Source organism: Stenotrophomonas sp. STEN038 (assembly GCF_056759895.1).
This window is the reverse complement of the sequence record NZ_JBRRDW010000019.1, coordinates 1-57,481: the sequence shown is the minus strand read 5'-3', so window position 1 is coordinate 57,481 and position 57,481 is coordinate 1. Positions and strand designations below refer to the sequence as shown.

Below are 57,481 nucleotides of genomic sequence, written 5' to 3'. Positions count from 1 at the left end.
CCAGGCGATGGCCACCCCGATAAGGCGCATGCCGCTTGTGGTCACGGTCACTGCCACCACAGCAGCACTTTTGTGGCGTCCAACGGTTTCACCAGTGCCGAAGCCGCAAGAAATGAAGGCGGGCACACGTTCTACGAACAGCCCATGACGTCCCACATCCCGGACACGCTGATTAGACCTCCCAGGCTTTGATCGCATAACAGGCGCAACGCGCCTGTCAGTCCTTCTGCGATCACCTTTGTGTAGGTCTTTCCATGAACACATCTTGTTGCTGGGCGCTCCGTGCGCTCGGCCGACGCGTGGCTGCACGTGCAGTCGCCGGCCAGTACTGCGCCGCCTTGAAGAAGGCGACCTGAATGCCCTTCTCAACATCTACCAATCTCCGAACTGCACGCGATCGAGCGGCACTACTGATGGCAACCTCCGTGCTTGCCATCGGCGCATCTCTTGGTGTGCGCGATTTTGGGCCTGTCGACGAACCGAGATTTGCCTTGGTTGCCACCCAAATGGTGGCAACCGGAAGCTCGCTGTTCCCGCGTCGGGGAGCGGAGCTGCAACCAGACAAGCGTCTCTTCATGTGGATCTCGGCTGCACTGCTGTCACTGACCCAAAACCTGCGGACCGCGGTCCTGGCCCCTTCGCTGGTGTCAGGCGTTGCATATGTGTGGATGGCTTTCCATCTAGGAACGCGCAATGGCGGCCGTGTGCGCTAGGGGCGCGCGCGGTGGTCAATAAAAAGGAATCACCAATGCATTACGTGAAAACAGAATTCAACCGAGGCAGTTCGCGCGGGGGCCTAGGCTCAGATCCACTGGGCCGTCTTGGCAAGCCCATCTGCGGCCCGCAGCTGGGCGTCAACACGTTGATTATCATCGTGGCGATGTACTTCACGTTCTTTCTCAACAGCGCGTTCTTCGCAGAAGTAATTGCGAAGAGTGGTGCGGACGGAGCAGCTCGTGCGCTACTTGTTATCTCTACGGGAGCGATCCTCACTGCCTTGAATGTGCTCATTCTCGGATTGCTATGCGTTCGATGGACGGTGAAGCCGGTTCTTGCATTGCTTCTCGTCGTGTCCGCTACTGCTGCCTACTATTCAGACAATTACAGCGTCTACTTCGACGCCAGCATGGTACGAAATGTGCTGAAGACCGACGGCGCTGAAGCCGGAGAGTTGCTGACCTGGGGCTTCTTTCTTGCGGTACTAATTAAAGGCGTCGTGCCAGCTATCGCGGTATGCATGGTAAGGCTCCAACGTTCTTCCAATGTGACGCGGGCGATACTTGCAAGAGTGCTTCTACTTGGCATGGCGGTTGTTGTAATCGTTGGCGCGGCAATTGCGTCATTCGACGACCTCTCATCACTCATACGCAATCACAAGCAAGTCAGATACCTTGCAAACCCTGGAAACTACATCGCTTCCATTGCGAAGGTTGTGCGAGAAGACACCCGTGCGGAGCGCGGTCCGATCCAAGTGGTTGGCCCCGATGCCATGATGACGCCTCATCCGCCAGGCGCGAAGCCCCACTTCTTGGTCATCGTTGTAGGTGAGACGGTTCGTGCGCAGAACTGGGGTTTGAATGGATACGGCAGACAGACAACGCCACAGTTGGCAGCGTTGGACGTCGTCAATTTCTCAGACGTGACCGCCTGCGGGTCAAACACCGAAGTGTCGGTGCCCTGTATGTTCTCTGCGTACGGGAGGCGAGACTACGATCGAGACAAGATCAAAGGTTCGGAGTCGCTTCTGCATGTTTTGGAGCGTGCCGGGGTCAGGACCCTATGGCGTGACAACCAGACTGGATGCAAGGGCGTCTGCTCTGATCTGGCATTTGAATCCTATCGCGTGCCGGTCAAGGATGTTCTGTGCGACGACCAAGCATGCCGTGACGAGATTATGCTGCAAGGTCTGCATGACTCGATCGAGGACAACCCTGGTGATGTCGTTGTCGTTCTACATCAGCTGGGGAACCACGGACCCAGCTACTTCAAGCGATACCCGGAAGATCTGACGAAATTTACTCCCGACTGCCGAAACGCAGACTTGGGCAAGTGCACACGCGGTGAAATCGTCAATGCGTATGACAACGCGGTCCTTGCGACAGATGACTTCCTTGCAAAGACAATTCGCATGCTTGAACAGGACAAGAGTCACGATACCGGGCTGATCTATGTCTCCGACCACGGCGAGTCATTAGGGGAGGCGAACGTCTATCTTCACGGGCTCCCCTACGCTATCGCCCCTGATACTCAGATCAAGGTGCCGATGGTGATGTGGATGTCTGATGGTATGAAGAGCAGCAACAACCTGGACCTTCAATGTGTCCGGGACCGATCAAAGCAGCCGTCCAGCCACGACAACCTCTTCCATTCTGTGCTTGGCCTGATGCAGGTTAGGACGACGGTGCTAGACGAGAGCCTAAATCTGTTCTCAGGCTGTACCAGCAACGCCGGTCACAGCCTATAGCCGACCACGGCGAGTATCGCTGTTGGAAGACCCGTGAGCGTCTCTTGGGCCCAAAAGAAGGAAACATCGAAGTGGCAGATATGTACGGTCATCGTCCGCGGAGCATTGCGCGCGTCTTTGAGGCGCTTCGCTGGTCTCTCCAGGGGCTGAGATCAGCTTGGCTGCATGAATCGTCGTTTCGGTTGGAAGTTGTTATGGCCGCGGTGGCATTACCTACAGCTATCTTTTTCGGCAACTCAGGGGTAGAGCGAGTGCTTCTCATGGGGAGCGTACTGTTCGTTTTGGCATTCGAGCTGCTGAACTCCGCTATCGAGGCAGTGATCGAACGGTATGGCCCAGAAATCCATGAGCTGGCTGGTCGTGCGAAGGACATGGGGTCGGCTGCGGTGTTCGTGGCTCTTTGCAATGTCGCCCTCACATGGGCCGTTATCCTTGTGGGTTGATTCCCTGGGTCCCGACCTGAACGGGGCTAGGGTGCGTTCAAGCACAGCCACCGTAGTGTTTTTATGTAATTGTATCCGTCCAAAAGAGGTTGCTAACCTTTCCCAATGCGTCGCTCTCTGCCTGCTATTCGTATATACCTGATGCTGCTGCTTTTGGCGGCGTTCGTGGTCGTGCCTGTGGCCGAGGCATTGGCGTGCGCGCAAGAAGCGACGGTCAGCGTGGGCGATGTGCACGCCTTGCAAAGTGATTCAGACTCCGAGTCGAGCAAGAGCAAGGATTCGTCCAGTGCCGATGCCTGTGGCCATGGGCATTGCCACCATTCAACGGCAAGCTTCCCAGCTGCCGGTCACGACGATCTGTTCGCCGATGGCCGGATTTCGCTGCACAGTACCGAGCACGGGGACGTCTACGCCCTCCGACTCGACGGACCCATGCGCCCCCCCCGTATCTGATCTGGCTCTGCCCCGCATTTGCGGGTAGTTCGCTCAGATAATTTACGGGAGTTTTTATGTCGATTTTGACGGGTCGGTCGCTTTCAGCGACCGGGTTGGCTGTCGCTGTTCTGCTGGCGTTGGTGCCAACCGGGCATGTAGCTGCTCAAACTGCACCATCTTACGAATCGTTGCTTTCTCGCTTGAACCAGATGCCTGCGACGGTCCAAGGCGTCGCGCTGGCTGAGGCAGCCGAGGCGCGGGTACAACAGGCTCGGGCACTGCCCAATCCGACGGTCTCCATCGAAGCGGAGAACGCCTACGGCACTGGTCCCTACAAAGGTTTCTCAAACGCTGACAGCATTGTCACCCTCTCCCAGCCGCTGGAGATTTGGGGTCAACGAGGGGCCCGAGTGCGCGCCGCGCGTGCGGAGGCTGGGGCTGCAGGCTTGCGGGGTGATCTGATGCGCAGTGACGCAGCGGGTCGCCTGGCTGCGACATACGCCGAAGCAGAGGCTGCGCTGCGCCGATATGAGTTGGCCAGCGAGGCATTGGCCTTGATTGAACAGGACGCCAAGGCGGTAGCTGCGATGGTCAGCGAGGGACGTGAGCCCAACCTGCGCGGTGTGCAGGCACGGAGCGAGGTCGCCAATGCAAAGGCCAGCCTAGATGAGGCCGAGGCCTACCGGGATGCGGCGCTTGCTCGCCTAGCCGGGGTGTCCTTAGTGGACAGCCCGCTGACCGACATCGGCGAAAGCCTGCTTGACCGAGTGCCCTCTCACCCAATTGACAATGAGGCCGCCCCGCTTGCCGTTCGTATCGCCCAAGCCGAAGCGGACGCCTCCGGCCGCCTTATCGATGTTGAGCGCAAGCGTGCGTTGCCACAACTGAGTGCATCCGTGGCTCAGACGCGCTTCCGCCAAGCGGGCGACCAAGCTTACAACGTGGGCATCAGCCTTTCGATCCCCCTATTCGATCGTAACCGCGGTGCGATCCAGGCGGCCTATGCGGAACAACGTGCTGCCGAAGCGGTTCTGGAGGCTCAGAGGCGTGACAGTGAGGCGGCCCGTTTGGGAGCGGTAGCGAGTCTCAAGGCATCCAACAGCCGCGCACGAGCAGCGGATGAAAGCGTACAGGCCGCAGATGAAGCCTATCGGCTGGCCCGCATCGGATTTGAGGCAGGTCGTATATCGCAATTGGAGCTGCGCAGCACGCGATCAACCCTGATCGCTGCGCGTGGCAGTGCTGTGGATGCCCGTCTTAGCCGGGTGGCAGCAGAAATCGACCTCGCCCGCCTTGAAGGGCGCGCACCGTTTGTGGAGGCAAAATGAACAAGTACGGAAACAAGACGCTCATCGGAGCGACGCTGCTGGCTACCTTGATGATGACCGGCGCGCTGACCTCATGCAGTGGCGGGGCGCAGGAGGATGCCAAATCCACCGGTACGGAGGCAGAAAAGCCGGCTGGAAAGGATGATGGTCACGACGATCACGCAGCTGACGCAAAGCCGGGCTCCGCCGAGGCGCACAGTGAAGGTGATGGTGATGGCGAACATGGCGAAGAGGAGTCCGAGGAAGGTGTAGTCAAGCTGACGCCTGACCAGATCAAGGCATCTGGCATCGGCGTGGTGGCTGTCGGCCGCGGCGGTGGCGCATCGACCCGCCTTGCAGGTCGCGTCGAGCCGGCCATCGGGGGGCGTGCTGCCATCGCCTCAACGGTCACCGGCCGCGTTGAGCGCGTGCTTGTTGCGCCGGGTACAGCCGTCAAGAGCAACCAGCCCCTGGTGATCATTGTCAGTGGAGAAGCTGCGACCTTCAAAGCCGCCGCCACTGCCGCTGCGGCGGAGGCCGAAGCCATTCGCCTGGCCTACGGCCGCGACAAGTCTCTTGTCGAGCAGGGCGTAGTGGCTCGCCAGGAGCTGGAGGCCTCGCGCGCGCGCTCTTTGGCCGCTGATGCCGCCGCTAGTGCTGCACGTGCACAGGTAGCGGCCAGTGGATCTCCGGACAGTTCCGGCCGGGTGACAATCTCCAGTCCTGTCGCTGGCGTGGTTGGCAACGTCCAAGTGACGCCCGGTGGTGTCGTCTCAGCTGGAACGCTTGTTGCGGAGGTTTCCAATCCGGACATGAATGAACTCGTATTCACTGCACCGCCAGCACTGGCCACTCTCGCGGTGCCCGGAATGAAGCTGGAAGTGACTGGCCCGGGCGGAAGCTTCGAAGCTGAGGTGATTGCCGCCGCTGCGAATGTGATGCAGCAGGGAGGCACCGCGACCATTCGCGCCAAACCAATTTCGGAGAAGTTGCCACCGGCCGGCTCCCCCGTTTCGGCCGTCATCATCGCCGATAGTGCCGCTGAAGGTATGAGTGTGCCGGCGGATGCGGTCCAAAGCGTTGATGGCAGAAGTGTTGTCTTCGTTGCCGTCCAGGGTGGTTTCCAGGCTACGCCGGTACTCGCTGGTCGTCGTGCAGGTAATCGAATCGAAATCCTTAACGGCCTGACAGGTAGTGAGCGCCTCGTAGGCGCCAATGCCTTCCTGCTCAAAGCCGAACTGGCCAAGGGCGAAGCCGAGCACGGCCACTAAGGGAACTCATACACCATGTTCAAGATCATCATTGAAGCAGCGGTCAAGTTCCGTTGGCTCGTGGTGTTTCTGGCTGCTTCGATTGCCTGCTTTGGCTTGTTCCAACTGAGCAAGCTGCCAGTCGATGCTGTACCAGATATCACCAACCGCCAGGTTCAGATCAATACCATCGCACCTGCCCTTACTCCGGAGCAGATTGAACGCCAGGTCACCTATCCTCTGGAGACGGCCTTGGCCGGCATCCCAGGTCTGAACACCACTCGCTCCCTATCACGCAATGGCTTCTCTCAGGTCACCGCGATCTTCACTGATCAGACCGACATCTATTTCGCCCGCCAGCAGGTGGCAGAGCGGATGCGGGAGGCTGCCGGAGATCTGCCCGAGGGCGTGTCCCCCATGCTCTCCCCGGTTACAACCGGGCTGGGCGAGGTTCTCATGTGGACGGTGGACTTCAAGCCATTCGACCCCAAGAAGCTGGCCAAGCCCGGCCAGGCTGGCTGGCAAGAGGGTGAGGTCTACCTGACACCAGAGGGCGATCGTCTTGGAACCGCCCAGGAGCGCGCAACGTACCTGCGTACTGTCCAGGACTGGATCATCGCACCACAGATGCGCTCCAGCCCCGGCCTGGCCGGTGTTGATACGGTGGGTGGGTACGTCAAGGAATACGGCATCTACCCCGACAGCGCTCGACTGGCGGCATACAACTTGGGTCTGGCCGATCTGGTCCAAGCACTGGAACGCTCCAACGTCCAGGCTGGCGCGGGTTTCGTCCAGCGTGCGGGCGAAGGCCTGGTCGTTAGGGCAGACGGCCTTGCCCTGACGACCGACGACTTGGCTCAGTCGCCGGTGGCCACCAAGGACGGTGTGGTCATCCGGGTGGCCGATGTTGCCGAGGTCGGTATGGGGCGCGCCCCACGGCTTGGTGCAGCTAGCCGAAATGGTCATGAGGCGGTACTGGGCACGGCACTGATGATCGCCGGCGGCAACAGCCGCACTGTCGCTCAAGCTGCAGCTGAGCGCCTGGCACAGGTCAATGAATCTCTGCCCGCCGATATCTTCGCAGAGCCAGTGCTGGACCGTAGTGTGCTGGTTAACTCCACTGTCAAGACTGTCGCCAAGAACCTGACCGAAGGTGCCCTGCTGGTCGTAGTTGTGCTGTTCCTGCTCCTGGGCAACCTGCGTGCGGCAGCCATCACCGCATTGGTCATTCCGCTGTCGTTCCTGTTCGCTGTTATCGGCATGAACAAGTTCGGTATCAGCGGCAACCTGATGAGCTTGGGTGCGCTGGACTTCGGAATCCTTGTAGATGGCGCGGTAATTGTGATCGAGTCCACCCTGCTGATGCTTGGCAAGCGGCGTGCCGAACTTGGCCGACCCCTCAATGCCATGGAGCGACTGCGTGTAGCCGCCGACTCGGCGAGGAAGATGGCGCGTCCTGCAGCCTTCGGTCAGGTGATCATCCTGTTGGTGTTCGCACCGATCCTTACCTTGGAAGGTGTGGAAGGCAAGACGTTCCACCCGATGGCCGCCACCTTCATGCTCGCCCTCGTTGGCGCATTCATCTTCTCCTTTACCTTCGTACCGGCGATGGCTGCCCTGCTGGTCAGGGAGCCCAAGCTCCACGCGAAGAAGGAAGGACACGAGGGCGACCAGGACGAAGAACATGAGACAGCCATCATCCGCGTCCTGCGCGGCCGCATCGAACCGGTGATCCAAGCGGCGATTCGTAGGCCCAAGGCAGTGTTCGCTGGCGCCCTCGTGATGCTCGCAATGGGCGTGGTCGGCTTTACGATGCTGGGTCGAGAATTCATGCCAACGCTTGATGAGGGAAACCTCGCTATGCAGGCGTTGCGTGTGCCATCTACGTCGCTTGAGCAATCGTTGGCTATGCAGTTGGCGCTGGAGAAGGCCATTGCTGCTGAACCAGAGGTTGTGACGGTCTTCTCGAGGACCGGTACTGCTGAAGCAGCTATCGACCCCATGCCGACCAACATCTCCGACAGTGTGATCGTACTTAAGCCGAGAAAGGAGTGGCCAGACTCTTCCCTGAGCAAGGAGGATCTGATTGCAAGGTTTGAGACGATCGCCGCCTCGCAGATAGGCAACAGCTTTGAATTCAGCCAGCCCATCGAGCTGCGCTTCAATGAGCTGATCTCAGGTGTACGTACGGACCTAGCCGTCATGATTTACGGCGATAACTTCGAGCAACTGCAAGCTGTTGCTGACCAGGTCGCGCTGAAGCTGAGAAATACTCAGGGCGCAGCGGATGTCCGTGTTGAACAGATTTCCGGCCTGCCCACGCTCAATGTGGCAATCGATCATCTTGCAGCTGCGCAGTATGGCCTCACGGCGGCGGACGTGAGCGACGCACTTTCGACCGGTATTGGCGGCGCTGCGGCAGGCAAGATCTTCGAGGGCGACCGCCGGTTCGATGTTGTGGTGCGCCTCGGCGACGATGCACGCAATGACCCCGATCAGCTCGCATCGCTGCCGATTGCAACCCCAACTGGGGGCATCGTGCCGCTCTCCTCTGTCGCACGCATTGAGATCAGCGAGGGGCCGAACCAGATCAGTCGAAACAACGGGAGCCGTCGTGTCGTGGTGCAGGCTAATGTTCGCGGTCGTGACCTGGGCGGGTTTGTCGGAGAGGCCCAAGCTGCGGTGAAGGACGTGAAGCTTCCACCAGGCGCCCACATGACGTGGGGCGGTCAGTTCGAGAACTTGCAGCGGGCGGAAAGGCGACTCATGACAGTTGTGCCGATTGTCTTCCTGCTAATCGGAAGTCTTCTGTTCATGGCATTGGGCAGTGCGAAGGAGGCGAGTCTGGTGTTCACCTGCGTCCCGCTTGCCCTGGTTGGCGGAATTCTCGCATTGCTGGTGCGTGGTATGCCGTTCTCGGTATCTGCCGCTGTCGGATTCATCGCGGTATCGGGTGTTGCGACGCTGAACGGATTGGTGCTCATGCAAGCCATCAGAGAGAGGCTTGATGCCGGTGACAGTCCATTGATCGCTGCAATGAACGGTGCCGGCAGCCGAATTCGAGCTGTGGTGACCACGGCGCTGGTGGCGATCGTCGGCTTCATTCCGATGGCTATTGCGAGTGGATCTGGTGCTGAGGTGCAGAAGCCTCTCGCCACGGTGGTCATTGGCGGCCTGTTGACCGCAACAGTACTGACACTTCTTGTGCTGCCGACATTTGCGGGGCGCCTGGCCAAGCCAGATCCCAAAGGGCAACCGGGAAATGTTCCCTGATTGATGGAGTGTTTGTGTCCGGCAGCGTATCTGCCTGCCGGACTTCCCGATCCATTCTTATGACGTTGGAGGGAACACATGAACCTGACCACAGAAGTCGAATTGCCGGTCGTACTCCCAGGCGTTTCTCGCGACGATAACTGCGTCCAAAGGCTGGTGGACGGGCTTCAGGAAATGGACGGAATATCACGCGTGCACGTGCGCGGTGGTAGCGATGGGGCTTGCGGAACACTTTGCATTCATTACGCGCCCGAGCTCATCTCGCTTCAACGAGTGCGAGAGGTGGCGTCGTCCATGGGTGTCAAGCTGGGTGAGCGGTATGGTCACCTCTCCTTGGAACTGGGTTCAGCAGTTCACGCCCGGAAAGCACGAACAATTGCAGGCCAACTACAGGCTTTGCCGGGGGTCATTGAAGCCACCACCAGCCCGACTGGCGGCGTGAGCCTCGAATACGATCAAACCAAGACAAGCGAGACGGAGCTGAGAGCAGAGCTCCACGCGCTGGGTGTAGGGCAAGGCGCATCCGGTCCGAAGGAAGACTTGAAAGATCAGCACGAAGGTCACGAACACAAGGACGGACAAGACCATGGTCATTCCCACGGAGGCGTATTGGGTGGCAATAGCGAGCTGATCTTCTCACTTGCCTGTGGCCTGCTCCTGATCTTGGGATTTGCGATTGAAAAGCTCGGCTTGCTCCAAACGCCATGGATTCCTACCGCATTTTACGTAGCTGCCTACCTCTTTGGCGGCTGGTTCACGCTTGGCGAAGCGATTGAGAACGTCAAGCTGAAGCGTTTTGAAATCGATACTCTGATGCTGGTTGCAGCGGTAGGTGCGGCAGCGCTGGGCGCATGGGCCGAAGGCGCCTTGCTTCTGTTCCTCTTCAGTCTAGGTCATGCCCTTGAACACTACGCGATGGGCCGGGCTAAGCGCGCGATTGAAGCTCTTGCAAAGCTTGCCCCAGAAACCGCCAGGGTGCTGAGGGATGGGCAGGTCGTGGAAGTCAAGGTTGAATCGTTGATACCTGGAGATGTGGTGGTTGTTCGTCCCAATGATCGGATGCCGGCAGACGGATTCGTCGTCAAAGGCACTAGCAGCGTTGACCAAGCCCCTGTCACCGGGGAAAGCATTCCGGTAGATAAGTTGCAAGTCACTGACCCTGCTCAGGCACGGGGTCGGCCTGATTCGGTGGGAATGGAGTCCCGCGTCTTCGCCGGCACTATCAATGGCTCCGGCGTCCTAGAGGTCGAAGTCACGCGTCGATCAGGCGAATCGGCACTGGCCCGCGTAGTCAAGATGGTGAGCGAAGCCGAAACCAGGAAATCGCCAACGCAGCGCTTCACAGACAAGTTTGAGAGGGTATTCGTTCCCGCTGTTCTGATCTTGGCCGTGCTGTTACTTTTCTCATGGATCGTGATCGATGAGCCATTCCGCGACAGCTTCTATCGAGCGATGGCGGTACTTGTAGCGGCAAGCCCTTGCGCACTGGCAATCGCGACTCCAAGCGCGGTTCTAGCGGGAATTGCGCGAGCTGCGCGAGGTGGCGTACTCATCAAGGGTGGCGCACCACTGGAGGAGCTGGGCATGGTCCGTGCCATCGCGTTCGACAAGACTGGAACGCTCACTGAAGGCAAGCCGCGAATTACCGACATCAAAGTGATGCAGGGAACGACAGAGCAGGAACTGCTTCACGTTGCCGTCGCCGTCGAGGCTTTAAGTGACCACCCTTTGGCCGCAGCTATCGTTCGAGATGGTAATACTCGCCTGGGCGATGGACCGGTCATGGTAGCGACAGACCTCGCTAACTTCGCTGGAAGAGGCGTTCAGGCGAAGGTGAACGGCATTGACGTGTGGATAGGAAAGGCAGAAATGTTCGGTAACGACGGCATTGGCGCTCTATCCGCGGGTGCGGAGTCTGCCATTGAGGAGCTCCGTAACGCCGGCAGAACCACGATGGCCGTTCGCCTAGGTGATCGCGACCTAGGTGTCATCGGCCTTATGGATACGCCCCGGCCAGAGGCGCGTGAAGCCCTGGACAAGCTAAGGCGCTTGGGCATCCAACGAATGATCATGATCTCTGGCGACCACCAGACTGTAGCTCAAGCCGTGGCAACGGACGTGGGTCTAAACGAGGCATGGGGAAATCTCATGCCTGACGACAAGGTGAAGGCAATACGTCAGTTGAAGGAGACGGAGCGAGTGGCAATGGTCGGCGACGGTGTGAATGACGCACCCGCAATGGCTAGTGCCAGCGTCGGAATTGCAATGGGTGCCGCCTCTTCGGACGTAGCGCTGGAGACTGCCGACGTCGCGCTTATGTCTGAGGATTTGAGACAGGTTGCATTCTCTGTAGCGCTTAGTCGACGCACGAAACGGGTGATCCGTCAGAACGTGTATGTGAGCCTGGGCGTCGTAGCGTTGTTGGTTCCTGCGACCATCCTAGGTCTTGGCATTGGACCGGCTGTGGCAGTGCATGAAGGTTCAACCTTGTTGGTTGTATTCAATGCGCTGAGGCTCCTTGGCTTCCGTCAGTCGTGACATGCGAATTCTAGTGATTGAGCGCGATCGAGAAGTCGCTTTGAAGATTCTGGCCTACTTCGAGGCCCGAGGGCATCAGCTTGATACCATCGGGGACGGCATCGCCGGCCTTCACTTTGCGGCGTCCAATGGTTACGACGCAGTCATTCTTGATTGGATGCTTCCTCGCATGGAAGGCCCGGAGGTTCTGAGAAGGCTGCGGTTGAATCACGGTGTTTCAGTTCCCGTTGTGATGTTGGCTGCAAAGGTTGCGCTCTCGGACAAAATCATCGCTTTCCGCTCCGGTGCAGATGACTATGTGACCAAGCCTTTTGAGCTCCCGGAGCTCGAAGTTCGCCTAGAGGCGTTGGTTTCCCGTACGGAGGGACGCGTAACAAGGAGGCGGCTGCTGATCGGAGAGCTCACGTTGGACCTGAGTACGTTGGAGGCCACACGGGCTGGAAAACGACTGCATCTGTACCCAGCTTGCAGGAAGCTCCTTGAAGCGCTGATGCGGGCAAGTCCTGCCGCTGTGACCAGGCGGCAGCTTGAGCACACTCTCTGGGGTGACGACCTGCCCGACGGGGATCTTCTGCGATCACAGATGTCCAGCCTGCGGCGAAGCATTGATGGTCCGTTTGAGGAAAAGATGATCCAGACGCTGCCGCGGGTTGGGTATCGACTGATACCGCCATCAAGGCCTATGCCCCCCCCGGGGAAGGGAGGCCCTATGACGGTGAGGCGTAGACATGGCTGCAGAGCCGTCAGTGCAGACCTTGAGCGCCTGACTATTTGGCCACGTATTCTGATCAGAGTATGACCATGTGGAAGCCAGCCGCACTCCCAATTGGCGCGTTCTTGGCCGCAGCGATTTGGGGCGCAGCGGCCATGGTGCCCTTCGCGCCGGCATCAGAAGAGATGATGTTTTGGATACCGGTGTCGATTGCGCTAACGAGTGCGGCTGCTGCATTGGTAGTTGCGATGATGCAAGACATCATTCTGGTCGCGGTAAAGAGATGGCCACTGTTCGTGAAATTCTATCCAACCCTCTGCTTGGAGCCACTCCCCTTTGCATTCCTTCCAATCGTGCTGTCACTCGCCGGAATTGCGGAGTTCGGTCCAGCGATGCTGAGTGCAGCTCTATTGCTGATCGGCTTCTCGTTTGCGGAGACTCTCTTCGCCGCCGCCCTCCACAGAGCCCGGGCGACGCCGACCGCGGTTGTGATCTCGACGCAGTGCGCTGCTCTGGTGTTTGCAGTTTACATGTACAAGAAAGGCATCCAAGCGAACGTCAGTGACATCAGTTGGCCGTGGTTCGCATCGTCTGTCACTGCCATGAGTCTATTCTCCTTCCTAGTCGGAAGGTATTGGGCCAACCTGCTTCGTGATGCTGAGGTGGGGTTCTCTCCCTTACTGAAGTGGGTTCTGGTCACCTTCATAGCTGAAGGATCTACTAGTGAATGGAGCCGGTGGAGATTGAAGCAACCTATTAAGCAACGCAGACCACCGGGGCTTCGGTCCAAGCCTCGCAGGAAATAGGATCCGATCAACCAATCCAAATCATGGAGGCTAATTCTTGACAACTGCGAGCGCGACAAATATGACGCAAGGGCGGATGGGACCACCCGTCGTCAGTCTCGCTCTGTGAGAGGTGGCGCATCGAGATCACGTTTGTGGAGGTCTTCTACCGGCCGGAAGCAATACCCCGAGGTAGGTCCGTGGTGGCGACTTCTGGTTTCAATGCGCCCGAAGCCCACCGGAGCCTCAAAGATGCGCGCTCAGGGTTGCAGCGGTCGCTGGCGACAGTCGTCATCGGCCGGAGCCTGTCCCCCGCCTACCAACCTTGCTGGCAAGGCCGGTGTTTTTTGATTGCAAGATTCAGACCTATCCCGCCTGACAATCACATTCCCTGGAGTCACCGCCAACATGAATGAAGCCGAGCTGGAACAAGTGCGTACGGCGATGTTTACCGACCCCGGCGTGAAAGCGGTGGATGACCTGCGCCTAGTCCCCGCCAAAGAGCGCGGTCGTGCGATCGCGGCCACCATCACCGTCGCTGCGCCCTCGGTCGACCTGGACCTGGTGCATGCGGTGATCGCCCGCGTGCTGGCCGATCAATTTGACATCGATCAGGTCATGCTGTGCTTCAACGACCCGGGTCCGGTGCCACCACAGCCCACCGCGGCGCCCTTGAAGAAAATGTGATCGCCCGTGGCTCTATGCGTCTGCGTTGGCGGGCGCATAGAGCTGATAACCCGGCAACGCGCACGCGCCGGCATACACAAAGGCCACGCTTTGCCGCGCCCGGGTGAAGGCCACGTAGTACTTTGGTGGGGCGGTGATACGCGCTGCATCTGCCGTGCGCAGGTACTGTGTCAGCGGGCCGTTCGGAAAGATGAGGACCCGGCTGTAGGTGCGGCCCTTGCACTGCCCAAAGTTCACGGCCGGTAGTCCGTCGCACGCTTGCCGCCGGTCATGCCGGAGCACGGTGGGCGCAAACTCCTGCATGTACGCTTCAACATCCGCTGGAGCGACGAGGTAGATGCCATCGTGCCCGGTGACCTCGCCATTGCCTGATTGGGTTCGCGGCATCTGCGGATAGAGCGTGTCCGCCATATCGCACAGGGCCTGGACGCAGCGAAGGCTGATGAGGCGGTGATCCAGCTGGCATAAGCCGTCCGCCTCCCAAATCTGAAACAGCGCTGCCAGATTGGGTCCACGATACTGGCTGTGCCTTTGAGCATAGTTGGTGGCATACGTCGCCTGCCGCGTATCACCCACCAACGTGATGGCAATGCCGCTCTTCAACAGCCGCTCGACCAGATCCAGATCAAAGCCGGCGAGGTCCTGAACTTCGTCGATGTAGAGCTCGTCGTACATGGCCGCCAGGCGTGCCATGACCTGACCTTGGGTGAGCTCATCGCAGCGCACAGCGAAATCGGCCGCCCGGTCCGAATACATCCGGTTGCCTGCCAAGTAGTGGCGCGCCACCTGGGTGCGTGGGGCCCTGTTATTGGTGACACCTTCTACGAACAGGATGGTCTCGATGCGAGGCTCAGGGCAAAGCGCTGCCTGGTACGGGCGGATGCACTGGCACAGCAGGAAGCCATACCAGCTGTGCAAAGTGACATGCACGGGGACCGCACCGGCGTGGACCTCAAACGAGCGCCGGATCTCTTCTAGATTCTCCAGCGTGTAGGTGACAATCGCGATGCGACGCCCAGGCCGCTCCAGGGCCTGCCGGACCAGCAAGGTGGTCTTGCCCGAGCCGGCCGCCGAAAGCAGGACCCGGTTAGGTGATGGCGCGCTGGACATAGTCCGGGAACCTGATCGAGTGCGGGCTGTTGAAGATCGCCAGGGCCGTATCGGTCTTATGGCCCTTCATGTACTTGAGCAGCGCCACCTCATCGGCAAACGTCTTGCCCAGCACGGTGTTGAGCTCAGCCAGCGAGTTGGCTTTGATCAGCTGCTCTTCCAGCGATGGGGCACTTTCGTCGGAATCGTAGTAGATCGCGGTAAGGTGCTCGGCGTAGCGAGCCTGCACAACGGCGATGTCGCCATCGTTGTCGGTGATCACCTTGGCCTGAATTTTCAGCCGATCTGCAATCTGCAAGAAGCGTTTGAATGCCAGCGATTTGACCGAGATGATGTCCACGCCATGGGCCATCGGCGCCACGCCGTGGTGGTCGCTGTAAGCACGCTGCACGATCAGCTCATCGGACGGCCCTTCCACCAGGATCGCCTGTTTGGCCAGGATCAGCCGCAGCGTGTCGTGGCCAGGCAGCTTCATGAAATAGTCGTGGGTATCGGATGGCAGCTGGTCCAGCTTCATCTGGCCCTGCGCGCTGAAAAGGATCACGTTGTCCACGCCCAGCTTGTTCAACACGAAGCTGCTGTGGGTGGCGATGATCACCTGCTGGGCGGTGGAGAGGGCCGCAATTTTGTCGATCAACTGGGTCATGCTGGAGAAGGACAGATGGTTCTCTGGCTCCTCGATCAGCAGCACGTGGGCCGCCCCGGCCGCATGCATGGCCAGCTTCATCTTCACCGCACTCTGTTCGCCCTTGCCGGCCTGGGTGAAGGGGAGCTCATCCAGGTACGGTGACAAGCTGGTTTCCCACGTTGAGCGCGGCGACGTGTCCACACCCACCGTCAGCGCCCGGTGGCTGATGTCCCCCGTGTGTTCGGTGAGGTAGGCGTTGATCGCTGCCACATCCGCTTCTTCGGAAAAACTCTGCCGCATGCGGCGGAAGCTCAGCGACAGCGAGACGCGTTGCGCCGGCGTTAGTGCTTGCTCGATGATGCCGGCGATATAGCGATCGGCACCGGACAAGGTCTTGATGCCGTGCGTGTCGATGATGGTCGAGTCGAACGGAATACTGCGGGCGGTGACGCCATTGTTGGCGAAGGAGTACCAGCGCACCGTGTAGTACTCCACCGGCAGGCTGACCGCGCCCTGGTGCTGCTGCAGGTAGGCGTTGAACTCCTCGCGGTAGTCGTCGTTGAGCTCGACCAGCAGGCGGATGCCGGCGGTATCCAGGCGCAGGGAGTTATTGGTGCCACGCAACGACGCCAGCGCGGCGTCTCCGCCCAAGTAGGCTTCGACGGAGATCCGTGGCGGCGAGGCCGGCGTGCCCGCAGCAAGGGTCGCCAAATATTCCTGCACCGTGGGCTGGTGAAACAGGTAGGGCGTGAGCTCGTAGGCGAGATTGCGCCCATGCAGTTGCCCGGTGACCACCGCGTGGATGGCCTCCAGCAGGGTGGACTTGCCGACCTCGTTGTCGCCCACCACCAGATTCATGTGGGCGTTGAGCGGCAGGTCCAGATGGCGAAACGACTTGAAGTTGTCGATGACGATACGTTCGATCGGCATGCACAGTCCTTTGATGGCCAACGAGCTCGGTGGCGGAACCTGCCCAAACCTTGGCTGGCCTCCTTTCCGCTCTGGGCCATACTACCCAGCGATCGCCGGTCCTAGGCGGTTTCGTACTGTTTTGACGGCTGGAAATGGCCGAAGCGCTTGTCACGCGGGATAATTCAATATTATCCCGCCTTTAGATACGACCCGTACTCGGCGAGTAGTGTAACTTGATTGGTATGTAATTACGTGGTATGTAATACATTACGAAATAGTCGGAGAGTGCGATGGCACGCGGCGGCTTGTACAAGAGCGACATCCAGAAGGCCCGCGATGCGCTGCGGGCACAGGGCAAACACCCGTCGGTGGACGCGGTGCGGGTGGCGCTGGGCAACACCGGCTCCAAGACAACCATTCACCGCTACCTGAAGGAGCTGGAAGAAGATGAAGGGCAAGGCCTTGGCGCCAAGGTCGCGGTCAGCGACGCGCTACAGGACCTGGTCGGTCGGCTTGCCGGTCGCCTACACGAGGAGGCCGAGGCTGTAATCGCCGAGGCCCGGCAGCGCTTCGAAGCGCACTTGCAGGAGCGTAGCGAGGCGCTGGAACGCACCCAGCAGGAGGCGTCCACGCTGAGCGCGCAGCTTCAGCGCATTGAAACTGCCTTACGCGAAGAAAAGACGACCCACGCCGCAGCCCAGCAGGCCTTGGCCGAACGGGTCACCGAGGTCGCGCAGCTCGGCGAACGGATCGCGGGACTGACCGCGCGGCTGGCGGAGCACGAGGCGCATGCCCAGTCGCTGGAGCAGAAGCACCAGCATGCTCGCGAGGCGTTGGAGCACTACCGCACCTCGGTCAAGGACCAACGCGAACAGGAACAGCGCCGCCACGAGCACCAGGTGCAGGAACTGCAGGTCGCGCTGCGCCAGGCCAACGAGGCGCTGACCGCCAAGAACCACGAACTGGTTCAGCTCAACCGCGACAACGGGCAGTGGCTGGAACGCCACAGCCGCCTAGAGAGGGAACTGGCGCAGGTGCGGCAAGCTGCGGACGACCAGCGGAAGGAGCTGGACGCGCTGCGGCTTACGGCTGCGGAGTACCAGGCCTTGCTGGCACGCTGGACCCAGGACGCCCAAGCGTTGGAGAGCGCACGGGTCAAGCTGGCCAATGCTCACGCCGACTTGGCCAAGGAGCGAGAACGGCGTGAACAAGCCGAGGCCGAAGCGTTGCGTGCCGGTGTGCGCCAGGACACCTTGGAGCAGTTGCTGGCGCAGTTGCGGCCCGATCGCGCCGACAGTTCAGGTACCAACAAAAATCCGGCAACCAAATGATTTCACGGAAGAAAAAAAAATTCTGGGGGGCATTTTTGCACGTATCTCGGCTTAACCCCACATCCGCCATCCTTATGGGGTTTCCATGGGGGGTGCGCGTGACTTTGTCCGTCGACTCAACACCGACCTTCGCTCGACGCCTCCAACAAGCCCGCCTGCACACGGGTTTGTCGCAGAAGGAGTTGGGCATCCGGGCCGGTCTGGATCCTTACGTGGCCAGCCCCCGAGTCAACCAGTACGAACGTGGCAAGCACGAGCCCAAGCTGGAGACTGCTGAGCGGTTGGCCCAAGCGTTGGGGATCCCCGCCGCCTTCCTTTACACCGACGATGATCTGCTGGCCAAGTTGCTCCTGCGCTGGGGCTCGCTAAGCAAGCAGCAGAAGCGGGAGTTGGTGAAGCTGATCGAGGCCACACCCGAGAAGTAAACCGAACAAGCGCTAGCCCTATGGGCAACCCTTCGCCTCAACCCGCCCATTGGGCGCTCCTGGAGGGAGCTGCAGTGGCCGTGACTAGTGCGACTGACAAGTGGCGGCATCTCAGGCCTACTTGAGATTTTGTTCACGACCGATACACACGCGCCTTGTCTAAAGTGATTTACAATGTCGCCCGTGTCAGCCTCCTCACTTCTACTGCGACTGCTCCTGATCGTCATGCTCGTGCTTAACGGCGCGTGGTCGGCATTTGCGTCGATCAGTATGAACCCGGCCATGGAAGCGCAGGCCAGCGAAGTGGCTGCCGCGGTGCAAGGCGACGAAGACTGCGTCGCCCATCACAGTGCTGAGAATCATCCCGATGCCACCTCGATTGAAAGGGCTGGCACTGGGCATGGCGACCATGCCGGTCCCGACTGTTGCAAGTCTTCTGCGTGCCGGTGCGCCTGCGTACACGCGTGCGCGAGCGCACTTCCGGCGCGCCTGCATGTTTCGGTGCAACTGGCCTTGGGCCTGGATGTCATGCCGCTGCCCCTAGGGCATGCGGCACCTGCCTTGCCTCATCTGATCCGACCACCGATCGGCTAAGCGTCCCTAAGCGCCGCAATGGCGCCGTTGGTGTGGCTTGCATGCCTATTTATAGGCCAGCCGCCCGCTCTGTACCACCGCCCGCCGGTGGCAACACGACGCTTGGAGCATTTTCATGTCGCATGATGATTTTCGTGGTCCACACGGTGGACCGCCGCTGCTACCTTCGCGGCGGCGATTTGTCCAGGGCTTGGCCTTGGGAGGCGCAGTCGCAGGATTAGGTTTCTGGCCCAAAGCCAGTTGGGCGCTCAAGGGCCCGGGACAACCCAACGTACTATCGGGCACCGAGTTTGACCTAACCATCGGCGAGACGCCGATGAACTTCACCGGCAAGACCCGCACCGCGATCACCGTCAATGGGTCCGTTCCGGCGCCGTTGCTGCGTTGGCGGGAAGGCACCACGGTCAACCTGCGTGTCTCCAATGCATTGCCCGCTAACTCCCTCCATGGCGCGGACACCTCCATCCATTGGCACGGCATCATTTTGCCGGCCAACATGGACGGCGTGCCGGGCCTGAGCTTTGACGGTATCGGACGTGGTGAGACCTACCACTACCGGTTCACCCTGCATCAGGGCGGCACCTACTGGTACCACAGCCACTCGGGGTTCCAGGAACAAGCCGGGCTCTATGGCCCGATCATCATCGACCCATTGGAGCCGGAGCCCTTCAGCTTCGATCGCGACTACGTCGTGATGCTGAGCGATTGGACAGACCTGGACCCGACGGCCCTGTTCGATCGTTTGAAGAAGATGCCGGGCCATGACAATTACTACAAGCGCACGGTCGGCGATTTTGCGCGCGATGTGAAGCGCAACGGCCTGTCGGCCACGTTGGAAGATCGCAAGATGTGGGGCGTGATGCGGATGACGCCCACGGATCTGTCCGACGTCAACGCCAACACCTACACCTACCTGATGAACGGCACGACCTCGCTGGGCAACTGGACCGGTTTGTTCCGCAGTGGCGAGAAGGTGCGCCTGCGTTTCATCAATGGCTCTGCCATGACGTACTTCGATGTGCGTATTCCGGGGCTAAAGATGACCGTGGTGGCAGCAGATGGCTTGTATGTCCATCCGGTTTCCGTCGACGAGTTCCGCATCGCGGTAGCAGAAACCTTCGATGTGATCGTGGAGCCCTCCGGGCAGGACGCATTCACCATCTTTGCCCAAGACTCCGGTCGCACCGGCTACGTCAGCGGCACGCTCGCCGTGCGCGAAGGATTACGCGCGCCCGTTCCGTCTGTGGATCCCCGGCCGCTGCTGACGATGGCAGACATGGGCATGGATCATGGATCGATGGATATGTCTGGCGGCAGCAAGGGCATGGAAGGCGGCTGTGGTGCGGCCATGGGCATGCCTGGCATGACCCCACCTGCCAGCGGTAACGCGACCTCGGCCCATGCAGGCCATGCGATGCCCGCCGCCGGCGATGGTGCCATGGCAGGCATGCAGCACGGGGGCATGCAATCACACCCTGCCAGCGAGACCAACAATCCCCTGTTGGACAACCAGGCCATGAGCGTGAGTTCGCGCTTGGATGATCCGGGTAATGGCCTGCGCGATAACGGCCGTCATGTACTGACGTATTCCATGCTCAAGAGCACCTTTGAAGACCCTGACGGACGCGACCCCGGTCGCGAGATCGAGCTGCATCTGACCGGACATATGGAGAAATTCTCCTGGGGCTTCAACGGTCAGAAGTTCTCCGATGTCAAGCCGCTGCGGCTGAACTACGGCGAGCGTATGCGCATCGTATTGGTTAACGACACGATGATGACCCATCCCATCCATTTGCACGGCATGTGGAGTGACGTGGAGGACGACAACGGCAACTTCATGGTGCGCAAGCACACGGTGGATATGCCGCCGGGTAGCCGACGCACGTATCGCGTGCGTGCCGATGCGTTGGGCAGCTGGGCGTTCCATTGCCACCTGCTTTATCACATGGAAGCCGGAATGATGCGCACGGTGAGGGTCGACGAATGAACATCAATAGACGCGATACCACCCTGACTGCGCTGACGCTGGCTATCTCGCTGGCCCTGGCCAATGCGGCCAGCGCCCAATCCATGCAGCACGGCTCCATGCCGATGGAGCAGGGCGCGCAGACCCAGACTCAGGATCACTCTGCACAACAGGCGCCGACATCAAAACCTGCGCCAGCCCAAAAGCCTGCAACACCGGCCAAGCCGAGCGAAGCGACGATCGATCATGCGACGATGGGCCACGCCGCGCCGCAGGCTAAAGCAGCCGAGCCTGCCATGCAGGGCATGGACCATTCGCAAATGGGGCACGTCTCGCCCGCGAGCACACCTGCGGCGCCCACAGCACAGGCGCAGTCGATGCAGGGCATGGATCACAGTCAGATGGCACAGCCCGCTGCAGCCGACACCTCTAGTACGGCCACGCCTGCGATGCAGGGGATGGACCATTCCAAGATGGGGCACGGCGCGCCTCCGAGCACGCCCGCAACGCCCAAAGCGCAGACACAGTCGATGCAGGGCATGGACCACAGTCAGATGGGACACGGGCCTGCAGTGCCAACGCAGCCGCGCACCCCGATACCCGCGGTGACGGACGCGGATCGCAAGGCGGCCATCGCGCCGGAACACGCGCATCCGGTGCATGACAACTCGATCAAGAGCTACGTGCTGCTCAATCGCCTGGAAGCCTGGGATGCCGATCCGGGCACCGGGCTGGGCTGGGAGGGCCAGGCTTGGATCGGTACGGACCTCAATCGCGTCTGGCTCCGCAGTGAAGGCGAACGCACGGATGGTCAGACCGAGTCGGCTGATCTGGAAGTGCTCTACGGCCGCAGTATCTCCACGTGGTGGGATGTGGTGGCCGGTGTGCGTCATGACTTCAAGCCTGGGGCATCTCAAAACTTCGCCGCTATCGGTGTACAGGGCTTGGCGCCGATGAAGTTCGAAGTGTCCGCCACAGCCTATCTCGGCGAAGGGGGCCAGACTGCCGCCAATGTCGAGGCCGAGTACGAATTGCTGCTAACCAACCGGCTGATCTTGCAGCCGCTGGTGGAAGTCACCGCCTATGGCAAGAACGATCCATTGCGCGGGATAGGTTCGGGTCTGAGTACCGCTGAGGCGGGGCTACGACTTCGTTATGAGTTCACCCGAAAGTTCGCTCCCTACATCGGCGTGGTGTACGAGCGCGCGTTTGGCAATACCGCAGACATGCGACGCGAGCATGGCGAGTCCTTTGAAGACACGCGCTTGGTCATCGGCCTTCGTACCTGGTTCTAAGGGGAACTGACAATGAAATCCAACAAAAGGATGTGGGTATGGCTCGGTGCCGGCGTGGGATTGGTTGCGGTCGCGGCAACTGCCACGGTCTCTCTGGGCGTGTACAACGTGGCCGCCGACGATCCGCATAGTCGCCCGGTGTATGCGCTACTTGAAACGGCGCGCGAGCGTTCCATTGAGGTGCGCGCCGCCAAGCTTCAGGTGCCCACGAACCTGGATGATCCTGAGCGTATCCGCCAGGGTGCGGGCAACTACAACGCCATGTGCGTGACCTGCCATCTTTCGCCAGAGGCGGCGGCCACCGAGATGAGCAAGGGCCTGTACCCCGCGCCACCGAACCTAAGCAAACAGTCGGTCGCTCCAGCTGAGGCGTTCTGGGTGATCAAGCACGGCATCAAGGCCAGCGGCATGCCCGCGTGGGGCGGCAGCATGGACGATGAGTTCATCTGGAACATGTCGGCCTTCCTGCAGAAGCTGCCCACGCTGGACAAGGCCGGTTACCAGGCGTTGGTGGCCAGCAGTGATGGTCATTCGCATGGCGGCGGCGAGACGCAAGGCCACCATGACGACGAAAAGGCCGAGGATCACCCTGCCCTATTCGAGCCGGGCAACAACTCCATGCCGCATGCGCACCCGCCGGGCGTGGACGACGATCACCACGGCCCGACACCCAGCGACACGGAAGTCGGGTTGGTGAGCCACGGCCATCCCGACGGCAAGGTGGAGTCGCACCCTGCACCACACACGCCCGTGGCCGATGACGGCCATGCGCACACCCATTGATCTCCTTGGAGCCCACGCAATGAACGCAACAGCAATCTCGTTCACCCTCGCACTGGCACTGGCCGTCGTGTCCCCCGCAATGGCGCAGGCGACACAGCCGCACGCACATCACCCCGCTGCCGCGGCATCTGCGGACGTCGACGTCCCAGTCACTGCAGAGGCCGCGGTCGCCGTAGCGGAGCGTTTCAACAGGGCCCTGTCTAGCGGCGATCTGGCCACGGTCGAAGCCCTGCTCGCTGCCGACGTCCTCATCCTCGAGTCCGGGGGTGCCGAGCGCAGCCGCGAGGAATATCTGGGTCATCACGCAGTCAGCGATGCGGCATTCCTCAAGGGCGCCCATCGCCAGCTGCTCCGTCAGCGTGCACGCACCGCTGGTGAGTTCGCATGGGTCGGAACCGAAAGCGAGCTGCACGCCCAGAAAGACGGTAAGCCACTGACCGTCCAGAGCACCGAGACCATGGTGCTGAAGCAGACCACCGACGGTTGGCGGATCGCCCACATCCACTGGTCTTCGCGGACCAAGCGCTAAGCGGAGAACCAGAAATGAAAACCTGCAGATTGAACCGACTGGCGTGGGCGGCTTTTGCGGTCGCCGGCCTGGGTGCCTGCACCCAAGCGGCTACACCCGCGCAATCCACCATCGCGCCCACTGCACAGGTCGTCCCGGAAACAGCCGACGCGACTCCAGCCGCCCTGCCACGCATGACCGTCCACAAGACCCCGACCTGCGGGTGCTGCGGTAGCTGGATCGACCACGTGAAGAAGGCGGGGTTCACCGTGGATGTGCATGACATGGATGACCTGGGTCCGGTCAAGGAGCGCCTGGGTGTCCCCTATGCAAAGGGCTCCTGCCACACGGCCGAGGTCGACGGATACGTCATCGAAGGCCATGTCCCGGCCGAGGACATCAAGCGCCTCCTCGAAGAAAAGCCGGACGCACGCGGCCTGGTCCTGCCCGGAATGCCGCTCGGTTCGCCGGGCATGGAGGTCCCGGAAGGACGCCAGCAGCCGTATACGGTCGAGCTGGTCCATCACGACGGAACCACCGAACCCTTCGCACAGCATTGATCCGCAAGAGCAACAGGGGGCGGTGTTGCGGGCGCGCCGATTCTCGTCCGCGATGAAGCAGGAGATCCACATGACTCACCATTCCGAAGACCACCGGTCTCAGGCCATGAACGAGTGCATCGACAACTGCACGCAATGCCACGCGATTTGCCTTGAGACCATCAACTATTGCCTGAGCAAAGGAGGTGCCCACGCAGCCCCGGAGCACATCGCCCTGCTGGCGACGTGTGCCGATATCTGCGCCACCAGCGCCGACGCCATGTTGCGTGGCGCCAGCGCTCACTCGGTGGTTTGCAGTGCCTGCGCGGAGATCTGCCGCCAGTGCGCCGAAGCATGCGACGCCATGAACGACCCGGAGATGGCGCGCTGCGCCGAAGTTTGTCGCCGTTGCGCGGAAAGCTGCAGCGCCATGGCGGCTTGACGCGTCGAGGATCCCGCCTGAGCGGCGGGATCCTCATCTCAAATATCAAAAGCCGACCAACCGTGGTTTCGGTGACAGCCCGACACCTAACGCTTGTCGGATCCAACACAGCACGGCGCCGAACGGGGCTTTGCATCACATTCGCAATGAGGATTTATCCCTATGAAATCATCAAACGTCCTTCGCTCCTTCGCGCTCGTCCTCGCGATTGCGGCTGGGCAGTTCTCCCTGCAGATCGCGCACGCCCACGCCGCGCTGCAGCAGTCCACACCGGCGGCAAATGCGGTGGTGGCTTCGCCGGGCCAGATCGATCTCGTGTTCAACGAAACATTGATTCCGCGGGCGTCGCGTCTCAAGTTGCTCATGAAGCACGGCAGTTCCACCATGCCGATCGAGAATTTCACGACCGAGATCGTCAACAACGGTAAGACCCTGCGTGCCAAGTTGCCCCAGCCGCTGACTCCGGGCGTCTATACCGTGGAATACCGCGCCGTCGGTGGTGACAACCACCCCATGCCGGGCAGCTTCAGCTTCACGGTGCGCTGAGGAGTCGCGAATGTTCGACCTGTCGGCTTATGCACTGAGATTCCTGGAATACCTTGTCATCATGGTTCTTTTCGGGGTTCCACTCTTCGGTTGGTACGGGTCGCGTCGATCGGCACTCGCCGACGCCTTGGCCGGGTGGTCACTCATGGGCGTTCTATTGGCGGGTGCCGTAGCCGGTCTCGTGCTCACCGGGCTCGATGTCGTCTTCAAGACCGCGGGCATCATGGGAATGCCGCTTGCCGAGGTTGATCGCGCATCGCTTGGCTGGTATCTGCTCGAGACGTCCGCGGGCCGGGCAGCCATGGCGAGAGGCGCGCTGCTGGTCGCCCTGATGTTCGTGCTCGGATGGCATCGTCGCCGCGGGAAGGTGGAGACCGCCTTCCCGCTGGGGGCGATGCTGGCGGGCGGCGCACTCGCTTCGCTGGCATGGAACGGCCACGCCGCCGCTGGCGAGGGCTTGGCAGGCGCGGTCCGGCTTGCTGCAGGCATCGTCCATCTTCTCGCGGCAGGCGGCTGGATCGCAGCGGTCCTGATGTTCCTTGCCATGCTGCTGCGCGGCAAAGAGACGAACGGCAGCGGGCGTCTGCGATCAACGCATGACTTTCTGCATGGTTTTTCGACGCTGGGAACGATCTTCGTTGGTGCGCTCATCGTGTCCGGCATCGCGCACTACGGGGATCTCACCGCGTGGTCGTTTTCGGCCCTGTTCCAGAGCACCTACGGGAAGTTGCTGCTGTTCAAACTGGCCCTGTTCGCTGGAATGCTGGGTTTGGGAGCGCTGCACCGATGGACGCTGGTGCCGCGCTTGGAACGAGCGCTGACCAGCGGAGATCCCGCGCAGGAGGTGCGGGCTTTGCGGCAGAGTGTTACGGCTGAGGCCGCGCTGGCCATCTTGATCCTGATTGTTGTTTCAGTGCTCGGGACGCTCAGCCCCGAATAGCTGTGTAACCCGCAATGGCACACTGCCTTGGCAGTCCATCCCCACTAAAGCGAGCATCGGCATGAACTCACCGTCGTCCCATGACCATCACCATTCTGCAGGCGCAGCCCCTGTCGAGGCTGCGGATGGACGGGTCACCGATCCGGTCTGTGGCATGCAGGTCGATCCCGCCACGACGCAGCATCATGCGACCCACGCCGACACACCTTTCCACTTCTGCTCGGAGCGATGCCGCGCGAAGTTCGTGGCCGATCCGGAGCGCTATCTGACGCCCCAGGACGAACCCGAGGTGGCACAGCCCGGCGCCATCTACACCTGCCCGATGCACCCGGAAGTCCGGCAACAAGGTCCAGGCAACTGTCCCTTCTGCGGCATGGCGCTGGAGCCGGAAATGCCGAGCCTGGAGGACGATGACAATCCGGAACTTCGCGACTTCTCGCGCCGGTTCTGGTGGACGCTTCCGCTGACTGTGGTGACGCTCGTGCTGGCCATGTTCGGCCAGTACCTCCCGCGTGTCGTGCTGGGCGACGTGCAGATCCTGCCGTTGTCGATCGACGTGCAGACCTGGGTCGAGCTGGTCTTGACCACACCAGTCGTGCTGTGGGCCGGCTGGCCGTTCTTCGAGCGCTGCGTGCAGTCGATCCGCAACCGCAGCCCGAACATGTTCACCCTCATCGGGATTGGCGTTGCGGCCGCCTTTGGCTACAGCCTGGTCGCCACGCTGGCACCCGGCTTGTTCCCACCGTCGTTTACCGAACATGGGCGCGTCGGGGTGTACTACGAGGCGGCGGCGGTGATCGTTTCGCTGACCCTGCTCGGCCAGATGCTGGAACTGCGGGCGCGCTCGAAAACGTCCGCGGCGATCAAGGGCCTGCTTGGCCTGGCGCCGAAGGAAGCCCGGCGGGTCAACGCCGACGGCACCGAGGAAGACATCCCGCTGACCCACGTCCACGTCGGCGACCACCTGCGCGTGCGTCCCGGCGAGAAGGTGCCGGTGGATGGCGAAGTGGTGGAAGGCCGCTCCAGCGTCGACGAGTCGATGCTCACGGGTGAACCGATTCCGGTCGAGAAGACCGCAGGCGACCAGGTCATCGGCGCGACCCAGAACGGCACCGGCGCGCTGGTGATCCGCGCCGCCAAGGTGGGCTCCGACACCGTGCTGTCGCAGATCGTGCAGCTGGTCGCGCAGGCGCAGCGCTCCCGCGCGCCGATGCAGCGGATGGCCGATATCGCGGCCTACTGGTTCGTGCTCGCGGTGCTGGCGATCGCGGTGGCCACCTTCTTTATCTGGGGCTCCTTCGGTCCGGAGCCGGCCTGGACCTTTGCGGTGCTCAACGCGGTCTCGGTACTGATCATCGCCTGCCCCTGCGCGCTGGGCCTGGCGACGCCGATGTCGATCATGGTCGCCACGGGCAAGACGGCGCAGGTGGGCGTGCTGTTCCGCGACGCCGAGGCCATCGAGCACATGCGCCGCATCGACACCCTGATCGTCGACAAGACCGGCACCCTCACCGAGGGGCGCCCCGCCTTCAAGGAAGTCGTGGCCTTCGAGGGCTTCGACGCCGACCGGGTCTTGCACCTGGCCGCCAGCCTGGACCAGGGCAGCGAGCACCCGCTGGCCGACGCCATCGTCGCCGAGGCTCGACGCCGGAACTTCGAGTTCGACCGCGTGGAGGACTTCGACTCGGTGACCGGCATGGGTGTGCGCGGGTCCGTGGCCGGCCATGCGCTTGCGCTGGGCAATACCGCGCTCATGGACGACCTGGGCGCCAATCCCGCTGCGCACGTCGACGTGGCCGAGCGGATGCGCCGCGAGGGCGCGAGCGCCATGTTCCTGGCCGTGGACGGGCGCCTGGCGGGGCTGGTCGCGGTTGCCGACCCGATCAAGGCGTCGGCCGCGGCGGCCATCAACGAGCTCCACGCCGCCGGGCTGCGCATCATCATGGCCACCGGCGACGGGCTCACCACCGCACGGGCCGTGGCCACCGAGCTGGGCCTGGACGAGGTGCATGGCGAAGTCCGCCCCGAGGACAAGGCCGAGCTGGTGCAGCGCCTCAAGCGCGAAGGCCGGCGGGTGGCGATGGCGGGCGACGGCATCAACGACGCCCCGGCGCTCGCCGCGGCCGACGTCGGCATCGCCATGGGCACGGGCACCGACGTCGCGATGTCCAGTGCCCAGATCACCCTGGTCAAGGGCGACCTGCGGGGCATCCTGCGCGCCCGGAAGATCTCCCAGGCCACCGTGGCCAACATGAAGCAGAACCTCACCTTCGCGTTCCTCTACAACGCGCTGGGGGTGCCGGTCGCGGCCGGGGTGCTCTACCCCGCATTCGGGATCTTGCTGAGCCCGATGGTCGCGGCGCTTGCGATGAGCTTGAGCTCGGTGTCGGTGGTGGCCAACGCCCTTCGCCTTGCCAAGTCGGCCGCCGTACCGTCCTCGCCGACCACATCTGTGCCGCGCCAGCCCCTGGGCCTGGCCAAGGATTGACTTGGATCAATTGCATCGGTTCCAGTAAGAGGTAAGCTCACGCCATGGTCCGCATCCGCCATCGGAACTTGTTCCAGCGCACCGCCCTCCTCGCGATGGTGGCCCTGCTCTGGTCCCAGTTCGCGCTCGCAGGCCATGGCGATTGCCTGGATCTCCCAGTCACGCCGGCGGCGTTTGTCGCTGCCGCCACCGACACCCGACACGACCATGGCCACGGCTGCGATGCCGAGCTCCCCTCAGCGAGCAAGGCAGTGTGCGACGCGCACTGCACCGAGGGTGACATCTCGGCGGACAGTGGGCGCATCCCTTCGATTCCGCCGCTGCTGGCCGAAGCCTGGTTCTCCTGGCTTGCGATCGCCGCGATTGCGGATGCTGCGCCAGGTGTCACGGCTACATGGGTGGATTCGCCGCCCAGACCCGCCTGGCACCGACCTACCGCCCATCCAGCGGCACTCCTGCTGATCTGATGCCTGGACGCTGACTGCTCCGCACGTCTGTGCGGCGCAGTCCTGTGCGTTCGCGCCGTGGCTGCGTCACGGCATGTGTTCCTGCCCTCGTCCGAGCGACCTGCGTCGCGTCGGCCCAAGGACACTGATATGGCATCCCCGTTCGACCGACTGCCGGCCAGGCGCCTGCACCCTCGCCCTCTGTCCCGCCGTCTGCCACCGCTCCGGCACCTTCTTGCCGGCGTGCTTGCCGGCGCCTTGTGGGCCCTGGCGCTGCCGGTGACCGCCACCGAACCCGTCCCGGGGCACAGCCTCGAGTCGATCCGCGCCTGGGTTCTGGAACACAACCCGGAATTGCGGGCCATGGACTTCGAGGCCCAGGCCGCCGAAGCACGGATCCAGCCAGCGGGCGCCCTACCCGACCCGACGGCTTCCCTTGGATTCCGCGGCCTCGATCCGGACAAGCCCTGGCGCTCCGCCGGTGCCGAGCGCGAGGTCAACTACGCGCTGCGCCAGCGCCTCCCGCTTTGGGGCAAGCGCGCCCTGGCGCGGACCGCGGCCAGCCAGGACGCGGTCGCGGTCGGACTCGATCGCCTCACCACTGCGCGCGACTTGCTGGCCGACGCCGAGGCGGCCTACGCACGCTACTGGCATGCCGACCAGGCCGTGGCCGTGCTTGATCGCCGCATCGCCCTGCTCCGCCAGGTGGAAGAGATGGCCGGCGTGCGCTACGCCCTGGGTCGCGCGGCGCAGCAGGATGCCATCCGCGCCCAGGTCGAGCAGACCAGCCTCCAGCGCGAGCGGATCGAACGCCTCGCGACCAAGCAGGAGGCGGCCGCCACCTTGAACGCGGTGCTGGGGCGCCGGTCCGATGCACCGCTGGCGACTCCCGACGAGGCGCCGCGCCTCGCCGTCCACAGCGCCTCGCTTGCCGAGGCACTGGATGACGCCGATGCGCATCCCGCGGTGCGCTCGCAGCAGGCTCGCGCCGAGGCGGCGCGCACGAACGTGGTACTGCAGCGTCGCAACCGCTTTCCCGACATCACCCTGGGCGTGGGTGCGATGCAGTTCGGCAACGGCATCGAGAGCACCGAGCTGATGTTCGAGGTCGAGATCCCGTTCCAGCAGCGTGCCCGCCGCGAGCGCGAGCGCGAATCGCGCCTGCTCGAAGACGCAGCGCTTGCCCGCAGGGACGCCACGCTGCGGGCCGTCGAGGAACGCGGCGCTTCCGCCTGGTCGCAGTGGACCAACGCGCGCGAGCGTCGCGGACTGATCGAGAACACGCTGCTGCCGCAGGCCGACGCCACCTGGCAGTCCGCCCTGGCCAGCTACCAGGTCGGTGAAGTCGACTTCGGGACGCTGCTGGAAGCACTCAATGAATGGCAGGGCGCCGACCTCGCACGGGTCGATGCACTGCGTGACGAACTGTTGGGCGCCGCCGCCGTGCGCGCCATCGAAGGAGAGATCCGATGACCCGTGTCCAGACCCTGTCGCTCGCCATCGGCGTTGCACTCGCCGCCCTCGCCGTCGGCTGGATTGCCGGCCGCGCCACGAACGACTCCCCGACCGCGGGCACGTCGATCGACGGCCCGGCCGCAGAACGCAAGGTGCTCTATTACCGCAATCCCATGGGCTTGGCGGACACGTCGCCGGTGCCGAAGAAGGATTCGATGGGTATGGACTACGTCCCGGTCTATGCCGACGACGCACCGCCGGCGGCACCGGGCACGGTGGTGCTGCCGCCGGACAAGGTGCAGGCGCTGGGCGTGCGCACCGAAGCGGTCAAGCGCGGAGCCCTGTCCGCTACCGTGCGCACCAGCGGCACGGTCGAGGTCGACGAGACCCGGCAGTACGCGATCGCCCCGCGCTTCGAAGGCTGGGTGGAGCGGCTGTACGCGAACCAGACCGGCATGCGGGTCAGCGCCGGGCAGCCGCTGCTCTCCGTCTACAGCCCGCAGCTGGCCGCGGCGCAGCAGGAATACCGGCTGGCCGACGAGACCGCCCGCAGGCTGGCCGGGTCCGATCCCGCGAGCGCGGCGTCGATGGTCCGCCTGCGCGATGCCGCCCGCACCCGCCTGCGCAACTGGGAAATCAGTGACGCGCAGATGGGCAAGACGGGCCTGGTGCTCACCGCGCCCGCGGACGCGGTCGTGATCGAGAAGCCGGTGGTCCAGGGCGCGCGTTTCGAGCCCGGCGAAACCATCCTGCGCCTGGCGGACCTGTCGAAGGTGTGGGTGATCGCCAAGGTGCCGGCGGCGCAGGCCGCGGGTATCCAGCCCGGCCAAACGGCCCGCTTTGAAACCGTGGCCCTGCCGGGCCAGGTGGCCGAGGGCGAGGTCACCTTCGTGCAGCCCGTCATCGATGCGATGACGCGCACCGTGGATGTGCGCATCGCCCTGCCCAACCCCGCTGGCGACCTGCGGCCCGGGCTGTATGGGACGGTGGTGCTGGAGGAGCCGGGGGCTGGACCGGTCCTGACCGTTCCGCGCTCGGCCGTGCTCGACAGCGGCACGCGCCAGGTGGTGCTGGTCGAGACCGGCCCTGGCCGCTTCGCACCGCGCGATGTCAGCCTGGGGCGGCGCGGCGGCGATCGCATCGAGATCCTCGACGGCCTGACCGAGGGCGAGCAGGTCGTGGTCTCCGCCAACTTCCTGATCGACGCCGAAAGCAACCTGCAGTCGGCACTCCAGGGTCTTGAGGGTCACACAGGACACGGCGCGCCTTCGGGCACCGCTGAGGATCCACACGCCGGGCACGGCGAGGACGCCGCCGACCCGCACGCAGGTCATGGTGACGAGGCCTCTGATCCGCACGCCGGTCATTCCATGCCGGCTACCCCGGAAGAGACTCCGCCCGCCCCCACCGGCCACGAGGGGCACTGACATGCTTGGCCGTCTCGTTGAATGGTCGGTGCGCAACGTCTTCCTGGTGCTGCTGATGGCGCTGGCGATTGTCGCCGGTGGCATCTACGCACTGATGAACACGCCGCTGGACGCACAACCGGATCTGTCGGACGTGCAGGTGATCGTGTTCACGGAGTACCCGGGGCAGGCGCCCCAGGTGGTCGAGGACCAGGTCACCTATCCGCTGACCAGCGCCCTGCTCGCGACGCCGAAGTCGAAGGACGTCCGCGGCTTCTCGTTCTTCGGCGCCTCCTTCATCTACGTCATCTTCGAAGAAGGCACGGACCTGTACTGGGCGCGCTCGCGCGTGCTCGAGAACCTCAACGTCGCGTCGAAAAACCTGCCGGCTGGCGTGGCACCGGCACTGGGACCCGACGCGTCCGGCGTGGGCTGGGTCTACCAGTACGTGCTGCAGAGCGACCGCCACTCGCTGGACGAGCTGCGCGCGATGCAGGACTGGTACCTGCGTTACCAGCTCACCACCGCGCCCGGCGTGGCCGAGGTCGCCAGCGTCGGCGGCTTCGTGCGCCAGTACTCGATCACCGTCGATCCGGTCCGGCTGCGCGAGTTCGACATCCCGATTTCACGCGTGTCCGAGGTGATCGCCGAGAGCAACCGCGACGTCGGCGGCCGCGTGATCGAGATGGCCGAGACCGAGTACATGGTGCGGGGCCGCGGCTACCTGCGCGGTATCGAGGATATCGAGAGCCTGGTTCTGCGCGCCGAAGGGGGCGCACCGGTGCTGATCGGCGACGTCGCCCGGGTCGAACTGGTACCCGATGAGCGCCGTGGCATCGTCGACCTGGACGGCGAAGGCGACGTTGTGGGCGGGATCGTCATTGCGCGCTTCGGCGAAAACGCCCTGGCCGTGATCGGGGGGGTGAAGGACAAGATCGCCCAGCTTGCGAGTGGACTCCCCGAGGGCGTCAGCGTCCAGGCGGTCTACGACCGCTCCGATCTCATCGTGCGCGCGATCAAGACGCTACGCACGACGCTGCTCGAGGAGAGCCTGATCGTCGCACTGGTGTGCCTGGTATTCCTGTTCCATGCGCGCAGCGCGCTGGTCGCGATCGTCATGCTGCCCGTCGGCGTGCTGATCGCGGTGATCGCGATGCGCATGCTGGGCATGAACTCCAACATCATGAGCCTGGGCGGCATCGCGATCTCGATTGGCGTGATGGTCGACGCGGCGATCGTGATGATCGAGAACGCGCACAAGCACATCGAGCGCTCCGACGGCTCCCGCAGCCGGACCCAGCTGATCATCGATGCCTGTCGCGAGGTCGGGCCGGCGCTGTTCTTCAGCCTGATGATCATCACCGTCTCGTTCCTGCCCGTGTTCGCCCTGGAGGCTCAGGAAGGTCGCCTGTTCAAGCCGCTGGCCTTCACCAAGACCTTCGCGATGGCCGGTGGCGCGCTGTTGTCGATCACGCTGGTACCGGTACTCATGCTGCTGTTCGTGCGCGGCAAGATCGTGCCCGAGCACAAGAATCCGGTGAACCGGTTCCTGGTTGCGGCCTATCGGCCGGTGATCAACGTCGTTCTGCGGCATCGCATGGCCACAATCATGTTTGCGTTGGCCGCCCTGTTTGCAAGCCTGTGGCCTGCATCGCGGCTGGGCAGCGAGTTCATGCCAACCCTCAACGAAGGCACGCTGCTGTACATGCCCGCGTCGCTTCCGGGCATGTCGGTGACCAAGGCCTCGGAGCTGCTGCAGCAGCAGGACCGGATCATCAAGGGCTTCCCGGAAGTGGAGTCGGTGTTCGGCAAGGCGGGCCGTGCCCTGACGGCCACCGATCCCGCACCGCTGGAGATGTTCGAGACCGTCATCAACCTCAAGCCCGAGGACGAATGGCGGGACGGCATGACCACCGACAAGCTCATCGCCGAGATGGACGCGGCGCTGAAGTTCCCGGGCGTCGCCAACTCCTGGACGATGCCGATCAAGGCGCGCACCGACATGCTGGCCACCGGCATCCGCACGCCCGTGGGCATCAAACTCTTCGGCACGGACCTTGAGCAACTCGACGCGCTGGCCACCGAGATCGAAGCCGTGGTGCGCGAAGTGCCGGGCACGACCAGCGCGTTCGCCGAACGCCTGACCGGCGCCTACTACCTCGACATCACCCCCGACCTTGGCAGCCTGGCCCAGTACGGCGTCACCCTGGGCGAGGTGCAGAACGTGGTGGCCGCCGCGCTGGGCGGCGAGATCGTCACCACCATCCTCCAGGGCCGCGAACGCTTCAGCGCGATCGTGCGCTATCCCCGCGAACTCCGCGACGATCCGCACCGGATAGGCAGCCAAGTCCTTGTGCCGGTGCCCGGCGGCGCCCAGGTGCCGCTGGGCGAACTGGCGCGGATTGAGGTCAGGAAGGGTGCGCCGAGCATCCGCACCGAGAACGCGATGCTGGCGGCGTACATCTACGTCGACACCCGAGAGAGCGATCTCGGCCGCTACGTGAAGGCTGCGCAGGAAGCGGTCACCGAGCAGGTGCAGTTCCCGCCTGGCTACTACGTGACCTGGAGTGGACAGTACGAATACATGCAACGTGCCGCGGAGAAGATGCGTGTCGTCGTTCCGGTGACGCTGGCGCTGATTTTCCTGCTGCTGTACCTCAACTTCCGCCGTGTCACCGAGTCGCTGATCGTGATGCTGTCGGTGCCCTTCGCACTGGTCGGTGGCATCTGGCTGATGTGGATGCTCGACTACAACACCAGCGTCGCGGTGATCGTGGGCTTCATCGCGCTGGCCGGCGTCGCCGCGGAAACCGGCGTGGTGATGCTGATCTACCTCGACCACGCACTTGAAGCGCGTGCCGCGCAGAGGCAGGCCGAAGGCCGGGCACTGGATTCACGGGACCTGCGCGAGGCCATCATCGAAGGCGCGGTCGACCGCGTGCGCCCGAAGATGATGACCGTGGTCGCGATCATGGCGGGCCTGCTGCCCATCATGTGGAGCAGCGGTACTGGCTCGGAAGTCATGCGCCGAATCGCTGCGCCGATGGTAGGTGGCATGGTGTCTTCGACCATCCTCACCCTGGTCGTGATCCCGGCGCTGTACTCGCTGATCAAGCAGCGGCAGCTGGCCAGGAAGCCGCACCCCTCCTCCGCACTACCCAAGGAGAAGTAGTGATGGGGCCGTTCAACGCAGGCAGGGACCGACGGCTCATGCAACTGTGGCCGCGAACATCCGTCCGTCCACGGCCAATTCGCGCGTTACTGGCTTCGCCCACCGCAAGGCCGGTTGACCTGTGTGCGAGACACAGGTCTAGCCTGATCAACACCTCGCCGGGAGCAAGCCGATGACGACCAAGGAAGAAGTGACGCTGCCGCTGATGACGGTCCGCCAGCTGGCACGGCAGGGCGATGTCACGGTGCATGTGGTGCGCAACTACCTGCGGCGCGGTCTGTTGCAAGCGGCCACGCATACCGAGGGCGGCTACCAGTTGTTCTCCACCTCGGAGCTCCTTCGCCTGCACTTCATTCGCACGGCGCAACACCTTGGCTTCACGCTGGGGGAAATCGAGGAAATCATCCACCACAGCCTGCTGCGACATAGTCCCTGTCCGCTTGTGCGGGACATCATTCGGCGCAGGCTCGACGACACCCGCCAACAACTGGACAGGCTGCTCGCCATGCACGGACGAATGGAGCGTGCCATCCACGCCTGGGCGGAGCTTCCGGACTCCATTCCGACTGGCGATGACGTCTGCGCATTGATCGAATCTGTTGCCGCTGCTGAAGGCGGCGGGTTCGTCAAGTCCACCCCCCGGCGACTTCTTGGACGCCGCCCCACAGAGGAGAATTTGCCATGACAGCCTCCAGTCCTGCCCCCTCAGGCTCCCGACGCTGGGTCTTCTGGATCTTCCTGGCGCTGGCCGTGTTCTATCTCGCCGTCGAGCACCGCGCCCACCTTGGGGGGACGCTTCGCTGGTTGCCCCTGGCCATCCTGCTGCTATGTCCCTTGATGCATGTGTTCATGCACAAGGGGCATGGCGGTCATGGAGGTTCCGGAAGTCATGGGCGCGACGGCAATGCCGACGACACACCCCATGGCCAGCATGAGAGCCGTAGCAAGCGGGCACTGAACGACGAAACGTCCGACACCTCGAACGGAGGGCACTGACATGCAGGCACCCGACTCCGGCTACGGTCTTTGGCTCCTCGCCGCCATCAACGCCGCGTTCTTCATCTTCTTCGCCTGGAGCTTCTACAAACCGCTGACCCGTTGGGACTGGCGTGGGTTCGGTATGTTCTCCGCCTTCGTCGTGGCCCTGTTCGCGGAAATGTATGGCTTCCCGCTGACGCTGTACGTCCTGGGCGGCTGGCTCAGCGCCAACTATCCGCAGGTGGACTGGCTGAGCCATGACGCGGGCCATCTGCTCGAGATGTGGTTCGGCTGGCGCGCCAACCCGCATTTCGGCCCATTCCACATCGCAAGCTTCGTCCTGATCGGCGGCGGCTTCTGGCTGCTGTCGGCCGCCTGGCCGGTGCTGTATCGGGCACAGCGTGAAGGCCGGCTCGCCCGCGAGGGCGTGTATGCGCGCATGCGTCACCCGCAGTACGTCGCCTTCCTGCTCGTGCTGACCGGTTTCCTGCTGCAGTGGCCCACGCTGCTCACGCTCGCCAGCTATCCAGTGCTCGTGTGGGCCTATGCCCGCCTGGCGCGTCGTGAGGAAAAAGACTGCTTGAGCCGCTTCGGCGACGACTACGTCCGCTACATGCAGGAAGTGCCGGCCTTCATCCCGCGACGCCGGCGCGGCCCCGCTCCATCCCAAGGAGAAACCCGATGACGCACGTCCACAAACCCACTGTGCGCACGCGCACCTGGCCCATCGGCGACATGGTGAGTGCCGGCTGCGCGCGCACGCTGGAGAAGGCCGTGGCCGCGCTGCCTGGAGTCAACGCCACCAGCGCGAATTTCGCTACCGCGACCCTGCAGGTGTCCTACGACCCGGCCCGCCTGTCGGCGGGCGCGGTCGCCACCGCGATCCGCGACTGCGGCTTCCAATGCAACGCGCCGATGCCCGATGCCGACCCCGCCGCAGGCGCGCACGCCCATGCTGCGCATGCCGGGCACGGACAGGAATTGGCCGCAGAGCGCCCCGCTGACGCCCACGCCGGCCACGGCGATGACGCCACGGATGCCGGGGGCCACGACGCCCATGCGGGCATGAACCACGGCAGCGATCTGCACGCCGCGGCGCGCGACATGGGCCGCCGCTTCCTGGTCGCCCTCGCCTTCGCGATCCCGGTATTCGTGTGGTCGCCCATGGGCGGGCTGATAGAGCCGCCGCCGGTGCCGTTCGGACTGCGCGAGAACGTCTGGTTGTTCCTGCTGGCGACCGGCGCCGTGCTGTATCCGGGCTGGCCATTCTTCAGCGCCGCGATCCGGTCCCTGCGACGGGGTGTGCTGGACATGGCGGTCCTGGTGCTCCTGAGCGTGGGCACAGGTTACGGTTTCAGCATCGCGTCGACGTTCTTCTTCGACGGGCCGAACTTCTACGAGGCCTCGGCCGTCCTGCTGACCTTCGTCCTGCTTGGCCACTGGCTCGAGATGCGGGCTCGCGCCGGCGCCTCGGACGCCATGAAAGCGCTGCTGAAGCTGTCCCCACCCCGCGCGGTCGTCCGGCGCGAGGGGCAGGAGCTCGACATTCCCACCGCTGAAGTGCTGGTCGGCGAGACCGTGATCGTGCGGCCCGGGGCGAAGATCCCGGTCGATGGCATCGTGACGGAAGGCAGCTCTCAGGTCGACGAATCCATGCTGACCGGCGAGTCGATGCCGGTGCGCAAGGATCCCGGAGAGTCCGTCGTCGGCGGATCGATCAACAAGAGCGGCGCATTCGCCTACACCGCCACCAAGATCGGCAGCGACACGGCACTGGCGCAGATCATCAAGCTGGTCCAGACCGCGCAGAACTCCAAGGCGCCCGCGCAGCTGCTCGCCGACCGCGCCTCGCAATGGCTGGTGCTGGCTGCGATCGTGATCGGGCTGCTGACCTTCGCGGTCTGGTTCTGGTGGCTGGGACAGCCGCTGCTGTTCGCGCTCACGCTGACGATCACCGTCTTCGTCATCGCCTGCCCCGATGCACTCGGTTTGGCCACGCCGATGGCGATCATGATCGGCACTGGCCTGGGGGCACGACACGGCATCCTCTTCAAGCATGCCGAATCGATTGAGAAGAGCGCACGCCTGGACGTGGTGATCTTCGACAAGACCGGCACCCTGACGGTCGGCGCCCCCGAGGTGGTCGACATGGCGGTCGCGCCGGGCTGGACGCAGGAGCGGTTGCTGGCCGCGGCCGCCGCGGTCGAGGCGCACTCCGAGCACCCGCTGGCGCAGGCCATCCTGAAGCGTGCCGGTCCGGTAGCCGAGCGCGCTACCGCGTTCACCAACATCGATGGCCAGGGCGCTACCGGCGTGGTTGACGGGGTGCAGGTGGTGCTGGGCAACCGGATCCTGATGGTCGAGCACGGCATCGACCTCTCGGTATTGGAAGCGGAGGCTGCGCGCCTCACCGGTGCCGGTCGCACGGTGATCTATGCCGGGGTGGGTGACCGGCTCGCAGGCTTCTTCGCGATTGCCGACGCGATCCGGGAGACCTCGCGCGCGGCCATCGACGAATTGCACCGGCGCAACATCAAGGTGGCGATGATCACCGGCGACAACCGCCCCACGGCCGAGCGCGTGGCACAGGACCTGGGAATCGACATCGTGCTGGCCGACGTGCTGCCGGGCGGCAAGGCCGATGAGGTCATCAAGCTGCAGTCGCAGGGCCTCAAGGTCGGCATGGTGGGCGACGGCATCAACGACGCACCGGCGCTCACCCAAGCCGACGTTGGGTTCGCGATCGGCGCCGGCACCGACGTCGCCATCGAGAGTGCCGACATCGTGCTCATGCACAGCGACCCTTATGACGTCGTTCGCGCGACCACCATCGCCCACGCCACTCTGCGCAAGATGCATCAGAATCTGGGCTGGGCCGTGGGCTACAACGTGCTGGCCTTTCCGCTGGCGGCCGGTGTGCTCTATCCGTTCGTGCTGTCGCCAGAAATCGCCGCGCTGTCGATGTCGGGCAGTTCGGTGATCGTCGCCCTCAACGCGTTGCTGCTCAAACGCCTTCCACTGGCGGATGCCGCCACCCCTCGCAGCCCATCTAAGGAGTCCACACCATGAATACGGTCACACACGTCGCCCATTCCAGACCCCGAGGTACCAATCGCAGCCATTGGGTCGCCGCACTGGCCCTCGCGCTCGCGTTCGCATTGCCGGGGGTCGTCTCCGCGAACGAGGGTGGGTTCCGCCACAACGTGTTGATGCGCGGCCAGGTGCTGGAAAAGCAGGACGGAACGCTTGTGGTCTGTGTCGGGCAGGCCGACGGTGCCCAGGTCGGGCAGGTGCTGGACGTGATCCGGCACAAGCGCCGTATCCGGCATTCGCGGGCCGGCGGTCCACGCTACCGCCGCGAGAACGTTGGCCAAGTGCGCATCGTCGAACTGTTCGACAGCCACTACGCGGAGGCTGAAGTGATCTCCGGGAGCCCCAAGGTCAACGACACAGTGGAGCTGATCCGCCCCTGACAGGCGCGCGGGCGATGCAGATGCGCCTCGGCCCTCGCCATGCCCTCCGCAATCACTTCCCTTCCAGGACAGGAGCCACACCATGACAGCGTCTTCCAACCCCACCCTGCAATTCCTCGGTGCCGCGGGCACCGTGACCGGCTCGCGCTACCTGGTCGAGGCCAACGGTCAGCGCGTGCTCGTGGACTGCGGCCTGTTCCAGGGCTACAAGCAATTGCGCGAGCGCAACTGGGCTCCGTTTCCCGTCGAGGCGTCATCAATCGACGCGGTGGTCCTGACCCACGCCCACCTGGACCATTCGGGCTACTTGCCCGCACTGGTCAAACAAGGGTTCCGCGGCCGGATCCACTGCACCCATGGCAGCGTGGCCCTGTGCGGCCTGCTGCTTCCCGACAGCGGACACCTGCTCGAAGAGGAGGCCAAGTACGCGGCCCGCAAGGGGTACTCCAAGCACAAGGAACCACGGCCGCTTTATACCGAGGATGACGCCCGCCGCAGCCTGAAGCAGCTCAAGGGGCATGACTATGGTCGCGACATCGAGGTCGCATCAGGCGTCACGATCCGCTTCCATCCTGCCGGCCACATCCTGGGCGCTGCCCATGTCAGCCTTGACGTCCAGGGCCAGCGCCTGCACTTCAGTGGCGACCTGGGACGGCAGCAGGAGTCGCTGATGAATCCGCCGACGCCCCTGCCCGCCTGTGACGTCCTGGTCTGCGAATCCACATATGGCAATCGGGAACACATTCCGATCGACCAAGAAGCCGAGCTGGCACCGATCATCCGCCGCGTTGCCGCCCGCGGGGGCGTGATCGTCATTCCCGCCTTTGCCATCGGCCGCGCCCAGGCGCTCATGCTGCATATCGCCCGGCTGCGTGAGCGCAAGGACATCCCTCGCGTGCCGGTCTACCTCAACAGCCCGATGGCGATCAACGCGACCCGGCACTACCACGACCACCACTCCGAGCACCACGTGTCCGACGAGGACTGCCAGCGGATGTTCGACGTGGCCACCTTCGTCAACACTGTAGAAGAGTCGAAGGCACTCAACCGCCAGCGCGGGCCGATGATCATCATCTCGGCCAGCGGCATGATCACCGGCGGGCGCGTGCTGCACCACATCGAGGCGTTCGGCCCCGATGACCGCAACGCGATCCTGCTCGCGGGCTACCAGGCCGGAGGAACACGCGGTGCCGCGCTGGCGGCAGGCAAGCGCACGTTGCGCATGTTCGGCCGCGAGGTCCCCATCCGCGCCGAGGTGGTGCAGCTGGAGGGCTTCTCCGGCCACGCCGACGCCGGGGAGCTGCTGGACTGGATGCGCACCGCGCCGTCCGCGCCGCGCATGGTCTACCTCACCCACGGCGAGCCCGACGCTGCAGACACGCTGCGCGGGCGCGTGCAGCGTGAACTGGGCTGGCGTGCGCGCGTGCCGGGGCACCTGGAGCAAGTCGGATTGGAGGATGCGAGATGACCACGCAGGCCCCGGGCCACACCCGCCTGCGCGTCACCCGTGCCGGCATCGACACCTACCAGCAGCCGGTGGTCTATATGCACCGCGACTGCGAGGTCTGTCGCTCGGAAGGCTTTGCCGCGATGACGCGCGTCAGGCTGGACGTGGACGCCCGCACGCTGGTGGCGACGCTGAACGTGGTCATCGACGATCGGCTCGGCCTGGACGAGGTGGCGTTGTCGGAGGCCGCGTGGACGCTCCTCGATCCCGCGCCCGACGCCCTCGCCGGCGTCAGGCACGCGGAACCCGCGGCGTCGGCGGGCGCGCTCCGTGCCAAGGTGTTCGGCGCCCGGTTGGACGACGCGCAGTACTTCGCCCTGGTGCAGGACGTGATGGAAAGCAGGTTGTCGGACCTGGAGCTTGCAGCTTTCGTCACTGCCAGCGCGGGTGACCGCCTGGACCATGCGGAGACGACCGCGCTGACGCGAGCCATGATCTCCGTGGGCCAGCGCCTGGACTGGGGCGAAGGGCCGGTGCTGGACAAACACTGCGTAGGTGGCCTGCCGGGCAATCGCACCACCCCGATCGTGGTGGCCATCGTGGCTGCGCTGGGCTACCGCATCCCGAAGACCTCGTCGCGCGCGATCACGTCGCCCGCGGGCACCGCCGACACCATGGAAGTGATGGCGCCGGTGGCGCTCGACCTGGCGGCGATGCGCCGGGTGGTGGAGCGCGAGGGCGGCTGCATCGTGTGGGGTGGCAACGTGCGCCTGAGCCCGGCCGACGACATCCTGATCCGGGTCCAGCGCCCGCTGGATTTCGACAGCGACGGCCAACTGGTCGCCAGCGTGCTGTCGAAGAAGATAGCCGCGGGCTCCACCCACGTCCTGATCGACATGCCGGTGGGTCCGACGGCCAAGGTGCGAGGTGAGGCCGCGGCCCACAGCCTCGGCACGCGGCTTGCCCACACCGCGGGCGCGCTGGGATTGCAGTTGGGCATCCATCGCTCCGACGGCACCCAGCCGGTGGGTCGGGGAATCGGCCCGGCGCTCGAGGCGCACGACGTGCTCAAGGTGCTGCGCAACGCGGCCGATGCACCCGCCGACCTTCGCGAACGCGCACTTGCGCTGTCCGCGGCGCTGCTGGACATGGCAGCGGGCAGCAACGCCGGCACCGGACTGGAGCGCGCGCGCGGCGTGCTGGATTCCGGGGCGGCGCTGGCCAAGTTCCTGGCGATCTGCGAGGCCCAGGGAGGCTTCCGCGAACCGCCACGGGCGGCGTTCACCGCCGACGTCCCGGCGCCTGCATCGGGCCGCATCGCGGCGATCGACAACCGCAGGCTGGCCAAACTGGCCAAGCTGGCCGGCGCCCCGACATCCCCCACCGCCGGCCTCGAAACCGGTCTGCGGATCGGCGATACGGTCGAGCGCGGACAGCCCATGATGACCCTGCATGCGGAGTCGCCGGGAGAACTGGCCTACGCCCTGGAGCACGCCGCGACGCTGCAACCCTTTGTGCTTGGAGAGGTTCCATGACCCGTGTGCTGATGCCCTTCCCGGCCGATGCAGTGTTGGCCGGCACCATCAACCAGCCCCTGCAGGCGCGCATTGCACCCGTGGCCTGGCGGCACTTCCCCGATGGCGAGTCGCTGGTCACCCTGGACGACGCACTGGACGGCGCCGATGTGGCGATCCTGGCCAGCCTGCGCAACGCCGATGCCCTGGCCCTCCCGCTGCGCTTCGCCGCCCGGACCGCGCGCGAGTTCGGGGCTCGTTCGGTCGGCCTCATCGCACCCTACCTGGGGTATATGCGCCAGGACACCCGCTTCCATCGCGGCGAGGCGGTCAGTACACCGCTGTTTGCGCAATTCCTCGAAGAGGCTTTCGACTGGCTGGTGACCGTGGACCCGCACCTGCACCGCGTCGAGCGCCTGCAGTCGCTCTACCGCATTCCGACGGTCCACGTATCGGCGACGCCGGCCGTGGCCCGCTGGATCGCTGAGACCGTCCCCGACGCTGTGCTGATCGGCCCTGACAGCGAGAGCGAGCAGTGGGTAGCGGACATCGCCGCCCTGTCCGGCATGCCCTACCAGGTGCTGGCCAAGGAGCGGCACGGCGACTACGACGTGCGCGTCAGCCTGCCCGACCCGCAGGCCGTGGCGGGCCGGACCCCGGTCCTGATCGACGACATCGTGTCGTCCGGCCACACCATCCTGGAGACCCTCGCACACCTGCGCCGGTTGTCGTTGCCGCCGCCACTGCTGGTCGCCATCCATCCGGTGTTCGCCGGCGATGCCTATGCCCGCCTGCAGGAAGCAGGTCTGGCCCGCATCGTCAGTACCGACACCATTGCCCACCCGTCGAACGCGATCGCGCTCGGCGCGGACCTCGCTGACGCGGCATCGACCCTGATGTCCGCTTCGGCCGACTCCCCGGAGGACCCATGAACCTGCATCTCAACTGCTGCACCGCCGACCAGCTGTCGGCCGCCGAGCGCCAGCGGACCCTTGAACTCGCCGACGCCCACCGGCGGGCCGATCCCGCGTTTGACCATTGGGCGGCCGGCTACGGCGTGATCCGACATGACCCGCTCACCCAGCTCCGGGTCCGCCAGATGGTGCACGAGCTGGTGGCCCTGGGCCGCACGCCCGATGCCGGCACCGCCTGGCAGCGGCTCGCCGCGGCCGATCGCGTCACCAGCGCCGGCATGTGGCTGGTGGCCCACATGACCTACAGCCAGCGGGTCCGCACCGACGGCGCGGCCCTCGAGGCCGATGACTTCAAGGCCACGCCCGAAGGCCACACTGGCGGGTCCCTCAACATGGTGCCGGCCTACGCCGGCTACCTGCTGATGGACGCCCTGGATGGCGTCACCCGCGCATGGATGATGGGCCAGGGGCACTGCGTGGCCGCCATCGACGCGCTGAACGTGCTGGTTGGCAACATGACCGCCCGGCACGCCGAACGTTACGACCGCTCCGACGCGGGGCTGAGCCGGTTCGTCGGCGACTTCTATGCCTACACCCTCAATCCGGACGGAACACCGGCGTCGCCCCTGGGCTCCCACGTCAATGCGCACACCGCCGGGGGCGTGATGGAAGGCGGCTATCTCGGCTTTGCCGAACTGCAGTACGTGCATGCACCGCTCAAGGACGAACGCCTGGTGGCGTTCCTCAGCGACGGTGCGTTCGAGGAACAGCGCGGCAGCGACTGGGCGCCGCGCTGGTGGCGTGCCGAGGACAGCGGGCTGGTCAGCCCGATCATCATCCTCAACGGGCGGCGCATCGAACAGCGCAGCCAGATCGCCCAGCAGGGCGGCGAGCGGTGGCTGGACCGGCACCTGCGATTGAACGGCTTTGATCCGATCGCGCTGGACGGGCGCGATCCGGCCAGCATCGCGTGGGGTATCCATGTGATGGAGTCGCGCCTGCAAGCGGGCGCCGCCGTTCCCGATGCCGACGTGCGGCTGCCCTATGGCATTGCCGAAACCGTGAAGGGCTTCGGATTCCCCGGCGCCGGGACCAACGCCTCGCACAACCTGCCCCTGCCCGGGAATCCGTCGAAGGAGGCCGAGGCACGCGCGCTCTTCAATCAAGGCGCCGCGGCGCTGTTCGTGGCCGCGTCCGAGCTCGAGGAGGCTGTTGCCGCACTCAACAGCCACGACCTCCAGCAGCGCGTGCGCGAGCGCGACCATGCGCTGGCCGATCGCCAGGTGGAACCGCCCCGCGTCCCGGCGATCGCCGACCGCGGCGCCGGCGGCGAGAGCTCGCCGATGACCGCGCTCGACGAGCAGTTCGTCGCCATCGCCGAAGCGAACCCGGGGCTGCGCGTGCGCGTGGGCAATCCTGACGAGCTGCGCAGCAACAAGCTCGATCGCACCCTGGACGCAATGAAGCACCGGGTGCACGAGCCCGAGCCCGGTGTCGCGGAATCGACCACTGGCGCGGTCATCACCGCGCTTAATGAGGAAGCCGTGGTATGCGCCGCGCTCGGCAACAAGGGCGGGCTGAACCTGGTGGTCACCTACGAGGCGTTCGCACCGAAGATGCTTGGCGCCGTGCGCCAGGAATTGATCTTCGCGCGTCACCAGGCACAGGCGGGGCGACCGCCCGGCTGGCTGGGCGTGCCTCTCGTGCTGACCTCGCACACGTGGGAGAACGCGAAGAACGAGCAGTCCCATCAGGATCCGACCATGGCCGAGGCGCTCCTGGGCGAAATGGCCGACATATCGCGCGTGGTGTTTCCCCCGGACGCCAACGGCGCCGCCGCGGCCCTCGCCCACGCCTACGCGCAACGCGGCACGGTCACCACCCTGGTCGTCCCCAAGCGACCGGTGCCGCACGAGCTGACACCGACGCAGGCGCAGGCGCTGGCCACCCAAGGTGCGCTATGCCTGGCCGGCAACCCGGCGACAGCGGCGATCCTGCTGGTCGCCACCGGTGCTTACCAATTGCAGGAAGTGCGCCACGCGCAGGTGCGCCTCGTTGAACGTGGCGTGTCGGCCGCGATCGTCTATCTCGGCGAGCCCGGCCGGTTCCGCACGCCGCGCGATCCGGACGAGGCGCGGTACGTGCACTCCGACAGCGAGGTCCATGCACTGTTCCCGGCGGAACGGCCGCGCATATTCGTCACGCATACGCGGCCCGAGCCCTTCCTGGGCGCGCTGCGCCGGCTCGACACTGGCCCGGCCACGACCGCGGCGCTCGGCTTCGTCAACCGCGGCGGCACGCTGGACGTGCCGGGACTGCTGTTCGCCAACCGCAGCACCTGGGCGCACGTGGTCGATGCGGCCGCGGGCGTCCTCGGCCAGTCCCGGGGCGGCCTGTTGTCGGAAGCGGAGCTGGCGGCAGTGGATGGTCGGGGCGATCCGGCCACGATCCTGCGTCCTGCAAGTGGGTCGACGCCATGAGTTGTCCAACCGGGAGCGCGCGTTGATGGCGGGCACGGTGCGGCGCGGAGGCCAGATTGCCTGGGCGGGACTCAAGCTCGGCGTCGCCGTGCTGCGCCTGCGCCGACGTGCACCCGACCTGCTTCCGGCATACGTCAGCACCACACTGGTGGGGTTGGGCACCACCTTCGTCAAGCTGGGCCAGGGCTTGAGCCTGCGCTGGGACCTGCTGCCGGCGCCCTATCGCGAGGCGCTGTCGCGATTGCACAGCGATGTGCCCCCCTTCCCGGCGGAGGAGGCCATGCGTATCGTCGAACAGGCGTTTGGCGCGCCGGTCGGCGAACTTTTCGCCAGCTTCGATGACAAGCCCCTGGCCGCGGCTTCAGTGGCCCAGATCCATCCAGCGCGCATGCATGATGGTCGCGATGTGGTCGTCAAGATCACCCGCCCCGGGATCCATGCCCAGGTGCAGGCGGATCTGCTGCTCCTGCGGCGCACGATGCGCGTCGCCCAGTGGATCTGGCCGCCACTGAAACGCCACCGGCCGCTCGAACTGGTGGACGAACTAGGCGCATTCCTGCGTGACGAGATCGACATGCGTCACGAGGCGCAGAACATGCGGCGCATGGCCAAGGTGCTGGATGCCCTGCCCGGCATCACCCAGCCGCACGTCGTCGAGCCGTATGCCACCCGCAACGTGCTTGTGCAGGATCGAAGCCACGGGACCCGTCTGGAGGCCGCGTACGGCACAGCGGCCGCTCCCGCACTGGCAAGGGCGCTGCTCGGTGCCTACGTGCATCAGCTCTTCGGCGCCGGCGTCTTCCATGCCGACCCGCACCCGGGGAATCTGTTCTTCTTTGACGACGGTCGCCTGTGCCTGCATGACTTTGGATCGATCGGCGTGCTCGACCCTGCATCCCGGCTCGCGCTCGGCGGCATGGTCGAGGCCATTGCGGCCGACGACGCCGAGGGCGTGCTGGATGCAGCGATCGCCATGGGCTTCTTCCCGTCGCAGGTCGACCGCCGCTCGCATGTGCGCGAGATCCACCTGATCCTGGCCGAGATGGCCAGCCGTCCGCTGGCGCAGTGGTCCATTGCCGAGGCAATCTGGCGCGTGGCACGCATTGGGCAGGGCGCTGGCTTCCGGCTTCCGGCCCACCTGCTGTCCCTGATCCGGACGCTGTTCCTGGTCGAGAACACGCTGCGGGCGCTGGATCCGAATCTGGACCTGCTGGGGACGCTGTCCGCGCAGGCGGCCGCGATCGCCGACATTGCCGAAGCCAGCCGCCCCAGCGGCAACAGGCCGCTTGCCATGCGGCTGGCCCGCACTGCGCGCCAACTGCCACAGATCGCCACCGACCTGTTGCGGCAGGCGCAACTGAGCGACGGACGACCCGCCTTCTCCGTACACCACCATGGCCTGAGTTCCACGCAGGAGGCAATCGCGCGCACGGGCAACCGGCTGGCGTTGGCCCTGGTCACCTTGGGCCTGTACGTAAGCGGTGCGCTGTTGAGCCTGCATTCCGACGGCCCGCAAGTGTTCGGTCACATGCCTTTCCTGGCTATGGTGGCTTTCGCTGCTGCGGGATTGCTCTCACTGCGGCTGGTGATGGCCATCGCCAGATCGGGACACTTGTAACAGAACACTGATCTATCTCCCCGCTGGTGCCCGGCGCATCAGTGCATCCAGGAAGGCAGACCCATGACGCAACACAATCATCATCATCAAGATCATCAGGCGCACGGCGAGCAACCGCCGCATCCCCGCACGGGTGCTGAAGGTGACGTCCATGCCGGGCACGACAAGCATGCCGGCCACAGCGTGGCGAGCTTCCGCGACAAGTTCTGGCTCACGCTGCTGCTGACCATCCCCACTCTGATCTGGAGCGGGATGATCCAGCATTGGTTCGACTACACCGCACCACAGTTCCCGGGGTCGGCGTACATCCCGGCGGTGTTCGGCACGATCGTGTACTTCTACGGCGGCTCGCCGTTCCTCCGCGGCGGATACCACGAGCTGAGAAATCGCCTGCCGGGCATGATGACGCTGATCTCGCTTGCGATCACCGTCGCCTTCCTTTACAGCGCGTTGGTCACGCTCGGCGTTGTCGAGGGCTTGGACCTGTGGTGGGAGCTGGCGACGCTGGTGGCGATCATGTTGTTCGGCCACTGGATCGAGATGCGTTCGATCAACCAGGCACAGGGCGCTCTCAAGGAACTCGCGAAGCTGCTGCCTGATATGGCGGTGCGGTTGGATGAGGCCGGTACCGCGAAGGAAGTCCCTGTCGCGGAACTGAAGCGCGGCGACCTGCTGCTCATCAGGCCCGGCGCGAGCATTCCCGCCGACGGCGTCGTGAAGGAAGGGACCAGCGCCGTCAACGAAGCGATGATCACCGGCGAGTCCAAGCCGATGGACAAGTCGACGGGCGACCGGGTGATCGCCGGCACCGTCAACGGACAGGGCTCGTTGCGTGTCGAGGTGACGGGAACCGGCGACGAGACCGCGCTCGCGGGTATCATGCGGCTCGTCGAGCAGGCCCAGACGTCGCGCTCGCGCGCCCAGGCCCTGGCGGACCGGGCGGCGTTCTACCTCACGATCATCGCCATCGTCTCCGCCGCGGTTACCGCCATTGTCTGGCCACTCCTCGGTCGACCGTGGAGCTTCACGATCGAGCGCGTAGTGACCGTGCTCGTGATCGCCTGTCCCCATGCGCTGGGTTTGGCCATCCCGCTGGTGACCGCCATCTCGACCACGATTGGCGCACGGAACGGCCTGCTCGTGCGCGATCGACGCGGCCTGGAAGAGGCCCGTTTGCTGAACACGGTCGTGTTCGACAAGACAGGCACGCTCACGCTCGGTTCGCACCGCGTCGTGAAGACCACTGCCGCCGATGGACTCACCGACGACGAGGTGCTTCGCGTGGCCGCGTCGGTCCAGCGCGACGCTGAACATCCGATCGCGCAGGCGCTGATGACCAGCGCCAAGGAACATGGCATCGACGTTCCGATGTCGCAGGACTTCGAGTCCATGCCGGGACGCGGCGTGCGCGCAGTCGTCGAGGAGCGCTCGCTTCACGTTGGCGGGCCGGGTCTGTTGAGAATGCTCGCGGTCGAACCGCCGGAGACGCTTCGGCGGGCTGCCGAATCAGCGGCAGCCGATGGTCAATCTGCAACCTACCTGGTGGAAGGCGACCGGGTGCTCGCCGTATTTGCGATCGCGGATGCCATCCGTCCCGAATCGTTCGACGCGGTCAAGCGGCTGCACGACGAAGGACTGGAGGTTGTCCTGCTGACGGGTGATTCCACGGCGGTCGCAAACGCGGTCGCGAAGGAACTCAACATCGACACCGTCTTCGCCGAGGTATTGCCCGAGGACAAGGTGGCAAAGATCGAGGAGCTGCAGGCCCAGGGCAAGCGCGTCGCGATGGTGGGTGACGGTGTCAATGACGCTCCGGCGCTGCTCACGTCCGACGTCGGCATCGCCATCGGCACAGGGACGGACGTCGCGGTCGAGGCCGGCGACGTCGTACTCGTGCGCAGCGACCCGCGCGACGTGCCAGCGATCATCGAATTGAGCAAGGCCACCTATCGCAAGATGATCCAGAACCTGTGGTGGGCCGCCGGCTACAACATCGTCGCCATCCCTCTCGCCGCTGGCGTTCTCGCCGCATGGGGGATCCTGCTGCAACCTGCGCTTGGGGCAGTGCTCATGTCGCTGAGCACCGTCGTTGTGGCAATCAATGCGCAGTTGTTGCGCCGGGCGGTGCGGTCCCCATGAACATGATTCGGGGACACCTGTGACCACGCGCCGGCTTCTTGCACTCAACGTTGGCTCGTCCACCCTCAAGGGCGCGTCCTATCTGTTCAACACTGAGGGACACGGCGCGCAGTCTCGTCTGCTCGAGCGCTCCCGGGCCGAAATTCCAGTCGGCGTGGATGCGCAGGAGCGCCTTGCCACCCTGCTCGAGGCATTGTCGGAGCCGTGGCCCAGCCCCGACGTGGTGGTGCACCGAATCGTACATGGCGGTGACCTGCACGACGCCCGCGAGCTCGACGAAACCGTGCTCGCGAAACTGGATGCATTGGTGCCGTTCGCACCCTTGCACCAGCCGGTAGCCCTCGCTTTCGCGCGTGCCGCGCGCATGCGTTGGCCGCACGCGCGCCAAGGCGTGGCCTTCGACACCGACTTCCACGCGTCGCTCGCGCCCTGGAGCCGGCGCTTGCCTGTCCCTGAAGCATGGGATGCGCTGGGCATCCGCCGCTACGGTTTCCATGGACTCGCCTTTGCCTCCGCGCTCCGCATAGTGGCCAGCCACGACGCTGGAATCCTGAAGGGCCGCGCTGTCTTCGCGCATCTGGGGGGTGGCTGCAGCGTCTGCGCCGTCGAGGGCGGCCGCAGCCGCGACACCACCATGGCGCTCACTCCGCTGGGTGGAATCCCGAGCCCTACCCGCTCCGGAGATCTCGATCCCGGCGCGTTGCTGTATCTGCTGAGGCATGAACGCCTGGATGCGCAGGCGCTTGAAAACGGCCTGTACCGCAGTGCAGGCCTTGCCGGAATCGCCGGCCATGGCGACATGCGCGTGTTGCTGACGGATCCCGGCCCGCAGGCCCAGCTTGCCGTGGAGCTCTTTGCAGTCCGGATTGCGCAGTCCATCGCGGCCATGGCCACGGCAATTGGCGGTCTCGACCATGTCGTCTTTTCCGGCGGCATCGGCCATCGCGCGCCGGTTTTGCGGGCTCGCATCGTCGCGCGACTGGCCTGGCTCGGCCTGGCGCTGGCACCTGACGTCAACGATGCTGGAGCCACGCGGATCGACCGCGGGGGCGGGCCGAGCATATGGAACGTCGCGATCGATGAGGAGCGCGAACTGGCTGAATCGGCACTCGCCTGGCTGTAGCCACGACACGCCCCAAGGGTCGGCTCCGGTGGGGAATCACTCCTCGATCCGTGACGACGTGAGCACCGCTGCGAATCCACCACCGGGGGTGCGCATGTTCGTGGTCTGGCCCTGGTACAGCCTGGCCGCGAACAACAGGACACCCGCCTCGGACGCGAAGCAGCGCACATCCGCCTTGAGGGACTGGCCCCCATGCACGATCCGCATGCTCGGTGGCGCGAAGGCCTGTGCGATGTAGGTCGCCGACGCCATAGACGCCCAAGTCCGCCGGGTCAACTTGTCGCCCCGATAACTCCCACGGCTGCCAAACCCTGCTGCAGGCTTGAAGAAATATCCGTTGCGCACTGCCCACAACGCATCCCGGTTCGCGGGCACGAGTTCGACCGTGGGCGGGATCACCTGGCCCAGCAGTGCCGTCGAACCCGCATCGACCCCGAACCCGCCGAGCAGAGCCGGGTCCCCGAGCACCGCAAGGTTGCGCTTGTCGGCAAACAGCGCGTGTGCTCGGGGATGCGGCATCAGCGCGACGTCCCCTGCCAGGTAAGCCTCACGAATGTCTGCATGCGAGGCATCCTCGAGCGCGAAATCGGTCAACCGGTTGTAGACAGTGTCGATTCGACCGTGGGCATCCTCAAGCCCGTCCGAACCAAACGACAAATCCTCGGGAGCGCTGATCACGCAGTCCACGCCATGGTCCCGAAACGCGTTCGCGTACAGCACAAACTCGGGGTAAAGGAACTGCGCTCGCGGAGTGCTGTCCACGATGGCCAGGCGCGACGGCGTGCGCCCGGATTGCTGCCGAGCATCCTCCATCCAGGCCGTGACGGCCGCATCACGCGCTTGGGCCGCGTTGGTCCAGGTGGCCCATGCTGGCGGCGCGCAAGACCGCACGGCATCGAGCAACAAGGCATTGAGGAGCAGACCGCCTGGATTGGTGTTGACCTCGATCAGCCGCGGGCCATCGACCGTCAGGTGAAAGTCCAGACCCAGGACGCCCCCCGCCGAACCCGGATCATGGGTTGCAATGTCAGGGGCCCATTGCAGGACCCGTTGGCTATATCCCGGGTTTCCTGCGACGTCGAAGACCGCCGCCGCGACTCGTCCCATGGCCTCCAACGCGGGCCGATCAACGAACAAGGCATAGGGTGAAAATAAGTGCGCGTGTACGGCGGGATCAGTCGTGAACTCCGGAAAGGCACCCCGGATCGACTCGTGCAGACGGAGGATGTCGACCACTTCGCATGCACACCGCTGGTTGAGCGGCGCGCTTTCCAGGGTGGCACAGTCGATCTCGCAGCCTGTCTGTCCAACTATTATCGGAGTCCGCGGTTCAACCACAACAGGGATTGTTCTGTTGGATCGGTGGACATGGCACTGTTCCGAACGAGCAGAACACACAGCAGTCGCCTTGATGCGGACGCAAAACCGCTCCACAGCCCGTGCACTCATAGAAGAATTGACACGCTGTGATGGGCATTGTCTCGGTCGCCCGATGGCCGCACTCCGGGCAGGTCAAGATGCTTTCCAGCTTGACGTCACTCACCGCCAGTCCGCACCTTGGCCGGGAAGCCTGCTTCCGTGACTGCACGCGCGATTCCGGCTGCATCCGTCTGGCTCGATTCGAACGTCACCGTGACTGTTTCAGCCCGGGTGTCCACCTTCACATCGGCCACGCCCGGCACCTTCTCCAGCGCCTTCCTGATGGTGATGCCGCAGGCGGGACAGGTCATGTTCTCAGCATCGAGCATCACTACGGTTGCGGGCGTCGCAAGAGCGGCACCGACCGACAGAGCAGCCACCAGGGCCAGTATCCACTTGTGCATCGCGCCTCCTACAGAATCCAGACGATGTAATAGGGAAACAGCAGCAACAGGACGATGAGGGCTGTCGCCAACCAGAGCCAACGTCGCCTGCGTCGCAGAGCGTCCGGGGCGATGCAACTGCCATCCACACCGCACCGTGCCGCCGGTCGATACAGCATCCAAAACGCCACGGCCAAGGACAGTACGGCGGCGGCGCTGAACCAGGGCCTCAAGGGATCGAGAGCTGTCAGGGTGCCGATCCAGGCGCCACTGATGCCCAGCAGGACCAGCACCAGCGGCACGACGCAGCAGACCGATGCGCCAATGGCGGCGATGCTCGCGCCAACGATGGCTGGAACAGACGATTTGGCCGGGGTTGTTTGCATCAGAGCATACTAGCCTCTGTACCTAGGTACGGAGTCAAGCCGTGCGTCCGAACACGTTTACGATCAGCCGGCTGGCGGCGGCGGCCGATGTGCACGTCGAAACCGTGCGCTACTACCAGCGGCGTAGGCTGCTGCGTCAACCCGAGCGACCCATAGGAGGCGTGCGTCGTTACGACGAAAACGATGTCAATCGGCTTCAGTTCATCCGGCGCGCTCAGATGATGGGATTCAGCCTCGACGAGATCGCTGGCCTGCTAGAGATCACAGGCGAAGGTTCTTGCGAGCAGACCCGTCAGCTGACCGAGCGAAAGCTCGTCGATGTCCGTCTACGAATCCGCGAGCTGCGACAGCTGGAGAGGGATCTCGAACAGAAAATAGCGCGGTGCGCCCAAGTGCCGGCGGGAGAGTGCTGCCCAACCCTCGATTTTCTGGAGCGGCCAATAAAGCCAGCTGCGACAGGCAGTTAGCTCACTTTCGGCCCGTTTTTACACGAATCCCTGCCGACCCTCCACCGAGCGCTACGTGCTGACGGCGTTCACCTATGGGTGCAACCTCGGCCCGGCCCAGGCGGCACGGCATCTGCGTGGCGCCGCATCCGCGCACATGTTGTCGTTCGTCAATCGCCGTCACGTGGATGCGAACAAGCTGGCAGCGGCCTGCCGCGACATCATCAACAGTTACGCCGGCCTGCAGCTTCCCAAATTCTGGGGCGATGGCAAGCGTGCCGCGGCCGACGGTACCAAGTACGACTCGTACGACCAGAACCTGCTGGCGTCGTATCACATCCGCTACGGAGGCTATGGCGGCATCGCCTATCACCACGTCTCGGACACCTATGTGGCGCTGTTCAGTCACTTCATTCCGTGCGGCGTCTGGGAAGCGGTGTACATCATCGACGGGCTGCTGAAGAACACCTCCGACATCCAACCCGACACCGTTCACGCCGATACCCAGGGTCAGTCGCTGCCTGTCTTCGGCCTATCGCACCTGCTGGGCATCCAGCTGATGCCGCGCATCCGCAACTGGCGCGATTACCGGTTCTTCCGTCCGGACGAGGACAGCCGCTACGAGCACATCGATGCGCTGTTCCGGGAGGACATGGACTGGGACCTAATCGAGACCCACTGGAAGGATCTGATGCAGGTGGTGTTGTCGATCAAGTCCGGCAAGATCGCCGCCTCGACGCTGCTGCGCAAACTGGGCAACTACAGCCGCAAGAATCGGCTGTACCAGGCTTTCCGGGCACTCGGTGCCGCAGTGCGCACGTTGTTCCTGCTGCAATACATTTCCGACCGGGAGTTGCGCGAGCAGATCACAGCCTCCACCAATAAGGTCGAAGCCTATAACGGGTTCTCCAAGTATTTCTTCTTCGGCGGAGAGGGCGTGATCGCCGACAACGATCCGCTCGAACAGGAGAAGGCAGTCAAGTACAACGACCTGGTCGCCAATGCCGTTATCTTCCACAACGTGGTCGAGCAGACCCGCATCATCAAGACGCTGATGCGAGCAGGTTGGAAGATCACTCAGGAAGACGTGGCTGCACTCAGTCCCTACGTGACCAGCCACGTGAAGCGCTTCGGTGATTACCTGATCGATGTGGATGCTCTGCCGGAACCGTACGAAATCGAGCTGGCCCTGGCGGCGTAGCGCGGATCAACCTGTATTGCCGCAGCAGGGACTATGTTGCTGGATGGGCGGGCACGGCACCGTGCCGTAGGAACAGAATACGCAGCAATCGCCGGCCTTGGGGCGCAGCAGGGTGTGGCAAGCCGGGCACTCGTAGAAGAATTGGCATGCCGTGGTGGGCATGGTTTCGGTCGCCTGGTGCTCGCATGCAGGACACGTGAGCGTGCTTTGCAATTGCACCTCAGCCACCGTTCGCGCCCGCCTTGGCCGTGGCTGGAAAACCGGCGTCGGTGATGGCCTTCGCGATGGCCGCCGCGTTGGTGCGCTCGGCATCAAATGCCACCGTCACGGTGCCGGCTTGGGTATCAATATGCTTCGCCGTCACCCCTGGCACTGTGTCCAACGCTTTTTCGATCGTGATGCGACACGCTGGGCAGGTCATGTTTTCCACCTGCAGGACAACCTGCTTTGGAGTCGCCGCCCAAGCCAGGCCCATCCATGCCGTGAATACCAAACTGAGAAGGATCTTGCGCATGGGGACTCCTACAGGAACCAGCCGATGTAGTAAGGAAAGAGCAGCAGCAGCGCGATCAGGGCGGTGGCGAACCACAGCCAGCGCCGCCGGCGTCGCAATTGCGTGGGATCGACGCAGATGCCGTCGATGCGGCAGCGCGAGGTTGGGCCATAGAGCATCCAGAACGCCCAGGCCAGGCACACCAACGTGGCCGCGCTGAACCAAGGACGCCACGCGTCCAGGGCGGTGAGATTGACGATCCAGGCACCGCTGATGCCCATCAGGACCAGCACCAGAGGCACGACACAACACACGGACGCGCCAATCGCCGCGATCGCGGCGCCCAAAAGGGCAGGTAAGGAGGACTGTGGGGGACGTTGGGCCATATCCGCATGTTAATCTCCGTACCTAAGTACGGAGTCAAGCCGATGGTCACCCACGTAATGACGATCAGCCGGCTGGCCGCAGCCGCTGGTGTGCACGTCGAGACGGTCCGTTATTACCAGCGGCGAGGCCTGCTGCCGGAGCCTGAGCGCCCAATGGGCAGCGTGCGCCGGTACGGCCTCAACGAAGTCGGCCGACTTCAGTTCATCCGTCGAGCACAGGCGATGGGATTCAGTCTCGACGAGATAGCGGGGCTGCTGGAGGTCAAAGGCCAGCGCGCCTGCGAGCAGACGCGGCAGCTGACCGAACTGAAATTGGCCGAGGTGCGCCGGCGTCTGGACGAGCTACGACAATTGGAAGTCGACCTTGAGCATTTGGTGGCGGAGTGTCGCCACGTGGCGACCGGCGCGCCGTGCCCGACGCTCGATCTGCTGGCGCAACCGGCCGAGAAGAAAAATATCGGCTAAGTTGTTGTGCCAAAGGAATTATTTGAATTCCGTGGGGCATTTTTACACGTATCTCGGCTGAACCCCAAGTTGATGATTGCCAGGTCCGATGACCGCGACATTCGCACCGTGGTCGGGCTCAACCAGCTCGGCGCCGGCGAAACGGTCCCTCACCAGAATCTGCAGCCAGACTGGGCCGGCGCTGGAATCGAACTGGTGTGGACGCGCGGCGCCGAGTACGACCTTGACCGCGTGTGCGTAGCGCTGGCCAGCTTGCGTGGCGCGGCAACCGGTGAGCGAGTTCGATCGGTGGCCATCGCCGAGGCAACCAGGCTGCTGCTGCAGCCGATGTCCGGCGATCTTGTGACTGATGCCCGACTCGATGGACGAGTGCGCGAGGTTGCTGCGGGCGGGCTGATTCTCCGGCATCACTACATTGAAAAGAAGCTGGCCATCCTCACCGTCGATGAGGAAGGGCAGATGCGCTGATAAGTGGCGCCCTAATCGAAGTTCAGATGCCGCGGCAGTTTGCCGCCCCGCCCTGCAGAACACAGTTTGGAGATCGAAATGAGCATGCAAGACGCCCTGAGCACTATCGCCTCCCAGGAGGTCCCTGGCTTTCTCGTCGCCCTGAGGCAGGCCGCCGAGAACCCGGAGTTGTTGGAAGAGTACGACCGGCTGTACGGCACTAATTTGCGCGATCGAGGGGCGCCGCTCGACATCATCGCTAACGCCGAGGCCGGTACGATCGACCAGGAGATGGACGTGTTCGTGGCTTTCATTCGCGACCACGTGTGGCAGTGCATCGCCCCTGATGTACGCGAAGCCTTATGTGACCGTGCGATCGCGTCGATGGCTGCTTGATAGGGTCTCCGAGCCATGGTCAAAGGACGCGGTACCGAGGGCGGGCAAAAGCCAGTGGCGCCGCCCCGCAATAAGCTCCCCGCTCTTCCTCCCTTGCCGTTTGAGGAAGAGCGGGCCCGTCTTGCCCGCGATCTGAAGCTGCGGGCGGGTGGGACTCCGGCCTGGTCAGGCGGAACGATGCCGACGACGGACTCCGGAGACTTGGCGGCACTCACCGCAAGTGCCGCCAGCTTGGACGTAGCCCACCTTCCGATTCTGCTCCAAGGTCTACGGCTCGACCTCAATGACCAACAGCGGTCGGTGGCGCTCGGCAACCTTCGTGCCTTTGCCCAGCACGGGGCTACAGGCCTGGCCGACAACAGTCAGCGGACCCTGCGAGCCTGTTGGCTCAACTGGCTCGCCTACTGCGAGCATGCGGAACAGGTGGTCCTACCGATCACCTTCGACACCTTGCGGCCGTTCATTGATCTCCTGGTCGACGGTCAGCGGAAACGAGCGACGCTCGAGCTCCATCTCCAATCACTGCGGGCAGCCTCCAAGTTCTATGGATGCCCTGACCCCATGGAATCGCTGATTGCTAAGGCCTACTGGAAGGATCTCTGCAGGAAGAAGCTGACCAAGGCGAAGGCGTCTGCCCAGGGCATGACTCGGGCGGACGTGGCCGCGATGGTGGGTGATCTCGACCTGTCCATTCCACGCCAGGCGCGAGATGCCGCACTTGTACGGTCAGCCTATGACTTGTTCGCGCGACGCGAGGAGCTGGCAATGGCCAAATGGGAGGACTTTGGAGTTCCCAGGATTTCCTAGACAGAGCTAGCCTCTGTTGGGGGTAGCATTGGGAGACAGTCATGTCTGCAGGCAAGATCACCAGCAAGACCCGGCAAGCCTACAAA

General features: G+C 64.0%; 51 protein-coding genes and 3 pseudogenes. 45 read left to right on the top strand and 9 right to left on the bottom strand.

Features of this window, described 5'->3' with window-relative positions:
* Positions 1–356: 356 nt before the first annotated feature.
* The 11 genes and pseudogenes from ACVOLS_RS09890 to ACVOLS_RS09840 form a co-directional block, all read left to right on the top strand.
* Positions 357–590 (top strand): annotated as a pseudogene (locus ACVOLS_RS09890) (dolichyl-phosphate-mannose--protein mannosyltransferase); the annotation flags it as partial.
* Between the two features lie 158 nt (positions 591–748).
* Positions 749–2,464: a phosphoethanolamine transferase gene (locus tag ACVOLS_RS09885; protein ID WP_055765228.1), complete on the top strand. Its 1,716-nt coding sequence runs from the start codon at positions 749–751 to the stop codon at positions 2,462–2,464.
* Between the two features lie 71 nt (positions 2,465–2,535).
* Entirely contained in the window at positions 2,536–2,907 is a 372-nt protein-coding gene (locus ACVOLS_RS09880) for a diacylglycerol kinase (RefSeq protein ID WP_027080084.1), read from the top strand.
* Between the two features lie 141 nt (positions 2,908–3,048).
* Complete coding sequence (locus ACVOLS_RS09875) at positions 3,049–3,360, top strand: hypothetical protein (RefSeq protein ID WP_481545476.1); 312 nt, start codon at positions 3,049–3,051, stop codon at positions 3,358–3,360.
* Between the two features lie 56 nt (positions 3,361–3,416).
* The gene (locus ACVOLS_RS09870; RefSeq protein WP_062167469.1) at positions 3,417–4,670 is read left to right on the top strand and encodes a TolC family protein; all 1,254 of its coding nucleotides are present in this window, start codon (positions 3,417–3,419) and stop codon (positions 4,668–4,670) included.
* Complete coding sequence (locus ACVOLS_RS09865) at positions 4,667–5,920, top strand: efflux RND transporter periplasmic adaptor subunit (RefSeq protein ID WP_062171269.1); 1,254 nt, start codon at positions 4,667–4,669, stop codon at positions 5,918–5,920. Before ACVOLS_RS09870 ends, ACVOLS_RS09865 begins: the two co-directional genes overlap by 4 nt.
* A gap of 15 nt (positions 5,921–5,935) precedes the next feature.
* The gene (locus ACVOLS_RS09860; protein ID WP_126941534.1) at positions 5,936–9,172 is read left to right on the top strand and encodes an efflux RND transporter permease subunit; all 3,237 of its coding nucleotides are present in this window, start codon (positions 5,936–5,938) and stop codon (positions 9,170–9,172) included.
* A 78-nt stretch (positions 9,173–9,250) separates the two neighbouring features.
* Positions 9,251–11,710, top strand: a complete 2,460-nt coding sequence (locus ACVOLS_RS09855) for a heavy metal translocating P-type ATPase (RefSeq protein ID WP_126941533.1) — start codon at positions 9,251–9,253, stop codon at positions 11,708–11,710.
* Position 11,711: 1 nt separating this feature from the next.
* Positions 11,712–12,374, top strand: a pseudogene (locus tag ACVOLS_RS09850) (response regulator transcription factor); the annotation flags it as partial.
* 131 nt (positions 12,375–12,505) lie between these two features.
* Complete coding sequence (locus ACVOLS_RS09845) at positions 12,506–13,228, top strand: hypothetical protein (protein WP_126944578.1); 723 nt, start codon at positions 12,506–12,508, stop codon at positions 13,226–13,228.
* A 387-nt stretch (positions 13,229–13,615) separates the two neighbouring features.
* Positions 13,616–13,894: a hypothetical protein gene (locus ACVOLS_RS09840; protein ID WP_027080079.1), complete on the top strand. Its 279-nt coding sequence runs from the start codon at positions 13,616–13,618 to the stop codon at positions 13,892–13,894.
* Positions 13,895–13,906: 12 nt separating this feature from the next.
* On the opposite strand, the gene ACVOLS_RS09835 is transcribed toward ACVOLS_RS09840, so the two are convergent.
* A complete protein-coding gene (locus tag ACVOLS_RS09835; protein ID WP_017354990.1) occupies positions 13,907–15,004 on the bottom strand; it encodes a UvrD-helicase domain-containing protein in 1,098 nt (365 codons plus the stop codon).
* Positions 14,982–16,562: an ATP-dependent nuclease gene (locus tag ACVOLS_RS09830; RefSeq protein WP_481545475.1), complete on the bottom strand. Its 1,581-nt coding sequence runs from the start codon at positions 16,560–16,562 to the stop codon at positions 14,982–14,984. Before ACVOLS_RS09830 ends, ACVOLS_RS09835 begins: the two co-directional genes overlap by 23 nt.
* Before the next feature lie 272 nt (positions 16,563–16,834).
* On the opposite strand from ACVOLS_RS09830, the gene ACVOLS_RS09825 reads away from it, so the two are divergent.
* From ACVOLS_RS09825 to ACVOLS_RS09690, 28 genes are all read left to right on the top strand, one after another.
* Entirely contained in the window at positions 16,835–17,875 is a 1,041-nt protein-coding gene (locus tag ACVOLS_RS09825; protein WP_017354988.1) for a DNA-binding protein, read from the top strand.
* The gene (locus ACVOLS_RS09820; protein WP_425477767.1) at positions 17,872–18,300 is read left to right on the top strand and encodes a helix-turn-helix domain-containing protein; all 429 of its coding nucleotides are present in this window, start codon (positions 17,872–17,874) and stop codon (positions 18,298–18,300) included. The genes ACVOLS_RS09825 and ACVOLS_RS09820 overlap by 4 nt, the downstream gene beginning before the upstream one ends.
* 174 nt (positions 18,301–18,474) lie before the next feature.
* Positions 18,475–18,894: a CopL family metal-binding regulatory protein gene (locus ACVOLS_RS09815; RefSeq protein ID WP_080354476.1), complete on the top strand. Its 420-nt coding sequence runs from the start codon at positions 18,475–18,477 to the stop codon at positions 18,892–18,894.
* Between the two features lie 115 nt (positions 18,895–19,009).
* The gene (locus tag ACVOLS_RS09810) at positions 19,010–20,881 is read left to right on the top strand and encodes a copper resistance system multicopper oxidase (protein ID WP_017354985.1); all 1,872 of its coding nucleotides are present in this window, start codon (positions 19,010–19,012) and stop codon (positions 20,879–20,881) included.
* Positions 20,878–22,155 carry a copper resistance protein B gene (locus tag ACVOLS_RS09805; RefSeq protein WP_017354984.1) on the top strand — a complete coding sequence of 426 codons (1,278 nt, stop codon included), beginning with the start codon at positions 20,878–20,880 and terminating at the stop codon, positions 22,153–22,155. The genes ACVOLS_RS09810 and ACVOLS_RS09805 overlap by 4 nt, the downstream gene beginning before the upstream one ends.
* 12 nt (positions 22,156–22,167) lie before the next feature.
* Complete coding sequence (locus ACVOLS_RS09800; RefSeq protein WP_026070603.1) at positions 22,168–22,938, top strand: c-type cytochrome; 771 nt, start codon at positions 22,168–22,170, stop codon at positions 22,936–22,938.
* Positions 22,939–22,957: 19 nt separating this feature from the next.
* Positions 22,958–23,467, top strand: a complete 510-nt coding sequence (locus tag ACVOLS_RS09795; RefSeq protein WP_026070602.1) for a nuclear transport factor 2 family protein — start codon at positions 22,958–22,960, stop codon at positions 23,465–23,467.
* 14 nt (positions 23,468–23,481) lie between these two features.
* The gene (locus tag ACVOLS_RS09790) at positions 23,482–24,006 is read left to right on the top strand and encodes a DUF411 domain-containing protein (RefSeq protein ID WP_229301210.1); all 525 of its coding nucleotides are present in this window, start codon (positions 23,482–23,484) and stop codon (positions 24,004–24,006) included.
* Positions 24,007–24,076: 70 nt separating this feature from the next.
* Positions 24,077–24,427: a four-helix bundle copper-binding protein gene (locus ACVOLS_RS09785; RefSeq protein ID WP_026070601.1), complete on the top strand. Its 351-nt coding sequence runs from the start codon at positions 24,077–24,079 to the stop codon at positions 24,425–24,427.
* Positions 24,428–24,589: 162 nt separating this feature from the next.
* Positions 24,590–24,973 (top strand): copper homeostasis periplasmic binding protein CopC, encoded by a 384-nt coding sequence (copC, locus tag ACVOLS_RS09780; RefSeq protein ID WP_017354979.1) that lies wholly within the window; start codon positions 24,590–24,592, stop codon positions 24,971–24,973.
* Between the two features lie 10 nt (positions 24,974–24,983).
* Positions 24,984–25,913, top strand: a complete 930-nt coding sequence (gene copD / locus ACVOLS_RS09775; protein ID WP_017354978.1) for a copper homeostasis membrane protein CopD — start codon at positions 24,984–24,986, stop codon at positions 25,911–25,913.
* A 61-nt stretch (positions 25,914–25,974) separates the two neighbouring features.
* Entirely contained in the window at positions 25,975–28,401 is a 2,427-nt protein-coding gene (locus tag ACVOLS_RS09770; RefSeq protein WP_481545474.1) for a heavy metal translocating P-type ATPase, read from the top strand.
* A 44-nt stretch (positions 28,402–28,445) separates the two neighbouring features.
* Positions 28,446–28,868 carry a hypothetical protein gene (locus ACVOLS_RS09765; RefSeq protein WP_049404632.1) on the top strand — a complete coding sequence of 141 codons (423 nt, stop codon included), beginning with the start codon at positions 28,446–28,448 and terminating at the stop codon, positions 28,866–28,868.
* 258 nt (positions 28,869–29,126) lie between these two features.
* Positions 29,127–30,320, top strand: coding sequence for a TolC family protein (locus tag ACVOLS_RS09760; protein ID WP_229296417.1), 1,194 nt, complete (start codon positions 29,127–29,129; stop codon positions 30,318–30,320).
* On the top strand, positions 30,317–31,729 hold the full coding sequence (locus ACVOLS_RS09755) for an efflux RND transporter periplasmic adaptor subunit (RefSeq protein WP_017357198.1): 1,413 nt from the start codon (positions 30,317–30,319) through the stop codon (positions 31,727–31,729). Before ACVOLS_RS09760 ends, ACVOLS_RS09755 begins: the two co-directional genes overlap by 4 nt.
* A gap of 1 nt (position 31,730) precedes the next feature.
* A complete protein-coding gene (locus tag ACVOLS_RS09750; RefSeq protein ID WP_049404640.1) occupies positions 31,731–34,880 on the top strand; it encodes an efflux RND transporter permease subunit in 3,150 nt (1,049 codons plus the stop codon).
* 172 nt (positions 34,881–35,052) lie between these two features.
* A complete protein-coding gene (locus ACVOLS_RS09745; RefSeq protein WP_017357196.1) occupies positions 35,053–35,565 on the top strand; it encodes a MerR family transcriptional regulator in 513 nt (170 codons plus the stop codon).
* Complete coding sequence (locus tag ACVOLS_RS09740) at positions 35,562–35,876, top strand: DUF2933 domain-containing protein (protein ID WP_065427866.1); 315 nt, start codon at positions 35,562–35,564, stop codon at positions 35,874–35,876. Before ACVOLS_RS09745 ends, ACVOLS_RS09740 begins: the two co-directional genes overlap by 4 nt.
* Before the next feature lies 1 nt (position 35,877).
* Positions 35,878–36,543 (top strand): methyltransferase family protein, encoded by a 666-nt coding sequence (locus tag ACVOLS_RS09735; RefSeq protein WP_017357195.1) that lies wholly within the window; start codon positions 35,878–35,880, stop codon positions 36,541–36,543.
* Positions 36,540–38,927, top strand: a complete 2,388-nt coding sequence (locus ACVOLS_RS09730; protein ID WP_049404642.1) for a heavy metal translocating P-type ATPase — start codon at positions 36,540–36,542, stop codon at positions 38,925–38,927. Before ACVOLS_RS09735 ends, ACVOLS_RS09730 begins: the two co-directional genes overlap by 4 nt.
* Positions 38,924–39,331 carry a hypothetical protein gene (locus ACVOLS_RS09725; RefSeq protein ID WP_049436410.1) on the top strand — a complete coding sequence of 136 codons (408 nt, stop codon included), beginning with the start codon at positions 38,924–38,926 and terminating at the stop codon, positions 39,329–39,331. The genes ACVOLS_RS09730 and ACVOLS_RS09725 overlap by 4 nt, the downstream gene beginning before the upstream one ends.
* 82 nt (positions 39,332–39,413) lie before the next feature.
* Positions 39,414–40,799, top strand: a complete 1,386-nt coding sequence (locus tag ACVOLS_RS09720) for an MBL fold metallo-hydrolase RNA specificity domain-containing protein (RefSeq protein ID WP_017357192.1) — start codon at positions 39,414–39,416, stop codon at positions 40,797–40,799.
* The gene (locus ACVOLS_RS09715) at positions 40,796–42,313 is read left to right on the top strand and encodes a thymidine phosphorylase family protein (protein WP_049404647.1); all 1,518 of its coding nucleotides are present in this window, start codon (positions 40,796–40,798) and stop codon (positions 42,311–42,313) included. Before ACVOLS_RS09720 ends, ACVOLS_RS09715 begins: the two co-directional genes overlap by 4 nt.
* Positions 42,310–43,224: a ribose-phosphate diphosphokinase gene (locus tag ACVOLS_RS09710; protein ID WP_017355176.1), complete on the top strand. Its 915-nt coding sequence runs from the start codon at positions 42,310–42,312 to the stop codon at positions 43,222–43,224. Before ACVOLS_RS09715 ends, ACVOLS_RS09710 begins: the two co-directional genes overlap by 4 nt.
* On the top strand, positions 43,221–45,686 hold the full coding sequence (locus tag ACVOLS_RS09705; protein WP_017355175.1) for a phosphoketolase family protein: 2,466 nt from the start codon (positions 43,221–43,223) through the stop codon (positions 45,684–45,686). Before ACVOLS_RS09710 ends, ACVOLS_RS09705 begins: the two co-directional genes overlap by 4 nt.
* Positions 45,687–45,711: 25 nt before the next feature.
* Positions 45,712–47,304, top strand: a complete 1,593-nt coding sequence (locus tag ACVOLS_RS09700; protein ID WP_017355174.1) for an ABC1 kinase family protein — start codon at positions 45,712–45,714, stop codon at positions 47,302–47,304.
* Between the two features lie 63 nt (positions 47,305–47,367).
* The gene (locus tag ACVOLS_RS09695; RefSeq protein ID WP_481545473.1) at positions 47,368–49,443 is read left to right on the top strand and encodes a heavy metal translocating P-type ATPase; all 2,076 of its coding nucleotides are present in this window, start codon (positions 47,368–47,370) and stop codon (positions 49,441–49,443) included.
* 19 nt (positions 49,444–49,462) lie between these two features.
* Positions 49,463–50,566 (top strand): acetate/propionate family kinase, encoded by a 1,104-nt coding sequence (locus ACVOLS_RS09690; RefSeq protein WP_036196077.1) that lies wholly within the window; start codon positions 49,463–49,465, stop codon positions 50,564–50,566.
* A gap of 36 nt (positions 50,567–50,602) precedes the next feature.
* Here the strand turns inward: ACVOLS_RS09690 and ACVOLS_RS09685 are convergent, their stop codons facing one another.
* From ACVOLS_RS09685 to ACVOLS_RS09670, 4 genes are all read right to left on the bottom strand, one after another.
* Positions 50,603–51,802, bottom strand: coding sequence for a hypothetical protein (locus ACVOLS_RS09685; protein WP_017355170.1), 1,200 nt, complete (start codon positions 51,800–51,802; stop codon positions 50,603–50,605).
* 94 nt (positions 51,803–51,896) lie between these two features.
* Entirely contained in the window at positions 51,897–52,172 is a 276-nt protein-coding gene (locus ACVOLS_RS09680) for a GDCCVxC domain-containing (seleno)protein (protein ID WP_465251337.1), read from the bottom strand.
* On the bottom strand, positions 52,102–52,389 hold the full coding sequence (locus ACVOLS_RS09675) for a heavy-metal-associated domain-containing protein (protein WP_017355169.1): 288 nt from the start codon (positions 52,387–52,389) through the stop codon (positions 52,102–52,104). The genes ACVOLS_RS09680 and ACVOLS_RS09675 overlap by 71 nt, the downstream gene beginning before the upstream one ends.
* Positions 52,390–52,397: 8 nt before the next feature.
* Entirely contained in the window at positions 52,398–52,754 is a 357-nt protein-coding gene (locus ACVOLS_RS09670) for a mercuric transporter MerT family protein (RefSeq protein WP_017355168.1), read from the bottom strand.
* A 41-nt stretch (positions 52,755–52,795) separates the two neighbouring features.
* Between ACVOLS_RS09670 and ACVOLS_RS09665 the strand changes: the two genes are divergently transcribed.
* Together ACVOLS_RS09665 and ACVOLS_RS09660 are read left to right on the top strand one after the other, a co-directional pair.
* Positions 52,796–53,221 carry a MerR family transcriptional regulator gene (locus ACVOLS_RS09665; protein WP_017355167.1) on the top strand — a complete coding sequence of 142 codons (426 nt, stop codon included), beginning with the start codon at positions 52,796–52,798 and terminating at the stop codon, positions 53,219–53,221.
* A gap of 43 nt (positions 53,222–53,264) precedes the next feature.
* Positions 53,265–54,401, top strand: a pseudogene (locus tag ACVOLS_RS09660) (transposase); the annotation flags it as partial.
* Positions 54,402–54,407: 6 nt separating this feature from the next.
* Here the strand turns inward: ACVOLS_RS09660 and ACVOLS_RS09655 are convergent.
* The 3 genes from ACVOLS_RS09655 to ACVOLS_RS09645 are packed head-to-tail and all read right to left on the bottom strand — an operon-like array spanning position 54,408 to position 55,280.
* Positions 54,408–54,713, bottom strand: a complete 306-nt coding sequence (locus tag ACVOLS_RS09655; protein WP_428993282.1) for a GDCCVxC domain-containing (seleno)protein — start codon at positions 54,711–54,713, stop codon at positions 54,408–54,410.
* Complete coding sequence (locus ACVOLS_RS09650; protein ID WP_087922547.1) at positions 54,622–54,915, bottom strand: heavy-metal-associated domain-containing protein; 294 nt, start codon at positions 54,913–54,915, stop codon at positions 54,622–54,624. Before ACVOLS_RS09650 ends, ACVOLS_RS09655 begins: the two co-directional genes overlap by 92 nt.
* An 8-nt stretch (positions 54,916–54,923) precedes the next feature.
* Positions 54,924–55,280 (bottom strand): mercuric transporter MerT family protein, encoded by a 357-nt coding sequence (locus ACVOLS_RS09645; RefSeq protein ID WP_087922546.1) that lies wholly within the window; start codon positions 55,278–55,280, stop codon positions 54,924–54,926.
* A 42-nt stretch (positions 55,281–55,322) separates the two neighbouring features.
* Here ACVOLS_RS09645 and ACVOLS_RS09640 point away from each other — a divergent pair, with 42 nt between their 5' ends.
* The 4 genes from ACVOLS_RS09640 to ACVOLS_RS09625 all read left to right on the top strand — a co-directional run bounded on the left by ACVOLS_RS09640 (position 55,323) and on the right by ACVOLS_RS09625 (position 57,395).
* Positions 55,323–55,745: a MerR family transcriptional regulator gene (locus tag ACVOLS_RS09640; RefSeq protein WP_087924171.1), complete on the top strand. Its 423-nt coding sequence runs from the start codon at positions 55,323–55,325 to the stop codon at positions 55,743–55,745.
* A 72-nt stretch (positions 55,746–55,817) separates the two neighbouring features.
* Positions 55,818–56,213: a hypothetical protein gene (locus ACVOLS_RS09635; RefSeq protein ID WP_481545472.1), complete on the top strand. Its 396-nt coding sequence runs from the start codon at positions 55,818–55,820 to the stop codon at positions 56,211–56,213.
* A 78-nt stretch (positions 56,214–56,291) separates the two neighbouring features.
* A complete protein-coding gene (locus ACVOLS_RS09630; protein WP_481545471.1) occupies positions 56,292–56,588 on the top strand; it encodes a hypothetical protein in 297 nt (98 codons plus the stop codon).
* A 15-nt stretch (positions 56,589–56,603) separates the two neighbouring features.
* Positions 56,604–57,395 (top strand): hypothetical protein, encoded by a 792-nt coding sequence (locus ACVOLS_RS09625; RefSeq protein WP_481545470.1) that lies wholly within the window; start codon positions 56,604–56,606, stop codon positions 57,393–57,395.
* Positions 57,396–57,481: the final 86 nt, after the last annotated feature.

Excerpts from the sequence above, each read along its gene's own strand:
- ACVOLS_RS09730 (WP_049404642.1), top strand. The coding sequence starts at position 36,540 with ATGACGCACGTCCACAAACCCACTGTGCGCACGCGCACCTGGCCCATC.
- ACVOLS_RS09710 (WP_017355176.1), top strand. The coding sequence starts at position 42,310 with ATGACCCGTGTGCTGATGCCCTTCCCGGCCGATGCAGTGTTGGCCGGC.
- ACVOLS_RS09675 (WP_017355169.1), bottom strand. The coding sequence starts at position 52,389 with ATGCACAAGTGGATACTGGCCCTGGTGGCTGCTCTGTCGGTCGGTGCC.
- ACVOLS_RS09750 (WP_049404640.1), top strand. The coding sequence starts at position 31,731 with ATGCTTGGCCGTCTCGTTGAATGGTCGGTGCGCAACGTCTTCCTGGTG.
- ACVOLS_RS09840 (WP_027080079.1), top strand. The coding sequence starts at position 13,616 with ATGAATGAAGCCGAGCTGGAACAAGTGCGTACGGCGATGTTTACCGAC.
- ACVOLS_RS09835 (WP_017354990.1), bottom strand. The coding sequence starts at position 15,004 with ATGTCCAGCGCGCCATCACCTAACCGGGTCCTGCTTTCGGCGGCCGGC.
- ACVOLS_RS09655 (WP_428993282.1), bottom strand. The coding sequence starts at position 54,713 with ATGCCGAGCGCACCAACGCGGCGGCCATCGCGAAGGCCATCACCGACG.
- ACVOLS_RS09885 (WP_055765228.1), top strand. The coding sequence starts at position 749 with ATGCATTACGTGAAAACAGAATTCAACCGAGGCAGTTCGCGCGGGGGC.
- ACVOLS_RS09875 (WP_481545476.1), top strand. The coding sequence starts at position 3,049 with ATGCTGCTGCTTTTGGCGGCGTTCGTGGTCGTGCCTGTGGCCGAGGCA.
- ACVOLS_RS09765 (WP_049404632.1), top strand. The coding sequence starts at position 28,446 with ATGGTCCGCATCCGCCATCGGAACTTGTTCCAGCGCACCGCCCTCCTC.
- ACVOLS_RS09790 (WP_229301210.1), top strand. The coding sequence starts at position 23,482 with ATGAAAACCTGCAGATTGAACCGACTGGCGTGGGCGGCTTTTGCGGTC.
- ACVOLS_RS09720 (WP_017357192.1), top strand. The coding sequence starts at position 39,414 with ATGACAGCGTCTTCCAACCCCACCCTGCAATTCCTCGGTGCCGCGGGC.
- ACVOLS_RS09815 (WP_080354476.1), top strand. The coding sequence starts at position 18,475 with ATGTCGCCCGTGTCAGCCTCCTCACTTCTACTGCGACTGCTCCTGATC.
- ACVOLS_RS09785 (WP_026070601.1), top strand. The coding sequence starts at position 24,077 with ATGACTCACCATTCCGAAGACCACCGGTCTCAGGCCATGAACGAGTGC.
- ACVOLS_RS09820 (WP_425477767.1), top strand. The coding sequence starts at position 17,872 with ATGATTTCACGGAAGAAAAAAAAATTCTGGGGGGCATTTTTGCACGTA.
- ACVOLS_RS09805 (WP_017354984.1), top strand. The coding sequence starts at position 20,878 with ATGAACATCAATAGACGCGATACCACCCTGACTGCGCTGACGCTGGCT.
- ACVOLS_RS09745 (WP_017357196.1), top strand. The coding sequence starts at position 35,053 with ATGACGACCAAGGAAGAAGTGACGCTGCCGCTGATGACGGTCCGCCAG.
- ACVOLS_RS09635 (WP_481545472.1), top strand. The coding sequence starts at position 55,818 with ATGATTGCCAGGTCCGATGACCGCGACATTCGCACCGTGGTCGGGCTC.
- ACVOLS_RS09625 (WP_481545470.1), top strand. The coding sequence starts at position 56,604 with ATGGTCAAAGGACGCGGTACCGAGGGCGGGCAAAAGCCAGTGGCGCCG.
- ACVOLS_RS09795 (WP_026070602.1), top strand. The coding sequence starts at position 22,958 with ATGAACGCAACAGCAATCTCGTTCACCCTCGCACTGGCACTGGCCGTC.
- ACVOLS_RS09650 (WP_087922547.1), bottom strand. The coding sequence starts at position 54,915 with ATGCGCAAGATCCTTCTCAGTTTGGTATTCACGGCATGGATGGGCCTG.
- ACVOLS_RS09670 (WP_017355168.1), bottom strand. The coding sequence starts at position 52,754 with ATGCAAACAACCCCGGCCAAATCGTCTGTTCCAGCCATCGTTGGCGCG.
- ACVOLS_RS09870 (WP_062167469.1), top strand. The coding sequence starts at position 3,417 with ATGTCGATTTTGACGGGTCGGTCGCTTTCAGCGACCGGGTTGGCTGTC.
- ACVOLS_RS09735 (WP_017357195.1), top strand. The coding sequence starts at position 35,878 with ATGCAGGCACCCGACTCCGGCTACGGTCTTTGGCTCCTCGCCGCCATC.
- ACVOLS_RS09865 (WP_062171269.1), top strand. The coding sequence starts at position 4,667 with ATGAACAAGTACGGAAACAAGACGCTCATCGGAGCGACGCTGCTGGCT.
- copC (WP_017354979.1), top strand. The coding sequence starts at position 24,590 with ATGAAATCATCAAACGTCCTTCGCTCCTTCGCGCTCGTCCTCGCGATT.
- ACVOLS_RS09800 (WP_026070603.1), top strand. The coding sequence starts at position 22,168 with ATGAAATCCAACAAAAGGATGTGGGTATGGCTCGGTGCCGGCGTGGGA.
- ACVOLS_RS09725 (WP_049436410.1), top strand. The coding sequence starts at position 38,924 with ATGAATACGGTCACACACGTCGCCCATTCCAGACCCCGAGGTACCAAT.
- ACVOLS_RS09830 (WP_481545475.1), bottom strand. The coding sequence starts at position 16,562 with ATGCCGATCGAACGTATCGTCATCGACAACTTCAAGTCGTTTCGCCAT.
- ACVOLS_RS09705 (WP_017355175.1), top strand. The coding sequence starts at position 43,221 with ATGAACCTGCATCTCAACTGCTGCACCGCCGACCAGCTGTCGGCCGCC.
- ACVOLS_RS09700 (WP_017355174.1), top strand. The coding sequence starts at position 45,712 with ATGGCGGGCACGGTGCGGCGCGGAGGCCAGATTGCCTGGGCGGGACTC.
- ACVOLS_RS09640 (WP_087924171.1), top strand. The coding sequence starts at position 55,323 with ATGGTCACCCACGTAATGACGATCAGCCGGCTGGCCGCAGCCGCTGGT.
- ACVOLS_RS09715 (WP_049404647.1), top strand. The coding sequence starts at position 40,796 with ATGACCACGCAGGCCCCGGGCCACACCCGCCTGCGCGTCACCCGTGCC.
- ACVOLS_RS09695 (WP_481545473.1), top strand. The coding sequence starts at position 47,368 with ATGACGCAACACAATCATCATCATCAAGATCATCAGGCGCACGGCGAG.
- ACVOLS_RS09810 (WP_017354985.1), top strand. The coding sequence starts at position 19,010 with ATGTCGCATGATGATTTTCGTGGTCCACACGGTGGACCGCCGCTGCTA.
- ACVOLS_RS09770 (WP_481545474.1), top strand. The coding sequence starts at position 25,975 with ATGAACTCACCGTCGTCCCATGACCATCACCATTCTGCAGGCGCAGCC.
- ACVOLS_RS09755 (WP_017357198.1), top strand. The coding sequence starts at position 30,317 with ATGACCCGTGTCCAGACCCTGTCGCTCGCCATCGGCGTTGCACTCGCC.
- ACVOLS_RS09630 (WP_481545471.1), top strand. The coding sequence starts at position 56,292 with ATGAGCATGCAAGACGCCCTGAGCACTATCGCCTCCCAGGAGGTCCCT.
- ACVOLS_RS09855 (WP_126941533.1), top strand. The coding sequence starts at position 9,251 with ATGAACCTGACCACAGAAGTCGAATTGCCGGTCGTACTCCCAGGCGTT.
- ACVOLS_RS09860 (WP_126941534.1), top strand. The coding sequence starts at position 5,936 with ATGTTCAAGATCATCATTGAAGCAGCGGTCAAGTTCCGTTGGCTCGTG.
- ACVOLS_RS09825 (WP_017354988.1), top strand. The coding sequence starts at position 16,835 with ATGGCACGCGGCGGCTTGTACAAGAGCGACATCCAGAAGGCCCGCGAT.
- ACVOLS_RS09740 (WP_065427866.1), top strand. The coding sequence starts at position 35,562 with ATGACAGCCTCCAGTCCTGCCCCCTCAGGCTCCCGACGCTGGGTCTTC.
- copD (WP_017354978.1), top strand. The coding sequence starts at position 24,984 with ATGTTCGACCTGTCGGCTTATGCACTGAGATTCCTGGAATACCTTGTC.
- ACVOLS_RS09645 (WP_087922546.1), bottom strand. The coding sequence starts at position 55,280 with ATGGCCCAACGTCCCCCACAGTCCTCCTTACCTGCCCTTTTGGGCGCC.
- ACVOLS_RS09680 (WP_465251337.1), bottom strand. The coding sequence starts at position 52,172 with ATGCAGCCGGAATCGCGCGTGCAGTCACGGAAGCAGGCTTCCCGGCCA.
- ACVOLS_RS09845 (WP_126944578.1), top strand. The coding sequence starts at position 12,506 with ATGACCATGTGGAAGCCAGCCGCACTCCCAATTGGCGCGTTCTTGGCC.